Genomic DNA, 55,610 nt, shown 5'->3' with positions numbered 1-55,610 from the left:
GATTCTTGATGAGGTCTTCTCGGGAGATGAGACCACGGTATTTCGTGCCCTCGTCGGTTTCCTTCACTACCGGAACGGAGGAGAAGCCACGCTCTTGGAGGTACTCAAGAACGTCATCGCGGGTGCCTGGAAGGGACACCGTCACGACCTCCTCAGCCGGGGTCATCGCGTCGGCTACTTTCATACCCCCGCTTTCATTCCCACGCCTAATGTACTCTGCGAACACATCCAGCGTCAGTTGACATCTTTGGATGACTGTCAATCTTGGACGAATGCGTCGCTGGTCAGCACGTATCAGCCAGAAAACACTACGCTGTCTGCCGAATATCGTTATTCGTCGTCGCCGTCTGTGTCCGACTCGTCGAACTCGTCGGCGTTCGGTGCATACGACTTGATTGCCTCGACGTTCGGAAAGAACTTCTCGGGGTCGTCGTGTTCGACCACACCGACGACATCTCCGTTGAGTTTCTGGAGGAAGGTGTACATGCGGCCTTCGTCCATCGCGGTCATCGCACATTCGAGTGCGTGACGCATCTCCCACGCCCCAGCGACGAGAATCGCCGTCTGGAGTTCCGGAGCGAACAGCGCCGTAACCATGTACACGAGGCCGTCGTTCTCGGCGCGGTAGATTTCGTACTCTGAAAAGGACGCCTGTTCGAAGAGGTCCGTGACCTCTTGTGCCTTGTCGCCCGGGATGACGTAGGCGATACCGAAGGCTTCCCCGTTCCCTTTGGGACTCGACGGGCCGAACGGCCCGCTGTCACCTGCTGCAATTCGGACCGTCTCCCAGCCGTCGGCTTCGAGTTCGTCGGCCATCGCGGTCATGTCGTCGAGGGTCGCACCCCACGCTTCGCGTCGCCGGTCCGCATCGGTGGCGATGCGTTCGGCCTGGGACACGTCTTCTTCTCCGAGCTCGACCATATCACCCCTCGACGGTGGATATGGTAAAAGGCATCGAAGCACAGGGCCAAGAGAGACTGACTCCTCTCGTCGCTCTCACTCACAGGAGACGAAATATCGAAGAAACGCCGTGTGGCAGCGTCAGTAGTTGATTTGGAAGACGGCTTCCATGAGGAACGAGGTCAGCAACACGCCGAGCGCGGCGAGGAACAGTTTCGACCCGTTCGTCGGGCGCTCGTTCGGTGCGGGTCGGAGGTGCGGCGGCAGGAGTCGGTCGAGCAGACCGCTAACCACGCTTGCGACACCGACTTGTTCGTCGTCGCCTGCGAAGAGTCCGCCACCGTCTCCGTCTTTCCACGGGGCTCTCGGTCGAATCTTCAGCGACGCGTAGGCGAGCATCATGAAGCCAATAAAGAACATGAGCCACTTTGCGCCGGGAAGTCCACCGCCAGCGACGAAGCTCACGAGTGCAGTGAAAAGAAACACCACGCCGGTGAGAACCACGGCGTAGGCCACCGCGTCGATCGCTTTGACAGCGATTCGGCGTGGGTCGAACTGCATCTACTGAATCAGCGTTTCGAAGACCGTTGCTGGTTCTTCGTAGGCACCGTCGTGACGGTGACAGAGGCTCAGGCGCCCGTTTTGGCCAACTTCGAGTTGGTCGGGTCGCTCGCTGTCACAGATGCTTCCGAACTCTTCTTGGAGGTAGGCCTGTGCGGCCTCCTCGTCGTCGTTTTCGGCGTACTCTGCGGCCTCGTCGATGTGCTGCTGCACGTCTGCTGGGACGTTGAACTCACCGAAGAGTTCGGTGACGGTTTCGTCCACTCCTGCCTGCGCGGTCTCGCGTCCGAGGATTTTTCGGACGCGGTCCGACAGCGAAATCTCCGCACGGCCACGTTCGCGAAGCACTTCGCGGAAGATTTCGATACGCTGCCACAGGTCGTCGTCGAGCGTCTCGTACTCGTTGGGGCGAATCTTCACGGGACACCGCGTCGAGAACGGACATCCTGTTGGTGGATCGCGTGGACTCGGCGGCGTGCCACGAAGGGTAATCCGGTCACGGTTTCCACTCGGGTCGGGTTCCGGAATCGCCGAGAGGAGCGCGTGCGTGTACGGGTTCGCTGGATTCTCGAACATCTCGTCTGCGGGACCGATTTCCATGATGTTACCCAGGTACATCACGGCCACGCGGTCACAGATGTGTTTGACGACCGCAAGGTCGTGTGCGATGAAGAGATAGGTCAGGTCGAACTCGTTTTGTAGGTCTTCGAGCAGGTTCAGCACCTTCGCCTGCACGGACACGTCGAGTGCCGACACCGGTTCGTCGAGGATGATGAAGTCGGGTTCGAGTGCGAGTGCGCGGGCGATACCGATACGCTGGCGCTGACCACCAGAGAACTGGTGAGGGTAGCGGTAGTAGTGTTCTTCCTGCAGACCGACGGTTTCGAGGAGTTCGCGCACGCGTGCGCGGCGTTCCGTCGGCGTCTTCCACTCGTGGACGTCGAGCGGTTCGCGGATGATTTCACCGATGGTCATCCGCTGGTTGAGGCTCGAATCGGGGTCTTGGAAGACCATCTGCACGTCCTCTCGGAACTGTTTGAGGTCTGTTCCCGAGAGCGTCGTGATGTCCGTGCCGTTGAGTTTGACTTCGCCCGCGGTCGCCTCTTCGAGGCGCATCAGCGTGCGGCCGAGCGTGGACTTCCCACACCCGGACTCGCCGACCAGACCGAGGGTCTCGCCTTTCTCGATTTCGAACGAGACGCCGTCGACTGCTTTGACGGGTTGGCTGCCGAAGAGGCCGCCGTCCTCGTAGTAGGTCTTGAGGTCGTTTACTTCGAGGAGTGTCTCTTGACTACTTCGTACGGTTTGTTCTTCAGTGGACGTTGTGCTGCTCATCGGTCATCACCTCCAGTGGTTTCGAGTTCGCGGTGGCGGTCAACTGCTTCTTCCGTCGGAAGTTCCTCGGGATAGAGCAGGCACGACGCGCGGTGGTCAATGTCGCCCTCGTGGACGTCGATTGGAACCGGGTGAACGGTGTCACACGCGTCGAACGCTTTGGGACAGCGCGGTGCGAATCGACAGTAAGTCGGTTTTTCGTTCGGCGTGGGAACGTCGCCTTCGATAGTTGCGAGTCGGTCGCCCTCGCCGAGGCCCTGTCCGGGAATCGACTTGAGCAGCCCCTGAGTGTAGGGGTGCTTTGGCGACTCGAACAACTCGACAACGGGTGCGCTCTCGACGACTTCGCCCGCGTACATCACGTTGACGCGGTCTGCAATCTCCGCGATGACGCCCATGTCGTGCGTGATGAACATAATCGCGAGGTCGCGCTCTTCTTGGAGGTCTTCGAGGAGTTCCAGAATCTGCGCTTGAATCGTCACGTCGAGTGCCGTCGTCGGCTCGTCACAGATGAGCAAGTCGGGATCGCAGGCGAGTGCCATCGCGATGACGGCGCGCTGACGCATCCCACCAGAGAACTGGTGGGGGTACTCGCGGAGCCGACGTTGTGCGTCTGGGATACCGACTGCTTCGAGCAGTTCGATAGCCTCACGTGTCGCCTTCCGGCCAGTCATGTCGCGGTGGAGTCGAAGCGCCTCCTTGATCTGGTTCCCGACCGTGTAGACGGGGTTCAGACTGGTCAGCGGGTCCTGGAAGACCATCGCAATTTCGCCGCCGCGAATATTGCGCATCTGCTTTTTGCTCTTTTCGAGCAGGTTCTCGCCTTTGTACATGACGCGGCCGCTTTCGATGCGACCAGGCGAGTCGATAAGGCGCATAATCGAGCGGGCAGTCACCGACTTGCCCGACCCTGACTCGCCGACGATACCCACGGTTTCGCCGGGGTGGATGTCGAACGAGACGTTATCGACAGCGCGGATGACCTCTTTGTCCGTGTAGAACGCGGTCTGAAGGTTTTCGACCGACAGAATCGCTTCGTTCGTCTGTCGGATAGTCGTGGCTTGTTCGTTGCTCATGCACCACCACCTCCTGCGGCCGCGGTCTCAGTCTCGCCGCCGGTATCAGCCTGCGGGTCGATTGCGTCGCGGATGCCGTCACCGAAGGCGTTCAGCCCGGTCACGACGACGGTGATGAAGATACCGGGGACCAGCGAGATGTGCCACGATGGACTCGCGACGTACTGCTGGCCGTCGGCGATGAGTCGGCCCCATTCGGGAGTCGGTGGCGCGATACCGAGTCCAAGGTAGGAAAGCCCGGCAACGCTGATGATGATACCACCGAGACTGAGTGAGGCGTAGATGAGCATGTAACTGAACACGTAGGGTGCCATGTGTTTGCTCATGACCTTGCTCGGCTTCTGTCCGAAACTCTTTGCGGCGTTAATCCAGTCTTGTTCGGCGACCTGGAAGGCCGGACCACGTATCGACCGCCAGATGAACGGCCAGTAGACCAGACTGAAGATGATGACGATGAGTATCGCCCCGTCGTATAACTCACGTATCCAGGTATCTTGGAAGATGACCAGCATCAAGATGAGGACCATGATGACCGGTAGTGCCTGAATCGAGTCACTGGTGAGGACGATTGCGAGGTCGGCAAGTCCCTTGTAGTAGGCCGTAATCATGGCGAGCGCAAGCCCGATGATACCGGCGATACCCATCGACAGCACAGCAATCGTGAGCGAGACCCTCGCCCCGAACACTAACTGTGTAAAGAGGTCCTTCCCGTTGGTCGATGTCCCAGCGGGGTGGAACCGACCGAAGGCGTCGTACTCCATGATACCGACGTTCGTGTCACCGGCACCACGGGAACTCGAATCGAGGTTCGCCTCACCGACGAGGAGCGTATCGACGCTCTGGGTGTCCTCGTTCCAGTAGTTAATCTCGTAGGAGTACGGCTGCATGATGTTCTGTTCCATCGTCGTCGGGCCGATTGTCGGCGCGAACACTGCCATGACGACGAAGAAGACGGTTATTGCGAGACCGAACTTGCCCCACGAGTGGCGGCTAAATCGGTCGACGACGTCGTCACGAGGCGTCCAGTCGACACGGCGGTAGTGGCGACGGAAGCGGTTGTAGCCGTTCCAGAGCCATCCCATGACGATGACCGCGTAGGCGTAGACGATGACGAAACGAACGAACCACGCGACTGCGGGTGAGAGACCGAGGAAGGTCCCTTCGTAGCCCGACCCGTTCCAGTAGCCCTGGTTCGGGAAGACGTCGCGGGAGATGAGCGTCGGAATCGCGTCGAACGAGCCCTGAAGCGAGGTGACAAACGCGGCACCGGGGTCGCCCGGGAGCAGGTTGACGAAGACTCCAAGGACGGAGCCAAGCACTTGGAGTATTGCACCGAGTTCGACGCCGACGATGACGACGCCCAACGCAGCCCAAATCAGTGCGGGTTGCGGGTTCTCAGCGATTCGTTGCCGAAGCGGAATCTCAGATTCGGTAGTTGTACTCACGAATAATCACCCATCGTACCCGACACGCGGGTCAATAACGGTGTACAGGAAGTCCTGCAGAATGTTTGTTCCCACCAGAAGCAAGATGAACATGTACATCAGCGTCCCGATGAGTGGCAAATCGCCGTTGATTGCAGCGTTGAAGAACAGCCATCCGAGGCCGTTGATTGCGAACACCGTCTCGACGAAGACCGACCCACCGATGAGCAAGAATGCTTCACCGGTGATAATCGGGACGAGCGGAATCAGCGCGTTGCGGAAGATGTGCTTCCAGACGAGCGAGCGTCCGGGGACACCCTTCGCACGCGCGGTCTCGATGTAGTTCGCGTTGATTGTTTCGAGCACTGCAGTCCGTCCAATACGCATTTCGTTACCCATCGACGCCGACCCGAGCACGAGTGCAGCAGGTGCAATCTGCTTGGTGGCTTTGAGGAACGAGTTGAACCAACCACTTGGGTCTGCGAGGAACTTCTGGAACGGGTTGTTGAGGAACGCCAACGCTGGTGGCGTCACGACGTTCGTATCGACAATCCACGTCGTCCAGTTGAACACGCCGTTCGTCCACTGCCCCGTTTGAGACAGTGCCGTCACGAGCATGATTGCAAGCCAGAAGTTCGGCATCGCACGCCAGACAATTCCGCCGAAAGAGGCGAAGTAATCAGACGGCGTGTTGGGGTTCAGCCCAGCGTAGAAGCCGAGCGGGATACCAACGAACAGAGCGATGAGGACCGACCAGAACCCGAGCCAGATAGTACGCGGTGCGTACACGAGAATCAACTCGTAGGCGGGGGTACCGGATGCGATAACCCACGACTGACCCAGGTTGAAAGTAAACAGGTCCCACATGAAGCTAAAGTACTGTTGCCATAGGGGCTGATCGAGCCCAAGGTTCGAGCGAATTTGCGCTGCAGCACCAGGGGTGTACTGCGTGCCTAAAATCGCTGAAACAGGGTCGAGTGGACCCAGACGAATGAGTGCGAATGTGATCGTCGTTCCGAAGATGACGACTGGAATCGACAACAGCACCCGTCGGAGGAAATACTGCCATCGACTCATGGCATCACCTTACACACGGTTCGAGCGAGCATTACCGTGTGTTTAATTTAGAGGGATGGATATGTCTTGCGCTTCATCTCCCGAATGTCGTACTTCCGGGGTGCCTCGAAGACAAACGTCTAAGATAGCCAATGCTAATTGGAATCTCGAAAAAAATTTTAAATTGTTTTCCTGGAACGCTGGCAATAATTGCGCGTAGCGTCCAGTTGTCGAATTCGGCCGGGAGGCCGAGGGCTTACCGGTTCAGCGTAACGTTGTTAAGCTTCTGACGGCTTGGGCCCATGCCACCGAACGGCTCGATTTCGACGGTGTCGTACCAGAAGGTTTCGTCCTTGCGGTGGTAGATGTTGAGGAAACCAACGTCTTCCCAGTTTGCCTTCTCGATTTCGACGTACGCTTCGTCACGGACTTCCTGTGCCTCGTCGGTTGGCGCAGGGTTGTCCTTGACACGTGCGTAGGCGTCGGTTGCCTGCTGGTATGCGTCGCCGTTGTCAGGCTTCCAGTTGATGTACGACACAGGGTCGTTGGACGGAACTTCCGTTTGCGGCGGGTTCAGGAGCTGCAGGAAGTTGTCCGCTGCTGGCCAGTCTGCGATCCAGCCGAGCGTGTAGGCTTCGAGCTTACCGTCGCGACCGCTCTGAAGGAGCGTCGAGAAGTCGGCCTTCTGGATGTTCATGTCGATGTAAGCCGACGCGAGCTGGTCGCGCAGAATCTTCGCCATCTCTTCCCAGGTTGCGGAGTTGTACTGGGTCCACTGGACTTCGAAGCGGTTGTCCGGTCCGTAGCCAGCTTCTTCCATGACTGCCTTTGCGGACTCGATGTCCGTCTCGCCGACACCGTATGGGTAGTCGGACTCGATGGTGCTCTGGGCTTCGTTTGCTCCACCGGGGAAAATCGTCGGCGGCGTGAACGTGTAGCCTGGTGCACCACGGCTCTTGAAGATTTCAGAGACCATGCGGTCTTGGTTCAGGACGTACGCGAACGCCTGGCGGACCGGCTTGGGGACCTTCGCCATGTTGAAACCAACGTAGAAGGTCGAGAGGGTTGGAACACCCACGTAGTTGACGGTCTTACCGTTACGGACTGGGCCGTACTTACCGACCTGACGACCGAACTCGTCCGTGTTCTCGACTTGAACCTTCGAGGGGTCGTACTGAGCGGTTGGCAGACCGAAGTAGTCTGCGTTCTCGTTCATCGCGTAGTTGTACGCGGCCGTGTCGTCCTCGATGACCTGCCAGCGGACGTTGTCGACCTTTGCGACGTCACCGTAGTAGTCGTCGTACTTGGTGACTGCCACTGCGGTACCCTGCTCCCAGAAGTTGAACTCGAATGGGCCAGAGCCGACCGGGTTGTTGCTTGCGAATTCCGTGTACTCGACTTCGCCGTCGTAGCCTTCGACGTCGCCGACGATGTTCTCCGGAATCGCGGCGAACGAGGTGTAGGCGAACATCTCGAGCGTGTCGTGGAACGGCGTCTCGAGGCTGACGACGAGCTCGGTGTCGCTTGCGGCTTCGAGGCCGAGCGAACCTGGCACGTAGTTACCGTCACCATCGGTCTCGTGTGCAATCCCGACAGAGTCGAGGATGAAGTACGAGCGACGGCTGTTCTCGGAGGCCGCGAGGCGCTCCCACGCGTACACGAAGTCAGCTGCCGTGACCGGCGTACCGTCGTGGTACGTCGCGTCTTCGAGCTGGAACGTGTAGGTCGTGAAGTCGTCGGAGACCGTGTAGTCTGCGGCGAGTTCGTTCTCGACCGTCGGCAGGCCGTCCGGATAGGACATCAGGCAGTCGAAGACTTGCTGAATGACGATACCGGATGCCGTGTCGGTCGCGGCAACGGGGTCGAAGGTGGTGATGGTCGAGTTGATGCGCTGGAAGACGCTACCGGAGAGTTCGTTACCGGAGCCTTCTTGCGTCGTCTCTTCCATCTCGGTGGTCGTTTCCTGTGCGCCACCGTCTTCTGTCGTCGTGTCTTCACCGTCTCCGCCCGTACAACCGGCGAGGGCTGCAGCGGTCGCAACACCACCCGTCGCTTTCAGGAAGCGGCGGCGTGAGAGTTTGTTAGTGTCTGGCATTCGGACGCATCTTCCCGTGCCGATTGGATAAACTTACCGTATTGTATTTGTTTGATATAGTGTAACGTGGAGGGGTAGTAGTCACCTACCCAAACGGCGATATCTGCCACCTCACGGATTGTGGACACTGCTTTACATTTTAAACCAGTTTTGAAGGCAACAGAATCAACCACCGATAGACTGTCCTGCCGTTTCGGGCAACTTATATAGGGGTGACACAATGTATCATACATGACGCCGAATGCGACGGCTTCCGTCGATGACTCGAGCGCCGAGGTGATGTCCTCGGTGGACCGCACACAATCGGGTCAGCGGCTTATTATCGCAGACATCTCCCGCGACGACGCGTGGGTCGCAGTCGACGTGGCCGACGCGCTTGCCCTCGACAACTGGCAGTAACTTCGTCCCATTCAATCCGGCGATACCTTCACATTTTAGTTCGGTTCGCTCGTGGTACGTTGCATGAACGCTCGAGCGGTATCGGTGAGCGAGGAGTTCCTCGCACGCCTCGAACATGGTGCGGACTGGCGCGAGGAAATCGAAGAGTTCTGCGCGCGCAAGGGAATCGAGTCCGCGTGGTTCAACGCGATGGGCGCGGTGCAGGACGCCGAAATCTGGTTCTACGACCAATCTGAGCAGGAGTACCAAGCAGTCACGTTCGACGAACCGCTCGAAGTCGCCTCGTGTGTTGGCAACGTCTCACTTCTCGACGGTGAGCCCTTCGCGCACACGCACGCAGTTCTCTCTCGTCGGAGCGGCCAGTCGCTCGCGGGACATCTCAACGCCGCGACGGTCTTCGCAGGTGAGGTGTACCTCCGTGCGTTCGACGAGCCACTCGAACGTGAGCACGACGACGTAACCGACCTGGACCTCTGGTTATAGGCCGTGCGCGACCAAGACGAGCGGTACTTTGCGCGAATCGAATCCCGCCTCGACGAGGCGTTCGAACTCGCACGCGCCGCCAAATCTCAGGGACACGACCCGAAGACCGACGTCGAAATCCCGGTCGCCAAGGACATGGCCGACCGTGTCGAGAACATTCTCGGTATCGACGGCGTCGCCGAACGAGTGCGCGAACTCGAAGGCGAGATGTCACGCGAAGAGGCGGCGCTCGCGCTCGTGACCGACTTCGTCGAGGGCAACGTCGGTGACTACGACTCCCGCGAGGGCAAAGTCGAAGGTGCGGTTCGGACGGCAGTCGCCCTGCTCACCGAGGGTGTGGTCGCCGCACCAATCGAGGGTATCGACCGCGTCGAAATTTTGAGCAACGACGACGGCACCGAGTACGTCAACGTCTACTACGCCGGTCCGATTCGCTCTGCGGGTGGGACTGCACAGGCACTCTCCGTACTCGTCGCCGACTACGCCCGCTCGCTGCTCGGTATCGACGAGTACAAAGCCCGAACCGACGAGGTCGAGCGTTACGTCGAAGAGATCAACCTCTACGACAAGGAGACGGGGCTTCAGTACTCGCCGAAGGACAAAGAGACCCGGTTTATCGCCGAGAACATGCCTATCATGCTCGACGGCGAGGCCACGGGCGACGAGGAAGTCTCGGGATATCGTGACCTCGAACGTGTGGATACCAACTCCGCACGCGGGGGGATGTGTCTCGTCATGGCAGAGGGAATCGCCCTCAAAGCCCCGAAGATTCAGCGCTACACCCGCCAACTCGACGAGGTCGAGTGGCCGTGGTTGCAAGACCTCATCGACGGCACCATCGGCAAGGACGACTCGGAGGCCGACAAACTGGACGAGAAAGCGGATGCAGACGAAGATGAAGTCGCTGCCGACGAAGGCGATGACGAACTCCCTGAGAGCGACGCACCCGAGGGCCCCGCCCGCGTCGAACCCGCGACGAAGTACCTCCGTGACCTGATTGCCGGTCGCCCGGTCTTCGGTCACCCATCCGAAGCAGGTGGATTCCGACTTCGGTATGGCCGCGCCCGCAACCACGGGTTCGCAACCGCGGGCGTCCATCCCGCGACGATGCACATCGTGGACGACTTCATCGCCACGGGGACACAAATCAAGACCGAACGTCCCGGGAAGGCAGGCGGTGTCGTTCCGGTCGATTCCATCGATGGGCCGACGGTCAGACTCGCAAACGGAGACGTCCGCCGCATCGACGACCCCGAAGAGGCGAAGAAACTCCAGAACGGTGTCGATAAAATCATCGACCTCGGCGAGTACCTCGTCAACTTCGGCGAGTTCGTCGAGAACAATCACGCGCTCGCTCCGGCCTCGTACGTCTACGAGTGGTGGATTCAGGACTTCGAGGACACCGATGTGAACGTCCAAGCACTGCGCGACGACCCGAACATCGACCTCGAAACACCGACTGTCGAAGACGCCCTCACGTGGGCACGACAGTACGACGCACCGCTCCACCCATCCTACACCTACCTCTGGCACGACATCTCGGTCGAACAGTTCGACCACCTCGCCGAGGCGGTTGCCGACGCTGAAGTCGTCGCCACGAAAGCAGATGGCGGTCGCGCCAGTGGCGTCGTCCCGAACTCGACGGACAACTCGGGCGAGACGCTCATCTTACCGAATACGCCGGAACTCTGCGAAACGCTCGAACACCTCCTCGTCGAACACCACCAGACCGACGACGAACTCCACATCCCAGTGTGGAAACCACTCGCGTTGTCTCTCGGTCTGTCGGACGACCGAACCCGAACGTGGACGCTGAGTAGTTTGACCGCGCGCGCACGCGAGTGGGACGACGGCAACAACGCCGTGGAGGCGGTCAACGAAGTCGCCCCATTCACGGTCCGAGAACGTGCGCCGACTCGAATCGGTGCCCGGATGGGCCGTCCCGAAAAGTCTGAACGCCGCGACCTCTCGCCTGCGGTTCACACGCTCTTCCCAATCGGCGAGGCCGGTGGCAGTCAGCGCAACGTCAGCGACGCCGCTCGAAAGTTCAACGATGCAGGCCAACGCGGGCAGGTTTCGGTCCAACTCGGTCGCCGAAAGTGTGGTGACTGCGGGACTGGAACCTTCAAGCCGAAGTGTCCGGACTGCGGCACGCACACCGAACCGCACTTCGAGTGCGACGACTGTGGAACCGTCATCGACCCCGACGAATCGGGCCGCGTCTACTGTGACCGATGTGAGCGCGACGTTCGAAGCGCCGCGTGGCAAGAAGTGGACCTCCGTGGCGAGTACCGCGACGCACTCGATGGTGTCCGAGAGCGCGAAGCGTCGTTCGAGATTCTGAAAGGCGTCAAGGGACTCACCTCCTCGAACAAGACGCCCGAACCAATCGAGAAAGGCATCCTCAGAGCCAAACACGACGTTTCGACGTTCAAAGACGGAACGGTTCGCTACGACATGACCGACCTGCCCGTCACGGCAGTCCGCCCGGAAGAACTCGACGTGACGGCGGGTCACTTCCGCGAACTCGGTTATAAAACTGACATCGACGGCGAACCCCTCCGATTCGACGACCAACTCATCGAACTCAAAGTCCAAGACATCGTCCTCTCGGACGGCGCGGCACAGCACATGATGCAGACTGCGGACTTCGTGGACGACCTCCTCGAACAGTTCTACGGCCTCGACCCGTTCTACAAAATCGAAGAGCGCGACGAACTCATTGGCGAACTCGTCTTCGGGATGGCACCCCACACGTCCGCCGCAGTCGTCGGGCGAGTTGTCGGATTTACGAGTGCGGCGGTTGGGTACGCACATCCGTACTTCCACGCCGCGAAACGTCGCAACTGTGACGGCGACGAAGACTGTGTCATGCTCCTCATGGACGGTCTCTTGAACTTCTCCAAGGAGTTCCTCCCCGACAAGCGCGGTGGGCAGATGGACGCCCCACTCGTGATGTCCTCACGTATCGACCCCTCCGAAATCGACGACGAGGCGCACAACATGGACATCGTCCGGCAGTACCCAAAGGAGTTCTACGAGGCCACCCTCGACATGGAGGGCCCCGGCGACTGGGAAGACGCCGTCACCATCGCCGAAGAGTTCCTCGGTACCGAACGCGAGTACACCGGATTCGACCACACCCACGACACCACCGACATCGCCGCTGGTCCCGACTTATCCGCGTACAAGACCCTCGGGTCGATGATGGACAAGATGGACGCACAGCTATTCCTCGCACGCAAACTCCGTGCGGTGGACGAAACTGACGTGGCCGAGCGCGTCATCGAGGGCCACTTCCTGCCGGACCTCATCGGAAACCTCCGCGCTTTCTCCCGTCAAGAGACGCGCTGTCTCGACTGCGGGGAGAAGTACCGGCGAATGCCGCTCTCCGGCGACTGCCGTGAGTGCGATGGGCGGGTCAACCTCACGGTTCACCAAGGGTCGGTCAACAAGTACATGGACGTCGCCATCGAGGTGGCAGAGGAGTTCGACTGCCGCGACTACACGAAACAGCGCCTCGAAGTCCTCGAAAAGAGTCTGGAATCTGTCTTCGAGAACGACAAGAACAAGCAATCGGGAATTGCGGACTTCATGTGACCGGCGGCGTTTTCACTCCGAATTTTCAAGCTGACTGCCATCTGTAGGGTTTTTCTCTTCACGTGTGGGGTTTCGTCGCTACTCTTGTCGCTCTACCTAGATTTCATATCGCACGATTTGGTTTATGGCCGGTGTGGGGTACGAATGTGGAATGTCTCTCAAAAGACGGTCAGCCGTTCGATTTACCCCGTTTCGCGTTCATTCTCTTCGCATGGCTGACAAACAAAAAGCGACAATCGGCATGTCAGTATATGCAGCAGATGGAACCGAACTCGGCCACATCCGCGGGTTCGACGAAGACGGCTTTTTCGTCACCACGCGCGAGGGACTCGCCGGACTCTCTATCGAACACGAGCGGGCAGGCCACGAGTTCGGCGAAGCCGAGTTGATGTGGCGGTGTTCGAACTGCGGCGAGATGGGCGACATCGAAGCGATGCCCGACTCGTGTCCCAACTGTGGCGTGGAGAAAGAGCAACTCTACTACTGGACCGAAGACTAATCGGTCACCCCGATTTTTATCGCCTGCAATCGACCCCCACGTATGCGTATCCTCGTCTTCGGGGCCGGGAGTCTCGGCACCCTCATTGGCGGTCTTCTCTCGACGACACACGACGTGACACTCGTCGGTCGCGACCCCCACGCCTCACAGGTCGAAGCCCGTGGCCTCGATATCGTCGGTGTGGAATCAGCGTACGTCACCCCGAGTGCAACGACGACCGAAACCGGCCACACCGCCGACCTCGCTATCCTCACCGTCAAATCGTTCGACACCGACGCGGCGACAGCGGCCCTCTCACAGTGCGACCTCGGCTGTGTACTCTCACTCCAAAACGGCCTCACCGAGGAACTGCTCGCAGACCGACTCGACGTGCCCGTTCTCGCTGGAACCGCCACCTACGGCGCACGACTCACCCAACCCGGCCGCGTCGAGTGTACCGGTGTCGGCCGAATCGTCCTCGGGGCGCTCGACGGCGGGACCGACCCACTCGCAGAACGAGTCGGCAAGGCGTTCCGCGACGTGAACCTCAACACGCTCGTCGCCACCGACATGCCTCGTCGTCGGTGGGAGAAACTCGCCGTCAACGCGGGCATCAACGCCGTCACCGCACTCGCTCGTGTCGAAAACGGCGCGCTCGCATCGGGTGACGCCGGGACGATTGCCCACGGCGCCGCACGAGAAACGGCTCGAATCGCTCGGCTCGAAGGCGTTCACTTGCCGAACCGCGTCGCCCGCGGCGCAATCGACCGCGTCATCGACAAGACGGCCGCAAATCGCTCGTCGATGTTGCAAGATATCGAGGACGGAAAACGCACAGAAGTGGATTTCATCAACGGCGCGGTGGTGGAGTACGCGAGAAAATACGACTTCGAGGTGCCGACGAACGAGACGCTCGCGGCGCTGTTGCGGGCGTGGGAAGCGGGACAGGGGCTTCGATAAAGGGACTTCGGTGGTTACCGAACGGCGGTTATTCGAGATACCCCAAGTCGCGGAGGCGCTGTTGTGCTTCGTCGTCCATCTGTTCGACCGAGTCGTCTGAGACGTCGGTTCCGAGCGCGTCAGTCCACGCGCCGCCGACGGCCGATTCGAACTTGCTGAGTGCGGATTCGACTTCGGCGATACGCTCGTTGTCCGAATCGGCGAGGTTCTCTTGTTCTCCGGGGTCGTTGTCGAGCAGGTAGGCCTCGTCCGCGATGCGGTCGATACGGGTGTACTTCGCGTCGGGGCGGCGTGCCGAACGCATCCGTGAGTAGAACCGCGAATCCTCTGGAATGACGATGTTCGCCTTGGCCGCCTTCTCTTCTAACTGCTTGAGTTCGACCACGGGACGCGAGTATTCGACGAACGCGTACTCGCCATCGAGTCGCTGGCCGGGGTCGTCGTTCGTCGCCTGTGCGAACTCGCGGTAGGTATCGGAGAGGAGCGAGCGTGTTCTATCGAGTTTGACGGACGTTTCGCCGGGCGATGCCGGGGTTCCACCCTCGACACCGAGTGCGTCGAGGACGGTGTGGTAGAGGTCTACGAGTTCGACCTGGTCCTCGCGTCGCCCCCCATCGAGGTTCGGGTGCTTGACCATCAGCGGGACGTTGATGAGCGGGTCGTACAGGCAGAACTCGTGGCCGTAGAGGCCGTGTTCGCCGTGGAGTTCTCCGTGGTCGGCACAGACGACGACCATGGTGTCGTCCCACTGGCCGGTCTCTTTCAGGTGGTCGAATAACCGAGTGAGTTGGTCGTCGATGTGGGCGATTTCGGCGTCGTAGAGGCCGCGAATGTCTTCCCACTCTTCTTCCTCGATTTCGTACGCTCCAGAGTTGTACTCCTTGGAATTCTGGCACACAGCGGTCGAGTCCACTCCGGGTGCGAACTTCTCGGCATACTTCTTCGGCGGGTGATACGGCAGGTGAGCATCCATCAGGTTGATGAACGCAAACGACTTGCCCGAGTTGTCAATGAAGTCGATGGTGTGGTCGATGACTGCGGGTGTCTTCGAGTCAGCACCTTCGCCCCCGGCGAGATATTCGTGGGCGGTGTTGCCGAGGCTGACGAGTTTGTCGGCCAGTGCCCGGAGCGTCTGATTGTCGTTCATCGTCTTCCAGGCTTTCGCCAGCGGCCCCGAGAGGAAATCACCGGGCATGACTTCGAAGAAGTTGTCCTGGTCGCCAAATCCGTCGGTCAGGTGCGTGTAGGGCGTAATCCACGCGTTCGAGGAGTAGCAGGCAGTGTCGTACCCCGCCGCAGAGAGGGTTTGGGCGAGCGTCGTCGCACCCTCCAAGTAGGGCCGTTCTTGGTCGGCACCGTGCTGACTCGGGTACATACCGGTAAAGAGCGAGGCGTGAACGGGAAGCGTCCACGGCGCGGGGGCGACTGCCTGCTCGAAGACCGTCGCCTCCTCGGCGAATTCGGCCAGTCCCGGCGTCGTCGGGCGGTCGTAGCCGTACGGCGTGAGGTGGTCTTTCCGGACCGTGTCCATGACGACAAAGAGGACGTTCTCGGGCGACTCGGCGGTCATACCTCTCTGTGTACGGTAGGGGTCGATAAAAGCGGTGTTCTCTCGTTTGTGAATAACGAGAACACAGTGTCGGCGATTGACTCTCGCCGTTGGGTTCGCTTAGAACGGTGCCTGTGGGCCTTCGTCGCTCTCGTCCGAGGAGGTCTCACCGGGGAACGATGGGCTCATGTCGCCGCCGCGGCTTGCGCCACCCATGTCGCCGCCGCCCATGCCGGTTTCGGCGTGGACTTCGTTGATTTCGGGGATTTCCTTGACCATGCGGGTCTTGATTGCCTGAATGGTCATCGGCGAGATGCCACAGCCGGAACAGGCACCACCGAGAAGGATGGTGACCTCACCGTTCTCGCGGTCGAGGTCGCGGATGGCGGCACTGCCACCGTGCATCTGAATCTGCGGGAAGTTGCGGCGGAGGAAGTTCACGACACGCTCTTTGAGGTCGTCTTCGCCGTCCTGCGTCTCCGTGCTCATGGGCGCGATTTTGGGGCGAGTGGGCTTAGGCCTTTGGTTCGATGTCAGGCTTCCACGCCGAACGTCCGGCGCAGTTGGGATTTGATCTCTTCGACGTAGCGGTCGAGGACTTCGTCGAGTTCGTCGTCGTCGATAGCGACCGCAGTCAGGCGCTCGTGCGGGTTCTCGGGCAGTTCGATGCGGAAGTCGCCGTCCTCGTAGAACGGTTCGGACTCGTTCAGAATCTGCTGGTCGATGCCGTGGATGAGCGTCGAGTCGAACTCGTCGTTCATCGTGTTGAACGCGTTCTTGTACGAACGCTGGAGTTGCGGGAAGTAGTGGACGTACTTGTCCTCGAACTTCTCCGGGTCGAAATCGGCCATACAGAGTGATTCCCCGGTGCCAGCAAAAAATCGGACGATTGGCTGGTGATGCTGTGGTCGCCGAAATCGATTCCATATCGCAGTATTTGATTTATGCGCTCAACACGCCAAATATCTAATTCTGCCGCTACACGTCGTGAGATGGCTGAAAAGTGGGAATGTGTGCGCTCACTCGATGAGTGGGCTGTCTGTGCGGACGGAACTGAGTTCGCTCGCCAGGTGTATCGACACGAGTTCGTTGATGAGTTCGTCGTATGACTCGCCCGGTTCGAGTAGCGAATCGAGTCGCGTGACCGTTCGCCGGTCGAGTTCGAGTGTCTCCGTTTCTATCATCGGCTCGTAGCCGATTGGGTAGTCGTATTTGTTTGATCTCGCAGTTGCCATCGTCATCCCCCTGACCGCGTGGCCAGTACCGTGTGATACACCAGCATGCCTTATGAGGATTTCGCGGAATGCGAGGGTGCTGAGCGGCCCTAATTACGGCAATCACTACCTCTGACCCACATGCTCTGAAGAAATAAACCATATAATGATATACAAAAACCAATCGAAGTGAATCAATCTCGGACGACAGCCACTTTTGACACCGATTCGAAGGAGAGGAAGCGTTAAACCGATTTTAACCCGCCGCTGAACGTTCCATCCGCAGAGATGGTGAGTAATACTAGGTTGTCCTTTTTCGAAGTTCCGCCTCGACCATACGGGACACGCACCGCTTCAGCACCCGGTATAGAGGCGATGACTTCGTAACTCGCAGAGAGGTCAAAATACTCGGGGTACCGCTTCGTGTCACCGGATTCGATGGGTATCTCTCCAGTTTTGCTCCCGGTTTTGATTTCCCCATTTTCTGAGTAGGATACAATTTCGATGTCGATGATATGCGGGAGGTCGTGGCCGTTCTCAATCAGGAGTGAGCCTGCAGGCTCCGACTGGAGTCGCTGACAACCAGATAGTAACGATATCCCACTTCCGAACACAGTAACGAACTGTCGTCGATTGATGTGGTGCATTTTCTGCTCCTATGAGTCAACTGGTGAAAAATTAGCTGGCAGGTTACGTGTCGCTCGAGTAAGCCTGTCTCGGTGAGTCCCACTTTTTCGCTTCGAGGCTTACTCCAATCGACATCCCACCGCTGCCATCGAAGCTAACTCCCGTGACTGAACCGCCAACCCAAGTGTGTTGGTAGTTCACGATTATCGACCTATTGGATATGTCTTCTGTCGGGGTGAGTTCGACGTCAGCCCATCCCTGGAAATTGATACCATCACCATCACCAGCGTAGTAGTGATGGGCGTCTTCATCGTTGAATTCCCATGCAACGTTGTTCGTTGTTGCGACTCGTTTGGAGGAGAACGAGTCACTCTCCCAGGTATCCCACACGATGTCGTAGTCCGAGTGTTCCCAACCGATTCCAACGATATCTTTGGGAGGGTAGCCGGTATCGTCGTAGTCGTTCCACGCGTCACTGAGATCACGTTCGACGTACCAATCGCCGTGAGCGTACGAAACTCCGTCTTGCGTGTACACAGACGCGTGAAGTGTCAGGTCGTCTCTCTCCACGCGTTCGATGCCTATCGCGCCAGCATCTTCACCGAAGGCGAACGTTTCGGAGTTCTGCTGTGCAATGCTGAACCCACGATTGAGGATGTATTCCTCAAACGGTCCTCTCTTACCGGTTTGTTCGCGGATTTTCAGGCCCTGTTTGTAAATCTCGCGTGGAGATGGACTCGCGGTAGCCTGGCCTCCTATCGACAATCCTGCAGTTGCGGTACCGATGGACTTTAAGACGCTTCTTCTATCAAACAAGCTGTCTTTCTCCATATCCAACTATACCGATTCGCTACATGCGAATATTATTAACTGAAAAACAAATTTGTCTAAACTAATTATTTATCTCAATATTGGTTGTAAATTTACACACCAGGTTTCAACACACCTGAATCCGCTGATTTCCCGAATCGGAATGACCCTTTTCAAACACAGATTGGTTTTCCGCTACTTCGCGCGCATGGTATTTGTTCACATAACACGTGTATAGTACATGACGAGTTCCGATGGCCAGTACAACAAGAAGGGTGTCCTGAAGAAGAAACGCTACAAGAAGGAACTGGCTGAACTGCAAGAAGAGCTAGTCAAGCTCCAGTACTGGGTTAAAGAGGAGGGACTTCGCGTCTGTGTCGTGTTCGAAGGCCGCGATGCCGCTGGAAAAGGCGGCGTCATCAAGCGAATCACCCGTCGCCTCAACCCGCGGGTCGTTCGCGTCGTCGCACTCGGCACGCCCACCGAACGCGAACAAGGTCAGTGGTACTTCCAGCGCTACGTCGAACACCTCCCGACCGAGGGCGAGATGGTACTCTTCGACCGAAGTTGGTACAACCGCGCCGGTGTCGAGCGCGTCATGGGTTTCTGTTCGGACGACGAGTACGAGGAGTTCCTTCGAACCTGTCCGGAGTTCGAGCGCATGCTCGTTCGATCCGGTATCATCCTCATCAAGTACTGGTTCTCGATAAGCAACGAAGAACAGGAACGGCGCTTCCAGAAGCGAAACAAAGACCCGAAACGACGCTGGAAACTCAGTCCCATGGACCTCGAAGCGCGTGCGAAGTGGGACGAGTATTCCGAAGCGAAAGACGTGATGTTCGAACACACGGACATCGAAGAAGCACCGTGGAACGTCGTCCACGCCGACGTGAAACGACACGCGCGACTCAACTGTATCTCACACTTATTGAATCAAATCGACTACGGAGACCTGACGCCCGGCCCAATCGAGTTACCACCGCGCCAAAACGACTCGGACTACGAGCGCCCGCCAATCGACTCACAAGATTGGGTTCCCGCACGGTTCGGGTCGAATCCGGTCGATTCCTAGCCTAACTGCTCGCCGACGATGCGGTCGGCTTCGGCGATGAACTCTTCGACCGTCCCGTTGGGAATCGTCGCGCCCGCAGCAACGTCGTGGCCGCCGCCATCGCCCCCGACTGCTCGTGAGGCTTCGCGCATGACCGCCGAGAGGTCGAGGCCATTTCTGACCATCACGTACGACCCACGTGAGGAGACCTTGACGTCGCCGTCTTCGTTTTCGGCGAACGCGAGGACGGGCACGCCGTTTTTCGTCGCATTCGTGCCGACGGCCATCCCGGCGACGATTCCCACGATGGTCTCTCGAATCTCGTCGCCCGCGTCGAACCACTGGAGGTTCTCTTCCACACGCACGCCGTGTTCTTTCACCCACTGCAACCCGTTCGAGAGGTTCATTCGGTGATTTTTGAGAAGGCGACGCGCACGGTCCAGCGCACGGTCGCGGTCGCCCAAACACACGGCGAGACCCACGTCCGCACGGTCGTAGCGGGCAGTCGCATTGAGGAGCGTCGAAAACTCGCTCACGTCGCGGAGTTCGGTCCCTTCGGTCTCGCGGGTGAGGACGTAGGTCGTCCCCACGAGGTCGTCGATTCGAGAGGCAGGGACGCCGCTGGCGATTGCCCTTCGCATGAGCGCGCTGGCGAGCCCTTGTCGCTCGTCGCCGGTGAGGTCCACCCACCGTTTCCACTCTCCCTCGTCGTCGCGACAGTCGATGTCGAGTTCGGTCAGGAACTCGATGCTTCCTGCTTCGTTGTTCGAGATACCGGGAATTCGAACGTCCGTAGCGTACTGGAGGAGTTTCGGCAGTGCCCGTGTCTGTCGTCCGTAGATGAGGAGGTCGGTTCCCTCTTCGACGACACCGGCTTCAACGCCCTCGGCGACGATTCCGGCGTTTGCGCCGTGTAATCCACCATCCGTATCTTGCATGTCACCGACCGCACCGACGACCGCGAGCGCGGCGAGGTCGCGGTTGTCTTGGTCTTCTCGTTCGAGCGCCCGCGCGAGAACGTAACTCGCACCTGCGCCCGACAACTCGGTCGCTCCGTTGAGGCCGAATCGGAGTGGGTTGAGGTGGAACTCGGTTTCGACCTCCTCGGCGGGTTTGTGGTGGTCGGCGATAACTGGGGTAAAATCGCCCGCGTCCTCGTGGTCGGCGATGATATCGAGTTGGCCGCTCCCAAAGTCCGTAAAGAGAACCGTCTCGTAGTCGGTCGCCGCAATCTCCGCAACTGCGTCGGCGTCGAGTTGGCGGCAGAACACCGTCTCGAACTGGATTCCGGCACGTTCGAGCGCGGTCGAGGCGACACCGGCGCTCGTCAGGCCGTCGGCGTCGATGTGCGAGGCGAGTAACACCCGGTCGGCCTCGTGGAGACGAGACGCACACGCCTCGGCGTGGTCGGTAAGTTCGGGAACGGGTCCGTCCATCTGTTCGATACTCACGTCGTCACCGGCATAAACGCTGGTTGTTTTCGTGCGATTCGCGGACTCGTCATACTGCTCTGTGGATGCGTCTCGGTACAAAAACCTCCGTACTGGTCAGGGGAGTCACTCAAGACTGCTCAGGTTCGCCGCCGAACCGCGAACAACAACACCGCCGCGGCCGCCGACAGCCCCGCGACGAGCATCCATCCGGCGTCGTAGCCTAGCGATTCGACGAGAATTCCGAACGCTGGCGGGGCGACCAACCCACCAGTGTTGATTGCTGTTTGCCCGCCCGCCGTTGCCGCGCCGATATCGTCGTCGGCGACGACACTGCTCAGACAGGAGTAGAACACGCCCGTCGAGCCGTGGATAGTGAGGCCGAGCGCGACGAACACGAGGATAGTAAGCGCGAGTCCACCGCCGGAACTCACGAGGAGCCCAAAGAGGGCGACTGCGACGGCGAGTTGCCCGAGTGCGACGGTCGCCGCACCATTCGCCCCGCCGAGTCGGTCAGCGAGCGTTCCGGCACCAATCCGCCCGATGCTTCCGGTCACCTGGGTCAATGCGAGGACGACTCCCGCCACGGTCGGACTCGCCTGCACTACGTCTTGGACGTAGAGGACGGTGTAGCCGAGCATCGAGAAAATCGATGCGCCGATGAAGAACCCCGCGGCGACGAGTGCGACGTAGGCGTTGTTGTTCCCCAACCCCGACAACTCCGGCCGCTCGAACTGGCCGGTTCCGGGCGTTCCCTGATACTGTACGGCGAAGACGACCGCGTAGGCCACGGCGACGACCGCAATCACCCAGAAACCGACTTGCCACACCGCAACCGCGGCGATTCCTGTGACGACGAGCGACGACGCGCCGCTCCCGGCGGTGACACCGACTTGCTTCAGTCCCATGGCGAGGTTCTTCCGTCCAGCGGGTGCAACGCCGACGATGCCGCGATTCGAGGCAGGCATGGCGGTCGAATACGCCGCCCCAAGAAGAGCGACCGACCCCAGCAAAAGCGCGTAGGTCGGCGCGAACGACACGCCGATGAGCGCCACCGCGAGCGCGACGAGACCGAACACCATCACTCGTTTTTCGCCGAAGCCATCGACGGCCGCACCGCTCGGAAAGAGCGAGACTGTGTAGCCGAGTAGCCCGGCGGTCAGGACGACGCCGACGAGTGATTCAGAGAGCGAGAACGCATCTCTGAAGAAACCAGTCGCGGCGAAAATCGTGTAGTAACAGAGACTCGCGGCAGTCTGCCAGCCAGCGACCGCCCCGACGGCGCGCCACGACCCGGACTCCTGCGATTCGGGTTTCGCGGACGCTGTGTCGGAACGGGCCTGTTGTGTCACTCGTGGTAAGTTGGGGCCGCTGTCTCGACGACCGTGCAGGCCAGTTCGTCGAACGTCGCCGTCTCTGGGACGACATCGACGTCGATACCGTGCGATTCGGCGGTTTCGCGCGTCGGTTCGCCAATCGCACCGACGATTGCGTCGTTCAATCCGACGATTGCGTCGTCACGAATCCCGCGCGCGTCGGCCGCATCGAGGAAGTGTTCGACCGTCAGCGACGACGTGAAGAGCGCGGCTTCGAGGTCGCCAGCGGCGGCTAACTCGGTCGATTTGCCGGAGCCTTCGGGGCGGACGAGTCGGTAGAGGACTGTCTCGTGAACGTCCGCGCCCGCATCGCGCAGACCGTCCAAGAGGACCTGACTGCCGTGGTCGCTTCGGGCGACTTCGACCGTCGAATTTCCAACCTCGTCGGCGAGCAATTCGACGAGGCCAGACGAGGAGTACTCCTCGGGCACGCGGTCCACTTTCCATCCCGCGTCGCGGGCGGCGTCGGCGGTTGCAGAGCCGATACAACAGAGAATCGACTCGCCCGGTGTCCACCCGCTCTCGTCTAAGAGTTCGACGCCTGTCTTGCTCGTGAGGACGACGTACTCGGCGTCTTCGGGCGTTGCATCGGTCGGTTCGACCGCGAGCATCGGGTCGGGAACGGGGGTCGAACCGAGCGAGTCGAGCAGCTCGACTGCGTTTTCCAGTCGGTCGTCGTCGGGTCGGAAGACGGCGACACGAACCTCACGACTCATTCGTCTGTGTCCTCGGCTTCCGACGACTTTGATTCGTCGCCTTCGGCAGTCTGTGCGAGCGCGTCGATACCACCGTCGCGGAGGAACTCTTTCACGCGGTCACGGGTGGCCGCAACCTCGCCGATGATGGTGATGGCTGGCGGTTCGATGTCGGCCTCGTCGCGCACGTCAACGATGGTTTCGAGGGTTCCCGTGGCGACGCGCATGTCGGGCCACGTCGCACGTTCGATGAGTGCGACGGGCGTTTCGGGGCTCATCCCCGCTTCACGAAGTTCTGCCGTGTAGAGCGGGAGTTTGCCGACGCCCATGAGGACGACGAGCGTCCCACCGGTCGCGGCGAGCGCACCCCAGTTCACGGCGGATTCGTCTTTCGTCGGGTCTTCGTGTCCGGTGACGAACGACACCGAGGAGACGTAATCGCGGTGCGTGACGGGAATTCCTGCGGAACCGGGACCGCCGACTGCCGAGGTGATTCCCGGCACGATGTCGAACGGAATTTCGTTCTCGGCGAGGTGTTCCATCTCTTCGCCGCCGCGTCCAAACACGAACGGGTCGCCGCCTTTCAGCCGGACGACGGTCTTGCCTTCGCGGGCGAGCTCGACCATCCGCGCGTTGGTGTACTCTTGGGGCGTCCACTCGCCACCGGCGCGCTTGCCCACGTCTTCCCGACGTTCTTCGGGAATCATGCCGAGAATCTCCGGGCCCGGGAGTTTGTCGTGGAGGACGACGTCGGCCTCGTCGATGAGGCGGGCGGCTTTCAGCGTGAGGAGTTCCGGGTCGCCGGGACCGCTGCCGACGAGGTGGACGATTCCCACGGTGTCGCTCTCGTCTACCATCTCACTCCTCCGTCTCGTCGCGGGCGGCCTCGATGAGTTGGCCAGCACCGCGCTTTCTGAGGTCCTGTGCGAAGTCACGGGCTTGGACCGCGTGCCGCTGGACCGAGAGGTTGCGGGCCGTCTTGATGGCTTCCGACCCGTCTGTTGCGAGAACTTGGACTTCGACGTGGACGTGTTCGCCCTGCAAGAGCGCGTGGACGCCAATCGGGGCGATACAGCCAGCACCGAGTTCTTCGAGAATCGTCCGCTCGACGGTCGTTTCGACGCGCGTTCGCGGGTGGTCAAGTTTCTCGTGGATGAGGTCGATGACTTCGGAGTCCGAGGCCGTCACTGCAATTGCGCCTTGTCCCGGTGCGGGGACGAACTGCGAGCGGTCCAGTCGTTCGTATTCGATTTTCTTGGCCAGTCCGCTTCGCTTGAGTCCGGCTTCGGCGAGGACGACGGCATCGTATTCGGTTTCGACCTTCCGGCTCATCGCCTGTCGCTCGAGTTCGGTGAGGTTGTCGAACCACTCTTCGGCGGTCTGGTCGAACTCGTCTTCGTGGTCGACTTTGCCCTTCTTGCCCGCGCGGTCCTTGTCGTTCTCGACGCGCGCTTCGTGTTCGCGCTGGAGGTGCGTGGCGAGCAACTTCTCGACGCGCGTATCGACGTTGCCACGGATGGGTTCGACCACGAGGTCGTCGCGGTAGTTCAATAGTTGGGCTTGGCGACGGAGCGACGCCGTGCCGACGACTGCGCCCTCGGGTAGGTCGTCGATACTGCGGCCATCGCGCGTCACGAGGACGTCTCCGGCGTTTGCCCGCTCGGGGACGCCCGCGACGACGAGGTTCGCGGGCTTCTCGGTCGGCATGTCCTTCATCGAGTGGACGGCGGCATCGACTTCGCCATCCAGCACGCGCTCGTCGAGCGCGCGGACGAACGCGCCCGTCTTGCCCAGTCGGTGGATGAGTTCGTCTTGAATTCTGTCTCCCTCGGTTTCGACTTCGACGAGTTCCACGTCGAGTCGACGGCCTTCGAGCGCCTCCTTCACACTCGTGGCCTGTCGGCGTGCGAGTACCGACCCTCGCGTCGCCAATCGAAGCGTCCGTTCAGTCATACGAAGGTGTCTGGTGTCCGCGTTGAAAAGCCCACCAGTTCGTCCCCGGCACGGACCACGAACCCGCGAGAGAAAGACGCATACGGGATGCGGGCACGTATCGTACCATGGTCTCTCTCGAATCTGTGGTTCGACAGATTGGCGACTTCGTCGTCATCGCTCTGTTCTTCTTCGGCCTGCTCCCCGTCTTTGCGCCACTCGATTTGTTGCTTCCTGTACTCGGCTACCAACCGCCGGTCAGACTCCAGTACATCGTCACGGGCGCGGTCGGAGTGCTGTTGATGTGGCTTCGCCCGCTTCGCCTCCGACTCGTCGTCCGCGTGTGGATTGTCGGACTCACCGCAACGGTCCTCAACACGACGTTGTTCATCTTCTTGGGACTCCAAGACGACGCGCTCGGGATTTTCGCCGTGTGGGTCTTCGGCGTCGCTGTTGGGCTCGTTTTAGCCTATCCACCACTCTGGAAGACCGCAGAAGCCCGCTTGCGAGTCGAATAATCGCCGTACAGAACGACCTCGACTCGAAATCGCAGGACGAAAACTACTTTCTTCTGACACACATCTGCAGAGGAGATGCCCTCCACCCATCGCGTCCTCCTTTCGTTCATTCTCGCCCTCGTCGTGGCGTTTCCGCCCGCGTTCGTCCTCAGTCCGGACCCGACGGGCGCGACGCCCTTCATCGCGGGACTCGTCGGCGCGGGCCTATTCAGCCCGCTGTGGTACCTCTATCTGCAAAAAACAGTCCGCCTATAGGGCTTCTTTGTACGCTTCGAGCGTGCGTTCGATGTCCTCGTCGGTGTGCGCGTAGGAGACGAACTGTGACTCGAACTGGTTGGCCGTGAGGAAGACACCGTGGTCTTTCATCTCCTGCCAGAAGACGCGTTCCCAGCGGTCGGTCTCGGCGTTCGACACGTCAGCACCGTTCTTCGGAGCCGACCCGTGACGCGTGAAGATTGTCTTGAACATCGAGTCCGTCCCGACGACAGTGTACTCGGGTGCGTGGTCTTCGAGGATGTCCGAAATTCCCGTTCGAAGCTCGTTGCCGAGGTGATTAACGTGGTCATAAACGTCGTTCTCGGCGGCGAACTTCAGGTACTCGTGGCCCGCGGCCATCGTCACTGGGTGCCCCGAGAAGGTCCCTGACTGGAACACGTCGCCGCCGGGGGTGAACTGCTCGATGAGTTCGGCCTTGCCACCGATTGCACCGACGGGGAATCCACCGCCGATAATCTTCCCGAAGGTGGTGATGTCGGGTGTGACGCCGAACTTTCCTTGGGCACACTGGAGACCGCCGACCCGGAAGCCGGTGATGACTTCGTCGAAGATGAGGAGCGACCCGTGTTCTTCGGTGATATCGCGGAGCGTCTGGAGGTAGCCATCGACGGGCATGACGATACCCGTGTTTGCCAAGATGGGTTCGGTCATGACCGCGGCGATGTCGTCGCCGTGCTGTTCGAACACCTCGCGGATGGCCTCCTCGTCGTTGAACGGCACCGGAATCGTGTGTTCGGCGAAGGAGTCGGGGATGCCGCGCGTACTCGGGTGGACGTTGCCGGGTTCGCCCTTGACGAGCGTCGATTCCTGCGCGCCGTGGTAGCCGCCCTGCATGATGACGATTTTGTCGCGGCCTGTGGTTGCGCGAGCGAGGCGAACGGCCGAGACGGTGGCTTCGGTCCCCGAGTTGACGAAGCGAATCATCTCGACCGAGGGAACGTGCCGGGCGACGAACTCGGCGTGTTCGACTTCTATCTCTGTGGGTGCGCCGTACATCGGCCCTGCCGCGGAGTGTTTCTGGACGGCGGCCTGCACGGGTTCGGGTGCGTCGTGGCCGTAGAGGAGCGGTCCGTAGCCCATCACGTAGTCGATATAGCGGTTGCCGTCGGCGTCGATGACGTGCGCGCCGTCGCCGCGTTCGACGAAGAATGGATACGGCTGTGTGGCTCTGACAGAGGAGTTCACGCCGCCAGCCAGTACGGAGAGTGCCCGGTCGTACAACCGGCGGGACTCGTCGTGTCTCATGGGCGGCGATTCGCTCGCGCACGGGAAAGACCTTACTGGCTTGAATTCTGCGCCGTCTCCGACTCTTGGTGTTCGGCGTCGCGCTCTATCGAACCTGCGAGAAGGAGCCCAACCGCGTCGTTGAGTGCGTGAATCGCCATCAGCGCGACCACGTCGCGGATGAGGAGATAGAAGAGCGTCGTCACGAGCGCGGGCACGGCAATCCGCACGACTGAGTCGCGGTCCCACCCGACGACGTGGCCGAGGGTGAACGCGACAAAGGAGATGCTACCCGCAATCAGCGGACTTCCCGTCGCTTCCAGCAGTCGCTCGATAGCGTAGCCGTGAAAGAGTGCTTCTTCGGTGATTCCGGCCGTCGCGGCGACGCCGAGTCGGTGCGGAACCGAGAGCGACCCGAATCGCGTCATCTCGTCGTTCACGCCGCCGATGCCAAACCGTTCGAAAATGGGAGTGGCAACTGCACTCGCGGCGAAGAGCAGTATCACGCCGCCGCCAACTGCGGCGACGAACGCGAGTGGGTCGAGCGAGCGCCCCGAAATCGAGGAGAGCGGGCGACCTTCGACGAAGACGACGAACCCACAGAGGAGGAGAAAGACCGCCCACTTGCTCGCGTCGCTCACGAGGAGGTCAGCTCTGAAGTCGTCGCCTTCGATGCCGATGCGGTCGGTGACGAGGCTCACCGCTGGCATGCCGACGAGTGCGAGTGCGAGCCCAACGGCGAGCGTGAGGTCAATCAGGGCGAGTCACCGCTCATCATCTCATGGCTCAGTTCGAAGCAGAAAAACCGTTTCGCGTGATTGCCGTGCGCATCGAGACTCGAACGAGTCACGAAATAGTCCGATTTCGGGGTTCAGACCGCGTCGCGGCCGGTTTTCCCCGTTCGAACCTGGTACGCCTCTTCGACGGGGAGAACGAAGACTTTCCCGTCGCCTTTCTCGCCCGTGTGGGCGGCGTCGGCGATGGCGTTCGCCACGTCTTCGGCGGGTATCTCGGCGACGATACACTCGATTTTGACCTTCTGGTGGAGGTCGACGGTGTACTCTTCGCCGCGCCATTGGCTCTTGGTCGCCGGTTGCGACCCGCGACCGGAGACGTTCGTCACCGTCAGCGAGGGTGCGCCGACTTCCGCGAGCGCGGATTTCACGTCCGCAAGTTTGTCAGGTCGGACGATGGCCATGACGAGTTTGATTCCGCCGTCGTTTGCGAGGTCACTCATGTCTTAGTCCTCCTTGCGCGTCGTCATGAATCCATCTGCGGTGAGACCTCCGTCGGACGACGCATCCGACGTGCTTTCACCTGCGGTGAAACCTCCATCAGCGCGGATGCCAGCGTCGTCTGGCGCGCCGAATTCGGGGTAGGTATCGACGCCGTGTTCGGCCGTGTCGAGACCCTGACGCTCGTGGTCGGCCGAGACGCGGGCCAGACCAACCGAGCGGAAGGCACCAAAGACCAGCGCAGTTGCGGCGAACGTCCAGATTGCGATGACGACGACGCCGATAATTTGCGGGATGGCGAGCGAGACGACCGACGCCCCACTGTGCCAGACGGGCATCGCAAAAACCGGGTAGAGCAGGGCACCGAGCATGCCTGCCGAGCCGTGGACGGGGAAGACCGCACACACGTCGTCGATGCGGAGACGCTTCTCGACGAACTCGAAGACGAAGGGTAGTTGCGCGCCAGCGAGTGCGCCGACGATGATTGCGCCCGGCCAGATGATGTCGTCAGCGATGGCCGTGATGCCGACGAGACCTGCGAGCAGGCCGTTTGCGACGTACAGCGTATCGACTTTGCCGGTCTTGAGGTAGGCGACGCCACCGGCACCGAGCGCGCCAGCGGCCATGCCGAGCGTGGTGACGAGTGCGACGCGACCGACGTAGGCGAACGAACCGAGCGTCAGGCCGTCAGCCTCGGAGTATGCGAGGGGCGCTGCGGCGGTACCGACGTTGAAGCCGTACCAGCCGAAAGCGAGGATGAGGGTGCCGAGGACGGCGAACGTGATGGAGTGACCGGGGATGACGTTCGCAGAGCCGTCGGGTTTGAAGCGGTTCATGCGCGGGCCGATAACCCACGCGGCGGTGAGACCGGCGATGCCGCCCATGCCGTGGACGATCATGCCGCCTGCGAAGTCGTGGAAGCCGAGGCCTCCGAGGAAGCCACCGGCCCACGTGAAGCCGACCACGACGGGGTAGATGATACCCGCGATGAGGATCGTGTAGGTCAGGTACGCACCGAGGCGTGCGCGGCCTGCGACCGCACCGGAGACGATAGTCGCGGCGGTCATCGCGAACACCGCGCCGAAGAGCCAATCGACCCACGCCGTCGTTGCGGCGGCGTCGGGTGCATAGAGGCTCATGAAGGCGTCAGTGATGGTCACAGAGGGTCCACCGGTGACGCCCGCGATGATTGTCGAGACGGCGGCACCGAGTAGGAAGAACACGATGACCCCGAGACTCCACGTCAGGAGGTTCTTCGTGAGTTGGTTCGAGACGTTCTTCGCGCGGACTTGCCCGGCTTCGAGCATGGCGAAACCGGCGTGCATGAAGAAGATGAGGAACGTGACGGTGAGGACCCAGACGAGGTTCACACCTTCGACGATGGTCGCCAGGTCTGTCTGCAAGGGAACTACCATACGATTCCTCCGAGAGTCGATTCAGCGAGGGACGGGAATTGACGTTTGTACATAGTGGTGCTCAATTCGTGGATGTTTGTTCCACGAATCATGGGAGATTCTATCCACATCTGAGTACATAACCATTTGCGTTGACATGTGTCTAAAAACAAGCCGTTATCTCGACAAACGTCCGGTTTACAATCAAGTATGAGTAATATAAGGTCATATATTCGGCGACAAGTAGACAAATGTTGCCGAACTATTTGACGTGTGTAGTGTTGGTTCTCTGACCAATCTCAGAGAACCGAATGGGGCAAACGGGAGTCACCCGCTCACGCGCAGGAAAAGACTGACCGGTTCCAGGGTTATGTGAGATTCAGACTGCTGGTTTCCCCTCCTTTCCGGTCCGAACTTGGACAGCCGATTCGACAGGCATGACGAACACCTTGCCGTCGCCTTTTTCACCCGTGTGGGCAGCCTCGACGATGGCGTCTACGACGTCTTCGGCCGGTGTGTCTGCGACGACACACTCGATTTTAACCTTCTGGTGGAGGTCGACGGTGTACTCCTCGCCGCGCCACTGGCCTTTCTTTGCAGGCTGTGAACCGCGACCGGAGACGTTCGTCACTGTCAGCGAGGGGGCACCCGCTTCCGCGAGTGCGCGTTTGACGTCTGCGAGCTTATCTGGGCGGATGACCGCCATGATGAGTTTGATACCGTCGTTTTCTTCACTCATTTCGAGTCACCTCCGTCGAACGAGTCCGACGTGTGTTCGGCTTCGACACCACCGTCCGTGCGAACCTCACTGCCACCGTCGGTCGCCGTGGGCGTTCCCAGCGCACGGTCGGGTGAGGACTCGCCGACGAATTCGGGGTAGACCGAGACACCGTGTTCGCCGATGTCGAGACCTTCGAGTTCTTCTGCTTCCGAGACGCGGAGGTTGAAGACCGCACTCGTCGCAAACAGGACGACAGCGGAGGCGACGATGGTCCAGAGGGCGATGACGCCGACACCGGCGACCTGCATCACCAGTTGCGTGGCGGAGAATCCGCCGACTGCGAAGACTGGGATGAGTGCCGTGCCGACTGCGCCTGCGACACCGTGAACAGCGAAGACGCCACACACGTCGTCGATTTTGAGCGTGTCAACCGTAAAGCGGAACGCGGGCAGGACGATTGCGCCGCCGAGTGCGCCGAGGATGAGACCGCCCCACCACGTGACGTGGGGGACTGCGCCCGTAACTGCGACGAGACCGGCGAGCAGGCCGTTTGCCATCCAGAGGGGGTCGGGCTTGCCCTGGTATTGCGCGGAGACGATGACTGCGGCGACTGCGCCTGCGCCCATGCCAAGAGTGGTCACGAGTGCGACGCGGCCGAGTGCGGCGCCCATGAATTCGAGTCCACCGCTCTCGGTGACGGCGAGGACGGTCGCTTGCGTACCGACGTTGAAGCCGTACCAGCCGAAGGCGAGGATGAGCGTGCCGAGAACAGCGAGCAGCATCGAGTGGCCCGGAATGGGCTGGCTGTCACCGTTCGCATCGAAGCGACCCTTACGTGGGCCGACCATCTTCGCGGCGACGAGACCGGCGACACCACCGCACATGTGGACGACGGTTGCACCGGCGAAGTCGAGGTAGCCGACACCGAGAATGGCTCCGAGGTAGCCGCTTCCGGCGAGCAGGCCGCCGGACCACGTGAGGCCCTGCACGACAGGGTAGATGATACCCGTCATGATACCCGCGAAGACGACGTACGCACGGAAGTCCATGCGTTCGGCGACCGCGCCGGAGACGATGGTTGCGGCGGTCATCGCGAAGACAGCGCCGAAGAGCCAGTCGATCCACGAACCGGAGTCACCGATGTAGGAGAACGCCGCGGCCGCGCTGAACCCTCCAGGTGAGGTGAGTCCGCCGATGATGGTTGCGACGCCCGCACCGACGATGAAGTAGACGAGGACACCCAGTGCCCAGTCGGTCATGTTCTTCATCAGGACGTTCCCGACGTTCTTCGCACGAACCTGTCCCGCTTCGAGCAGGGCGAAGCCCGGCTGCATGAAGAAGATGAGGAACGACACGACGAGAATCCAGACGTAGTTGACCCCGCTAGCGATGACACTCGGGTCAACTTGGAGCGAAATCACTTGTGTACACCTCTGCTCACTGCGAGTGGACAATCAGGCACTTTTCTTCCGTATCTGTGTGGAATGTGGTGCTTCATCACGGTTCGGCTTCATGGGGAGGGCATACATAAAGTTGCACGTTGAAAAAGACAATTTTTGGGGAATGTAACCTGACGTTTAAACAAAATGCCGTAGAATATTACGCATATAAGGTCGTATTCTGTCCACTATCTCGAACTCCTTTCGAGATTCTCTGGACAAACGTTCAGGAAAATATTGCCCGACTACCTGATATTCCGGGGTGCGCGGGGTGGTGTCACGAACCAATTTTTGCCACGTTGACACCGATAGCGAGGATGGTGACTCTCTGCTCGTACGGCTTACAGTCGCTCTGCGATGTCCTCGGCGAAGTACGTGATAATCAGGTCTGCGCCGGCACGCTTCAGTGAGACGAGCGATTCGTACGCCGTCGCTTCGAGGTCCAACCAGCCCTTTTCTGCCGCGGCGTGGAGCATCGCGTACTCGCCGGAGACGTTGTAGGCGGCGACCGGGTGGTCGTACGTCTCGCGGATGGCGTGGATGATATCGAGATACGGCAGGCCGGGTTTGACCATCAGCACGTCTGCGCCCTGTTCGACGTCGAGGGCGACTTCTCGCATCGCCTCACGGGCGTTCGCGGGGTCCATCTGATAGTGCCGCCGGTTGCCGAAGGCAGGTGCGCCGTCGGCGGCGTCGCGGAAGGGTCCGTAGAAGTTGCTCTCGTACTTCGCGGCGTAGGACATGATGGGGATATCCGAGTAGCCTGCTTCGTCCAGCGCCTCGCGAATCGCGCCGACCATGCCGTCGGTCATCGACGAGGGGGCAATCATGTCGGCTCCGGCCTCGGCGTGCGAGACTGCGGTCTTGGCGAGCAGTTCGAGCGTCGGGTCGTTTTGGACGGTGAGCGTCGGATTCTCTTCGGCCCCCTCTTCGACGATTCCACAGTGACCGTGGTCGGTGTACTCGCACAAGCAGACGTCGGTGATGACGTAGGCGTCGGTCTCGTCGGTGATGCGGCGAACTGCTTCCTGTACGATGCCGTCATTCGCGTACGCGCGCGACCCTTCGGCGTCTTTCGACTCGGGAATCCCGAAGACGATGACGGCTTCGACGCCCGTCTCACGAACTTCGCGCACGCGGGCGACAGCCTCGTCGAGCGGGACGCGTTCGTGGCCCGGCATCGACTCGATAGGGACGCGTTCGTCGGTCGTCGCGTCCACGAAAATTGGCACCACGAGGTCCGTCGAATCGAGCGATGTCTCCGACACGAGCGGTCGAATCCCGTCGGTTCGAAGCCGCCGCGGACGGTCGGTGAGGTCCATGCGCGCCGCTTCGAGTGCGAGGAGCAAAATCTCGTCGCTCTCTTTGTCATGCACATCATAACCAAATTCGTCGTGTGGCTAGAGTGGGTGATGAGCAGTGTTGTCCCCGAACTGCCGGAGGTCTTGCGCCAACTCTTAGCCTCGGAGTTTGCATTCGTGATTCTCTTCTTGGTGTTTATCCTCGAAGGAGCGATGTTGCTGTACGTCGTTCCGAGTGAACTCCTCGTCCCCGGCGCACTCGTCCTTATCGGCCCAGAGTACCTGATTCCAATCCTCGCTGTCGCCGTCCTCGGTGCGACTATCGGCCAGTTGGTTCTGTTCACCGTCGCCAAACGCGGCGGGCGCGACTACCTCCTCACTCGGCGCTGGTTCCGCGTCAGCGAGTCGTCGCTCGACCGATTCGATGGCTGGTTCGACCGATGGGGACCGATTGTCATCCCCGCGAGCAACGCGATGTTGTTCACGCGCGGGATGCTCACCGTTCCAGCGGGCTTCTCGGAGATGTCGCCACGAGAGTTCATCGTCCTCTCGGCAGTCGGGACGCTCATCTTCGAGAGTGCGCTCGCGGCGCTCTACATCTTCGGTGGGAGAGTTCTGAGCTAAAACAAGCAGTCGGTATTGCTACCGATAGGATTCCACTATGTTCGGTTAATATCTAGTTTCTCTTTGAGCGCGGCGAGTTGGTCAGACTCGGCAAGTTCTTCGACGCGTTTGCGGAAATGGCGTTCACAGAGACCGACTTTAATGTGGTCCTTCTCGGCAGCGTAAGCCGCCTGACGTTCGCAGTAGTGACACTGCATACCGCTCTATCAGGGCTGATAGGATTTAAGCCTACGTACTCGGTAGTTTTCGGAGTTATAACGCGTATAACCACACTAGAAGGCAGATATTCTGTCACTAATTCTACTAAATTCGTCTCGTGGTGGACCCGCCCGTCCTAGTCTGGTGTCGTGACAATCGCTCCCGCCGGTGGCCAAGAGGTCGTACTTCTCGATTGCCGAATCGAGCAAGTCCGTCTCGACGGGGAATCCGTACGGGTAGTAGCGTTCGATTGCATCGAGGTCGGCACAGAGTTCTATCGCGCCCGCCGGGTCGCGGTAGCGGAACGGGTGGGCGAGGCTGACCACGTCGCAGGCCGATTTGAGCGCGGCGACGCCATCGTCGAACGAGGGCAGTTCACGCGGGACGTAGCACGGGCTGCCGCCGCCGATGAGTTCGTCGAACGCACCTTGGTAGTCGTAGGGTGCGTCGCTCACGTCGATTGCGCGGGCGATGTGCGGGCGCCCCACGCCGTCTTGGATGTCGATGTCGATGATGACCTCCGTCTCGTCTTCGACGCGCTCGACGATTTCGCGCGCGCGTTCGACACGATCCTCTTGGAGTCGGGTGATTTCGCGTGTCAGTGCGGGCGTCTGTTCGACGCCGTACCCGAGCAAATCTACCTGTCTGTCTCCTGCATCCACGCGGAGTTCGATGCCGTGGATGATGGTCAGGCCATCGCGTTCGACCACTGGGGCGTCGAGTTCCGGATGGTATCGGTCGTGGTCGGTGACGGCGACCACTTCGACGCCACCCGCGTGGGCCGCGGCGGGCAGTTGCTCGATAGTGAGCTGGCCGTCCGACGCCGTGGTATGCAGATGGAGGTCTGCAGCGGGGTTCTCGTGGCTCATACTCGAATTTGCGCACCTGAGAAGTACAAGCTTTGCGCACCATTAAGGACCATTAAGGACTACTAAGCCACTAATCATCCTCATGGACAATCATTAAGAATAGGTACCGGACATGTGTGGTTGTAATGCGTTTGAATGAACTCGGCGACGTCATCGCGCGCCACGAGTACCCGACCAGCTCTACCGACTTCGTTACCCAATATGGGGAAGAAGTAATCGAACTCCAGAACGGGCACGAGACGGTCGCAGCAATCATCTCTCGGCTCGGTGACGAAATCTACACCTGCCCGCAGGACGTGCTCGATGCCCTCTACACCGGCGTTGGCCACGAGGCAATCGGGCGGCGCTACTACAGCGACCGCGACCCAACGTCTTTCGGAGAGAACGGACCACAACAGGTTTCGTTCTAATCAAGCCTCGGGCCGTCACGCCCGAACTATGCTCACGGTCTGTTTCCTATTTTACCCACGACAACTCGACTGGAACTGAGCCTTTGCTGTAGCCTTCGACGTGCCCGTCCGGGCGGAGTCGAAACACCACGGCGGGCCGATGTCGAACGTCTGGCTTTTCGGCCATGATCGACGCCCAGTCGTCGTCGGGGAACGACGAACAATCCACGAAGAGCGTCACGCCGCCGCCGTGTTCAGCAAGTTGGCCTGAGCCACCCGTCTTCGTCTCTGCGGTATCTCGAATCGCGGCGATTGGATTGCTGACAGAGCGTTGATTCGGTGGGAGCGGGCGCGTCACTTCGATGAGTGGACCACCGCTCTGCATGCCTTTGGCCCGAAAGTCGATGGAGTGACCGGTCGTCACTTCGATTTCCGGTACCACGTCGTAGCCCGCTTCGGTGAGGAGATACGCCACGTCGAACTCGCCCATCGCCGCCGCCATGCGAACCTGGTCGAAGTACTCCGAAGTGCCGAGTTTTCCGGCCATCACTTCTCGGTATTCGTCGAGGACGCCGGTCGAGAAGAACGAGTCGTAGAATCGGAGTGCTTCGTCACGTGTCGTATCCGGGAAGCCTGCGTTGTAGTCGTAGAAGAACTCGCGGGTCGTCTTCCGGCCGTCTTTCGAGAGAAACACCGGGAGGAAGAACCACGAGAGGTATGGGTAGGGCTCGAGCCACGGTGACTCCTCGAACAGTTCGGCAATCAACTCGCGTTGTGCCCACCGAGAGAGTTCGAAAGGGGCTTGGTCGAATCCTTCTTTGTCGGTTCGCCACAGTGAACTCGGCGTCTCGGTGTTCCCGAGCCAATAGGCGTGGTCGTCGGTCCAGGCGAAGAGCGCGATGTCGCCGTTGTCCATATCGAAACGGACGGCGTCGTACCCGGTTGGCGGACTGTTCAGCGGTGCGCTCATCTCGGCACCGAGATTAGAATCGAGGGGTTGGAGAATCTCGCGACGAATCCGCGAGTCGTCCCACATCCCGGGCGCATATCGAAATCGAAGCGGGCGTGCCACACTCCTTCTAGCCCGGGGGATGGTTTTATCCTTTCTTGCCTTCCGGCTCTAATTATCACTATTTTGAATTTCTCCGATAACTATATGTGTGATACATACACACGGTATGGTGTATCATGTCAATGGGGGCCTACGACGAAGCCGAACATGAACGCCGCGAACGGATGACCAGTCAGGTCGAACCGGGAACAGACGACACCCGGAAAACCTACCGTGGCACTGTTCAGTTCGACTCTGGCGACTCAGCGGACGCGCTACTCGAACAATTCAAGCAGATGAAGTCCGATAGCTGAAGCCTGATTATTTTCGCGTTGTCGCCACCGTCGCCACTGAGACGACAGTCACCGCAACGACGTGCCCGCCGACAGCGACCAACAACACGGGCTCGTCGAGGAGGAACGGCACGAGTGCTAACTGAGCGATAGCGAATCCGACGTTCAGGAGACTCACCTTTCGAATCGTCCGTGCGGTCGGTTCGCTGAATCGAAAGCTGAGCGTCCCCCACAGGCCGACGACGGCGACCCACCACGACGTTCCAATCCGATAGCAGAGGTCCCACAAGATGAGGAGCGTCAAGTAGACGACGACGATTGGTGGGTTCTCACCGAACAGCGTCGTCAACAGCGGCGTCGCACTCTCTCGTGGGTCGAAGACGAACAGGTGCGTCACGAGCGCGATGAACGCCAATACTGCGAGTACGACTTCGATGCTCGACCCGAACAGGAGCCTCCGATACGACCCGGGTACCGCTGTCGAACGAATCCACTCGCCCATTCGGAGCATGACGACACTCCCTGAGGCCGCGACGAGAATCGCAATCGTCCCGGCGATAGCCGCCGCCCAGAGGTCGTACACCCAGGTCAACGCGAGTACGGCAACCTCGAAAATCGCAATCTGAAGGGCGATTGCACCGCGTTCACCGATGTCGATACCGGGTAACGCGCCGACGATACTCTCGTAGACCCACGTCTCACCGTAGTCCGGCGACTCGTTCACCGCTCGTTCCTCACTGCGTGTGTTTTCGACTCTCCGACGTCCGTTCTCAGCGTTCCCACGTTAGACCCCAGTTTGGGTTTCGATACTGATTGGTTCGATGGGTTCGCCCCCGAGTGCCGCGGCCACGGCGTCGTCGAACGGCGTCAGTTCGAGCGGGACGATGTCGCGGATGCGCTCGTCGTGGACGACGACCGGATTCTTCAGCCCCTCGATGAGTGGCCGGGCCACGCTCGTCTCTACGTCGGTGACGAGGCCAATCCAGTACGACGAGAGTCGCGGTGTCAACACGGGGACGGGAACAATCGTCGGTGACTGTTTGATGTGCGCGCCGACACGTTGGAGAATCTCGCGGTACGTCAGTACCTCAGGACCACCAATTTCGTACGTCTCTCCCGCCGTCTCCGGGTGGTCGAGGACGCCGACGAGGTAGCCCACCACGTCGTCGATGGCGATTGGTTGGCATTCCGTTTCGACCCACTGTGGGGTCACCATCACGGGCAGTCGAGTCGCGAGTTGGCGAATCATCTCGAAACTCGCACTGCCGTCGCCGATGATGATGGCTGCCCGCAGTGTCGTCACCGAAAACGAGCCACTGTGGAGCAGGTGTTCGACTTCGCGGCGTGACCGAAGGTGCGGTGACAACCGGTCGCGTTCTTCGCCGAGTCCGCCGAGGTAGATGACGCGCTGGACGCCTTCGGCAGTCGCCGCCGCGACGAAATTCCGCGCGGCGAGTCGGTCACGTGATTCGAAATCACCGCCCGCACGCATCGAGTGAACGAGGTAGTACGCGGCTTCGACGCCATCCATCGCGCCTTCGAGCGTCTCGGCGTCGAAGAGGTCGCCTTCGACGACTTCGACACCTTCCGGTGTGACGTACTGCGTTCGGTCGCGAACGAGTGCGACTACCTCGTGTCCTGCCTCGGAGAGCGCCGGAACGAGGTGCCTGCCGACGAACCCTGTGGCACCGGTCACGAGTACCTTCATGCAGTATGGTAACGCACTGTGTGGTGTTAAACTCGTCTCGTCGTTCGCTTTCTATCCACTCAGTTCCATCCCGACGTTTCTGGCGCACCGCGTTCGACTTCGACTAATTTGGGGTCTGGTGCCCCGTTCGCTGGTTCGCCGAGCGACGTGACGGCCGCTTCCCACGCCTCGATAGCCGCGCCAGCCCACGAATCGGCCGCCAGTGCGCGCTCACGACCATCGTTCGCGCGCTGTTCGTCGACTTCGGTCGAACCTGCGTGCGAACCGATGGCGACGCCGACGAACTCTGCCCGCTCTTCAGATGTGAGTTCTCGCGTCTGGAGGTGGTCGATAACGCTCGAAAGTCGGTTCGGGTCGGGGTGGACGAAGAGTTTCGCGCCAAGTGCATGTGGGCCTAAGAGCAACCCTTGGAAGTCCGACGGCGGTGTCGAATCCAGTAAGCGCTCGCCGCCGTGAACGCGCTCGACGCGCGCACACTCTGTGTCCTGTTCGAGCGCGAGGTTGTGACCGGGATACTCCGCGCACTCGTCGGGGTAGAGGTCACTGTCGTGGATGCGACACTGGAGCGTCTCGGGGTCTAAGAACGCACACGCGCGAAGCCACGTCTCGTCCAGACCGAAGGGTGCGACCGGTTTGGGTGGCTTTCGAAAGCCGACGAAGAAGGCGGGCTTGCCGTCGATAGCGGCGACTTCTACACCGTCGATTTCGACACCGCCTTTTTCCGCGCGCCACAGTCGCGGGGTGAGAACGTCACCATAGCCAGCGTTGACGAAGTTCCGAATCTCGTCGCGGGTGAGTGGGACGAGGTTGTAGGTGTCGTCGAGCGGCGCTCGCGGGCCGCGTCGCTCGTGGTCTAATTCGACCGAAGAGACGGGACGCCAGTCGATACAGCATCCGGCGCAGCCTTCGCAATCGACGTGCATACCATACAAATTATCGTCCAATCAACATAATTGTGCTGCGCGGTGCTTTTGAGCGAGAAGCGCGTTTCTCCTGTCATGACTTCAGAACCGTGTGACGCCTGCGGGCAGGACGTGCGAATCGCAGGCGGTATTGGCGACCTCTGGAACTTTCCGACCTCTTCGTCGGGTGGCATGACGCTCGAACTCGTCGATGGCTCTGAGCATTTTCTGTGTTTCGAGTGTATGGAGCGTCTGCCGGGTGACCACGAACCGACAGCCGAAGACGTGGCGGCGCTCTGAGTTCGAGACGCGAACTTCGAGTTTGACGCGGGAGCGGTGGATTTAGGCCTGCCCACCAACACGACATACCGTGGACCCGTCGCGTATCATCGAGTCGTTTCCAGCCCCCAGTTTTCGCGGTAATCAGGAGCAAGCCCTCCGAGACATCCGTGACGCCTTCGACTCCGGAAAGGACGTGGTGCTGGTTCGTGCGCCGACCGGGAGCGGCAAGTCCCTCCTCGCGCGCTCGATAGCGGGGGCCGCTCGGACTGTCGAAGAAGCCAGCCCCGCAGACGCGACAGACGCCTACTACACCACCCCGCAGGTGTCACAACTGGACGACGTTGCCGAAGACGACCTGCTCTCTGACCTGAAAATTATCCGCGGTAAGTCGAACTACAACTGTATTCTCCGTGGTGAGGAGACGACGCCAGTCGATAGGGCACCCTGTGTCCGCGAACGCGGATTCGACTGCACGGTTCGGCACCGCTGTCCGTACTTTTCGGACCGCGCTATCGCCTCGAATCGACAGATTGCGGCGATGACACTCGCGTATTTCATGCAAACAGCGGGGTCGGACGTGTTCAGAAAGCGCGACGTGGTCGTCATCGACGAAGCCCACGGCCTCGCCGAGTGGGCTGAGATGTACGCAACCATCGACCTCCAGCCGCGAACGGTGCCGGTCTGGGACGATATCGGTGTCCCCGACCTCTCGGAAGCGGACGACCCGCTCGAACGCGTCGTTCGATTCGCCGAGACGCTCGCTGGGGTGTGTTCGCGCGTGAAGGACGACTTACTCGCAAAGCCCGAGTTGACGCCCGAAGAGGCCGCCCGGCGCGACCGCCTACAAGAACTCAAGGGCGAACTCCAGTGGTTTATCGAGGACTACCGCGACCCACAGAGTCCCACGACGTGGGTCGTGGACCAACACGACGGCGCGGGGTCGCCCATCTCCATCAAGCCGCTCGACCCAGCGCGGTATCTCCGCCACACGGTGTGGGACCGCGGAAACAAGTTCGCACTCCTCTCGGCGACGATTTTGAACAAGGACGCCTTCTGTCGCTCTGTCGGGTTGGACCCGAAGAAGGTTGCACTCGTGGACGTGGGTCACACGTTCCCCGTCGAAAACCGACCGCTGTACGACGTGACACAGGGGAAGATGACCTACGAACACCGAGACGAGACGCTTCCAAAAATCGCCAAACTCGTCGTTCGGTTGATGGCAAAACACCGTGAGGAGAAGGGCTTGATTCACTGTCACTCCTATGCGATTCAGGCGGAAATTCGTCGCCGACTCGCCGAGCTAGGGCTTGGAAATCGGATTCGTGGCCACGACCGAGAGAACCGAGACGCCGAGTTAGAGACGTGGAAAGCCACGGACGACCCCGAGGTGTTCCTCTCGGTCAAGATGGAAGAGGCGCTGGATTTGAAAGGCGACCTGTGTCGCTGGCAAGTGCTGTGTAAAGCACCGTATCTCAACACAAACGACTCGCGCGTCGCTCGCCGTCTCGAAGACGGCCAGTGGTCGTGGTATCGACGCGCCGCACTCAGTACGGTGATGCAAGCCTGCGGGCGGGTAGTCCGCGCGCCGGACGACTACGGCGACACCTACATCGCCGATTCGAGTCTGCTCCAACTCTTCGACAAGACACGCCACGAGATGCCCGACTGGTTCGCTGAGCAGGTCAATAGGATGTCGAAGCCCACGCTGCCCGAATTCGACCCGGTTGCGGCGGGCGGTCGAGGAAGCAATGCGTCGCGCGCCCAGTCTAATTGGTCGGGGGATTCGACCACGACCAGTCAGTCACGAACATCGACCCAGCAGTCGAGCGGTTCCTCAGCAGGGAGTTCAACTTCGGGGAGTTCGGAGAGCAGTCGCTCGCGCAAGGACGACGATGGCAAGAAGAGCCACCCGCTCTCTGACGTCTGGGGAGAGTAATTACAGCGCGAAGCTAACCGCGTAGAACAAACTCGACCCGAGCATCAACGCTACGAGCGTCAGTGCCAGGATTTGTTGGGTGTTCATACTGCGATATTCGCGCAGCGATGAAATTAACGGTTTGGGACCAGTTCTCTGCTGTGATACTTTTGGGACACTACTGGTGTGTCTGTCACACCTAATCGTGCGACGGCATGGCACTATTGTGGCAAAAATCACCACTCCGTCCACTCTGTCCGGGAAGTTCGTGCCAAATTTCACATGATTGTTAATGCTAGTGGCTGTTTGGCAAAGGTATGCACAAAATGGGTTGTTGTTTGTAAAGCTATGGAGAGACTAACTCTGTGTTTGACACGCTTTCTCACGTAATAGTTAACACCTTGGCCCCTGAATGAGGGTGTATCGGCCATGCACTCTACCGCACTCGCCACGGCGATGACACTGTACCGCAGCGGGACTCTCACACTCTCGCAGGCGGCAACGCGTTCTGGCTACTCGGAAAAAGAACTCACTGTTGCGCTCCAGCGCCACGGCATCACCGTGCGAGAATCTGAAACGACTGTGCGCGTCGCCCCCGCCGACACCCCGGCGAGCGCTGACTAATTTCTACTCGTCGTCTTCGACGACCGCATCCGGCAAGATGTGTAATCCGGCTTGACTCTTGAGTACCGACACCATCTGCGCGTCGGGGTCGAAGTAGTCCGGCCGCGGAATCGTCTTCGCTTCGAACGTCACCGGGTCGAGTACCTGCACTGCGTGTTCGTCTTCGACCGTGACGACGGTCGTTTCTTCGGCATCTTCGACAGACCCGAGCGGTTCTGCGTCTGGGTTTTCACCCTCTTCGAACGCCGCGACGTACTCTTCTCCGGAGGCGAGGCGCGTTCCGTGGAGTCGCCCGCGATTACTGCGAACCAACACCGGCCCGTCGCCGTCTTCGGGGTCGATGATGTCTCCTTCGACAAAGCGCGGGAGGCGCGTGACGAACGTGACGCGGTAGACTTCGTTGCCGTCGCCGTCTTCGGTGACGAGCGTCGGGTGTTCGTCGATGATTCCACCGAGTTCCTCGCGGATACGTTTCGAAATCCCGCTGGCCATCTTGTTGCTCGAAATCTTCATGTTCGGCCCGTCGGGTGCGCGGTCCACTTCCGTGATGAACGCGTTTCGGTCGCCTTTCTGCTCACGTTCGGCGATGTAGGATTCGGCGATTTCGATGGCTCTCTCGGCCTCTTCTTTCGTCGGGACGCGCGTGTCTGCGCGGACTTGGATGATGCTGGCGAAGTAGCCACCGGCGATGCGCCCACACCGCTGGCACGTCTCGCGGGCGATGCTCACGGGGACGATGACGGTCTCTTCGACCGGCGTTCCGCGAACGACACCCGAGAAGTGGCAGTGCATCCGGATGTTGTTCTGGTCGATTTGCTCGGGCTCGACGCCCCACTGAATCTCTTCGGCGTTGATGTGGACACCGAGCGACTGCGAGACCTCGTCGATGGCGACGTCCGTGTAGTCCTGTGCGCCGACGTCTACCCAGCGGTTGCCGCGATGGAGGGCACCGCACTGGGCGCAGACGCGGACTTGGATTTTGTCGGGCGCATCTACGAGGTCGAAATCCTCGAAATAGCAGGAATCACAGAGAACGTCGTCGCGCTCGCGTGGCATCCCGGGGAGCGGTTCCGGTCGCTCCGGAATCGGGTCACCGCATCGCGGACAAAAATCGCGGGATTCACTCATTGCCCGCTCTAGCGTGTTCGGGCGCTTAAATTCCGCGTCACGCACCCGCGCCGCCGAGGTACCCCACCGCATCGTCGTCGGAGACCTGTGCGAAGTTTCGGTAGAACGCACCCACCGCGCCGAAGACGACAGGTGTCTCGACGGCGACGACTTCGTCGCACTCAGCTTCGAGTTCGGCAATCGAGTGTTCGGGGGCGACTGGAACCGCGAGAACGACGTGTTCGGCCCCGGCGGCGTTCACCTGCCGGAGACACGCGCGAACGGTCGCTCCCGTGGCGATGCCGTCGTCCACGATGATGACGCGCTTTCCTTCGAGGTCTGGAATCGGGTCTCCCCCACGGTATCGGGCGACTTTCTCTCTGGCTACTTCGGCTTCGTGCTGGCGCTCCCGTTCGAGATACGCATCTTCGACGGGGAAGTACGATAGCAAGTCGTCGTTCCACCAGACGCTTCCATCGCCCGCGACCGCGCCGATGGCTAACTCTGGATTGCTCGGCGCACCTACTTTCGACGCGACCACCACGTCTAACGGAGTATCGAGCGCATCTGCGACTTCTCGACCGACAGGAAGTCCACCGCGCGGAATCGCGAGGATGACGTCCGCCGTCTCACCGCGTTCCACCAGTAACTCCCCCAGTCGGCGACCCGCATCGGTTCTGTCGGCGAACATAGGACTAGATTGGTGGTGCAACCCGAAAACTGAACCGCTAATTTGATTCGTTACTCCCAGAGAACGGGCTCTGCAACGTTTTCGTCAGCCGCTTCGCGCCACGAGTGCGACGGTTGCCAGCCAACGAGGGCCTGTGCTTTCGCGGTCGAAAGCGCCGACTTGTCGCCATCGAGCGCGCACTGCTCGGGAAGGTCACCGAAGAACTCCTCGACGGCCTCAGCGGTCGGTCGGTCGAGGTAGTTGTCGGCGGCGGCGGCGTGGAGTGCTTCGTGGCCCGTGACCGGGTGTGCGAGTGCCGCGACCACGAGGTCGGCCACGTCGCGCACGTCTACGTAGGACCAGCAGTTACCGGCGCCGCCCGCGAGGTCATCGGATTCGGCGATATTGCGGCAGGGGTAGTCGCCGGGGTACTGAATCCACGAGGGCCGAATCGCACAGGTGGAGATGTCGTACTTGCGGGCGACCATCTTCGAGACTTCCTCACCCGCAACTTTGGCGGTCCCGTAGGGGTCTTCGGGCCGGAACGGGTGTTCTTCGGTGATTGGGAGAAAGTCGGGAAGCGGCGTCTCCTCGGCGAACGCAAAGCCGTAGGCGCTCTCGGAGGATGCCCAGACGATTCGTGCATCCGCGCGGGCCGCCGCGACGAGGACGTTGTAGGTCGATTGGACGTTCGTCTCGAAGACGCGACTGCCCGCGTGGCGCGTCGGCGACGGAATCGCCGCCCAGTGGACGACGGCGTCTGGGTCGAGGTCGGCAAAGAGGTCGGCGACTTCGCCCATCTCGGTCAGGTCGGCCGCACGGAAATCGACGTTCTCTCTCGCGTCAACCTCGAATCCGGGCTGTGTGAGGTCCACGGCGATAACGTCGTACTCTTCTGCGAGTCGGTCGGTAATCCAGCGACCCGAGCGACCCAGCGCGCCGGTGACGATGACGGTTTCCATAGTGGAGTGGTCGTAGTCGAGGCTACTAACCTTCGGGGAACCGTGCCATCATACCACACTCCAACAGCGTTTATTAGTCGGATTACTAATCACATCGTATGGATTGGAAACCGGACTGGGGACTTCGCGGGCGCATGGCGTTCACGATGTTCCTCCTGTTCGCTCTGTACATCGTCTTTGCAGGCGTACTACTGGTCTACTTCAACAACCTGTTCATCATGGTCGCGTTCATGGGCATCTTCCTCTTCGCCCAGTTCTTCTTCAGCGACAAGCTCGCCCTCTACAGCATGGGCGCGAAAGTCGTGGACGAAGACGACGGCCCGCAGGCCCGCAAGTTACACGCGATGGTCGGTCGCCTCGCTCAGCAGGCAGACCTGCCGAAGCCCAAAGTCGCCATCGCCGACACCTCCGTGCCCAACGCGTTCGCAACCGGGCGCTCGCAGAAGAATTCAGCAGTGTGTGTCACCACCGGCCTGATGCGCACATTGGATGACGACGAGTTAGAAGGCGTCATCGCGCACGAACTCGCGCACGTGAAGAACCGCGACGTGATGGTCATGACCATCGCCTCGTTCCTCTCCAGTATCGCCTTCCTCATCGTCCGCTGGGGGTGGCTCTTCGGCGGCGACGACAACCGCCAGAACATGCCGGTCATCGTCGCTATCATCGCCTCGCTCTTGGTGTGGATTATCTCCTACCTGCTGATTCGCGCCCTCTCGCGCTACCGCGAGTACTCCGCAGACCGCGGTGCGGCGGTCATCACCGGCCAACCCTCGGCGCTCGCCTCCGCCCTGCTCAAGATTTCGGGCCGGATGGAGAGCGTCCCCAAGCGCGACATGCGCGAGACCTCGGAGATGAACGCGTTCTTCATCATCCCAATCAAGTCGGACTTCATCGGTCGGCTTTTCAGCACCCACCCATCGACCGAAAAGCGCGTCGAGCGCCTCCGCGACATGGAGCGCGAGATGGAAACGTTCTGAACGGGCTCTGACTTTTTCACGACTCAAACGTTTTAGCTGTCGGACATGACGTAGCCTCATGAGCGACGAGTGGCGGTGGTGGCGGTACGACCACGCAAACACTGGGTGTACACCACACGCCGGGCCGACTGGCGACGTGTCCTGTCGGTGGACGTACGACGCCGGGTACTTCGTCACGGGAACGCCCGTCATCGCGGACGCAGTGGTCCACGCTGCGACGCAGTTTCCACACGATGCCAAATCGAACCTCCACGGCATCGATGTCGAAAGCGGGACGAAGCGCTATTCGGTTCCAAAAGACGACCCACAGGTCGAACTTCGAGGGTCGCCGACGGTCCTCGATGGCACCGCCTACGTGACGATGTTGGACTTTCCACCGCTCGTCAGAGGATACGATGTTGACACGGGAGAACGAGTCCGCGAGTACGACGGGTCGGCACCACTCAGCACAGAAGGAGTCCCACCACTTGCCGAAGGTGGCATGCTCTACTGTCTCACCGATTGGACACTGAGCGCCGTCGAGATAGAAACTGGTGTGGTTCACTGGTCATTCGCCCCACGTGAGTCGTTCTACGGAGCGGCGGCACTCGTTGGAGACACGCTCTACGTCGGGAGTTCTGGTTTGGGGGACGACGAACTTCGAACCGGTGACGACGACGCCAAGTATGCGAGAAAACAGTCTCCACGGTTGCGAGCACTGGACGCTCGAACCGGAGACATAGAGTGGGAGCGGGCGCTTGACATCGTTCCACGAACCGTTGCTGTCGCTGACCGACGCGTGTTCTGTTGTGGGCCAGAACCGTACTCCCGCTATTCCGTCATCGAATCACCCGTTGGACTTTCTGATGGTGGACTGCCGAAGTACGGCGGCGTCCACGCCTTCTCATCTACTGGAGAACTCCTGTGGACCGTCGAACTCGACGCCCAAATCCGAAGCGCGCCCTCCGTTGCGGATGGAACCGTCCTCGTCGGAACGAGAGACGGCGAAGGGACCGACGCAGCAACCCTGTTCGCACTCGATGCCGAGACGGGCGCTCGGATTTGGTCGCGCGAGGGTGACAGGCACTGGACCGCCGCGTCAGTTGCCAATGGCGTCGTCTATGCAGGCAACACGGGAGGCTACGTCGAAGCCCAGTCCCTCGAAGATGGGTCCGTGTTGTGGCGATTCGAGACAGAAGGAGGCGTCTACGGTCCGCCGTCTATCGCTGGCGGACGACTGTTCGTCGGCGATGCGGATGGGACGGTGTATGCGCTGGAAGAAGCCTGACCCCCGAGCGTTTATCAAACGTCGATAAGTTGTCATCCTATGGCCAGTCTCCCCGGTAATATCGATGTGAGTCGCTTGAAATCGTATCTTGCGGGAGAACTCGGTGTCGAGGTGACTGGCGTCCGACTCCTCGACGACAAACTCAACGTGATGCTCGCCATCTCGACTGCGGACGAGGAGGACGCGTTCGTCCTTCGGCGGCCGAATCGATTGCGGTACACCAACCTCTTTGGTGACTTGAGGCAGGAGTACGAGACACTGCAACGTCTCGAAACGACCACCATTCCGACACAGACGCCGGTACTGTTCTGCGAGGACGAGTCGGTACTCGGAGAACCATTCTTCGTGGCGACGTATCTCGACGGCGAGACGATTCCCGTGGGTGCAGACCTGCCCGAACGATTCCAGAACCCGACCGCACGCGAGCAGGTGGCGACCGGATTTATCGACCTCCTCGCGGAACTGCACTCGCTCGATACTGGCCCGTTCGAAGACGTGTGCAACCATCGCTCACCACGCGACCAGCTCGCTCGTGCCTCCGACCGACTCGACGAGGCCGCGAGTGTGACGGCCCACGACTTTTCGTCGCTCCGGCGTATCGCTTTGTGGCTTCGATCGAACGCTCCCTCGAAGCCGAAGACGACGCTCGTTCACGGCGATTTCGGGCCGAGTAACATCGTCTTCACGGGTGAGAGCAGACCTGAATTTGCGGCGGTCATCGACTGGGAAACCGCATACCTCGGCGACCCGCTGACCGAACTCGGTTACTTCTGTCTCTACTGGCGCGACGACGATGACCCGGCGCTCCCGCTCGATGACCTCGAAGCGAAGTACGCAGAGAAAGGAGGTCTCGATAACGTCCGCGACCTTGACGAGTACGGATTCACACCGTTCTCGACGAAATCGGGAAGTCCGACTCGACACGAACTCATCGACCGCTACGAACAACGCTCGGGCATCGACTTCGACCACAAACGCTTCTATCACGCCTATTCAGCGTTCATGCTCGCAACCGTCTGGGCAGACCTCGACCGACACGACGTGGAAGCTGGGTCGGACGCAACCAGAGGTGCGCTCATCGACTACATGTCGTTCGTCGCCGACGCTGTGATTCGGGGAGACTTTGACCGATAATCGAATCTGTCCCACCACGCTAAGGTATCCCCCCACCTAGCGACGTGCATGGGACTCTTCGATTCACTTCGCGCCGCGCTTGGTATCAGCGCGGAATCTGATGCGACCCGCCGCGCCGACCCCGACGACCTCTTCGGGATGAGTACGGCCTATCTCACGATGGAGGCCGACCTCCGATTCGACTCAGTTGGTGAGGCGGCACTCTGCTTCTCGTCTGTCGATAGCACCGACTTCGAAGAGACGGTCGATGCCGTCGAGACCATCCTCCACGCCGGGAGTGAGGAGACGGGCACCGAGTTCCGTCGCCACAGCGACGAGTACGGCTACAACTGGGTGGTACTCAGCGACGACGACCCCGAGGACCTCGTGACGAGTATCCACTTCGCGGCCGACGAGTTCATCGAACGCGGTTACGGGTCGCGCCTGCTCGCGGCCCTCTTCGGATTCGAGAAGGGTAGCGACAGAGTGTACTGGGTCTACTCGTTCCGCCGCGGTGCGTACTATCCCTTCTCTCCACGCGGGACGAGCGAGCGGAATCAACGACTGGAGTTTAAACTCGAATCGGTGTTAGATGGCGAGTTGGGTATCGAAGACGACGAAGAGTACTGGTATCCGCTGTGGCCCTCGACGGCGAGTGGCCACCCGTGGGAGTAGCGACGACGCCAGTTCAGTCGGTGCCGTAGAGGAGAACCGAGAACAGCACGAACGCGAGTAACCCGCTGCCGAAGAACCCCAGGACAAACCCGACCCAGCCGACTCTCGGGTCGAGAACCACCGACGCAATCCTCACGAGCGCCATCGCACCGACGACGCCAGTGAGAACACACCCGATAACGAGAAACGCCCCAGTCTGCCACTCTTCGATAAATTCGACAGTGGTCTTTTCGGACATGTGTTATTCAAGAATCACGTAAGGGATAGTCTTGTTGTCACTGGAGTCGCTCGCAGTCTTCTGATTTGAACGTTCGTCAGACACCTCGAACCGCCCTCCCACAGTCTTGCGATTTCACTTTCACTCTGCTGTTAACGAGGGTTTATGTGGGTATGGGAATGACAAATGGGTATGGCAGAAGACGAACTCGAAAATCTCCCCGGCGTCGGCCCGGCCACCGCCGACAAACTCATCGAGAACGGCTACGACACCTATCAGTCGATTGCAGTCGCCAGCCCCGGCGAACTATCGAACAAGGCCGACATCGGTACGAGTACGGCCTCGGACATCATCAACGCCGCACGGAAGGCCGCCGACGTGGGTGGCTTCGAGACCGGTTCGATGGTCCTCGAACGACGCAAAGAAATCGGCAAACTCAGTTGGCAAATCGACGAGGTAGACGAACTCCTCGGTGGCGGACTCGAAACGCAGTCTATTACCGAAGTGTACGGTGAATTCGGTGCCGGTAAGTCCCAGATTACCCATCAACTCGCGGTTAACGTTCAACTCCCCCGCGAAATCGGTGGCCTCGGTGGCTCCTGTATCTTCGTCGACTCCGAAGACACCTTCCGCCCCGAGCGTATCGACGACATGGTTCACGGTCTCGAAGACGACGTGCTCCAAGTGACGATGGACGAGCGCGAAATCGAGGGCTCGCCGGGCGACGAAGACGCGATGGAAGCACTCGTCGCGGACTTCCTCGACAAGATTCACGTCGCAAAGGCGTTCAACTCCAACCACCAGATTCTCCTCGCCGAGAAGGCCAAGGAACTCGCTGGTGAACACGAAGACACCGACTGGCCGGTTCGCCTCCTCTGTGTCGACTCGCTCACCGCCCACTTCCGCGCCGAGTACGTCGGCCGTGGTCAACTCGCCGAACGCCAGCAGAAGCTCAACAAGCACCTGCACGACCTGATGCGCATCGGCGACCTGTACAACACGGGTATTCTCGTGACCAACCAGGTCGCGTCCAACCCCGACTCCTACTTCGGTGACCCGACCCAGCCAATCGGTGGCAACATCCTCGGCCACACTTCGACGTTCCGTATCTACCTCCGCAAGTCGAAGGGTGACAAGCGTATCGTCCGTCTCGTGGACGCGCCGAACCTCGCCGACGGCGAGGCAGTCATGCGCGTGCAGGACGGCGGTCTGAAGCCCGAGTAACTCCGCACACACTCCGTTTCCCCCAATTTTCTCTTTCCCCATTTCCTTTCTTCACCACTAGTCACTACAGTCGATAGTGCAACCTTCTTGAAATACTCGGTTCAGAAAATCTTTCTTGGCGGGCAATTACCTCGATTCGTTCTCGAATTCTTGGAAATAGCTTACAAGACTATCTCACATGCACTCGTCACTCTATACAGGTGAACTAGATGACACAACGAATCGTCGTAGTTGGTGGTGGAACTGGCGGAACGGTCGTTTCGAACCATCTCGCTGCTGGACTCGTTAGAGAAATCGACGAGGGTGAAGTTGAGATTGTCCTCATCTCGGACGACACGAAACACGTCTACAAGCCGGTGTTTCTCTACGTTCCGTTCGGACTCGCAGAAGTCGAAGACGGCGTTCGAGACTTGCGCGACCTCCTAGATAACCGCGTGACGGTCGTGACGAACCGCGTACGCCACGTCGATACCGAACAGAAGCGTCTCATCTGCCAAGACGGCGACGAAGAGGTTCCGTACGACAAACTCGTACTCGCAACTGGGTCGAAACTCGACCCCGACGCGATTCCGGGGTTGAAAGACGGCGCACATCACTTCTACAGCGCACAGGGTGCCGAAAAGCTCCGCGACGCGCTCGCAACGTTCGACGGCGGCCGTCTCGTGTTGAGCGTCATCGGCATGCCGCACATGTGCCCGGCCGCACCGCTCGAATTCACCTTCATCGTGGACGATTGGCTTCGAAATCACGGCCTCCGAGAGCAGACGGAAATCGTCTACACCTACCCACTCCCCCGGAGCCACAAGAAACCCGAAATCGCCGAGTGGGCTGACCCGATTTTCGACGCCCGCGACATCCGCGTCGAGACGGAGTTCGTCGTCGAAGCAATCGACCCCGACGCACAGGTCATCACGACGCGCTCGGGCGACGAACTCGACTACGATCTCTTCGTCGGAATTCCGCCACACAGTGGCGACGAGATGATAATCGAGTCGGGACTCGGGGACAAGGGATGGGTCGATGTCAACCCTCGAACGCTGGCGGCAACCGCCGTTCCCGACGTGTACGCCATCGGCGACACGGCGGCACTCTCGATTCCGAAAGCGGGCAGTGCGGCACACTTCCAAGCGTTCACCGTTGCCGACCGTATCGCCGCGGAAATCCGCGGGCAAACGCCGACGAAACTCTACGACGGCAAGACGGTGTGCTTTGTAGAGACAGGACTTGACCACGCGACGTTCGTCTCGTTCGACTACGACCACGCGCCGACGATGCGCAGGCCGTCGAAGCCCATCCACTGGGCGAAACACGCGTACAACGAATCGTACTGGCTGACCGCCCGCGGCATGATCTGAGGTGACGACGATGCAAAATCAAGACACACAAACTGAATCGCAGGCCTCCGACGAACTCGTCGCGGCCATCGAGAACAACCCCGAAGAAGTCGCGCTCTTCGTCGAACGCCTCGGCCTCCTCAACGAACTCATCGACGTGGTCGAACTCGGCATGGGTGCGGTAGACGACGAGATGATTCACTCGTTGGCGAAGACCGGCACGGCGTTCGGCGAGATTGCCGACGACGCCGCCGACCCCGAAACGGTCGCCGGAATCAAGCGACTGCTTGCCGCCGTCGGCGATGCCGAAGCCGCCGACTCGAAACCCCTCGGTGCAGTCGGACTCCTTCGAGCGGCGCGGGACCCGGAAGTCAAAGCCGGGTTAGGCTATCTCGTCGCACTCGCTGCGGCCCTCGGCGCACAGGAAGAAAAAGACCAGTCGAATTAAGCGTCGTCTTCGGTTTTCGTCTTCTCGATGTCGATGTCGCCTTCGAAAATCTTCGCCCCGTCTTGGGCGACTTGGCGCGCGAGGACGGCGCACTTGATGCGCATCGGCGAGATATCGACGCCGAGCATCTCGGTGATGTCGTCGGTGTCCATCGCTTCCAACTCCGAGAGCGTCGTCCCCGGAAGTCGTTGGGTGAGCATACTCGCGGAGGCTTGGCTAATCGCACACCCGTCGCCAGAGAAAGCGACGCGCTCGATTGTTTCGCCGTCGTCGGCGAGTTGCACGTCCATCGTAATCGTATCGCCGCAGGAAGGGTTCTCCCCGGTGTGGCTGAACGTCGCTTCGGGCAGCCGACCGTGGTTTCGGGGACTCTTGTAGTGGTCCAAAATCTGCTGACGATACATGTCTGAACCGATGCCCATTGGTCTTCGCCATCGCTACGCCCGAACGCCGTAAAAGAATTCCGGGGGGCACGAGGCGGTCGGTTTGGCCGGTTACGACTGTTGTACCGATGCTGTGGTCGTCACGGCCTCGTCGTACTTCGTCCACTTCTTCTCTACGTCGCGATTCGCCACGACGACCGTATCACCATCGTCGCTCTCGAAGCGCGTCTTTCGGAGTTCGATAGCGGTCACTGTGCCCGTCACCGGGTCGGACTTCACTCGGTCACCGGGATTGAAATCCGGGTCGCGCAGGAGGTAGACGCCAGCGACCGTGTCGGCAATCATGTTCGACAGCGCGTAGGAGACACCGAGTGCGATGAACCCGGCGGCGGTCCCGAGACTCGCGGCAATCTCGCCCATCCCGACGATATTGAGGAGCGTCAACGCCACGCCGAACCACAGGAAGACACCCGCGATAGCGACCCCCAAATCGACCACGAGGTCTTGTTCGTCCGGGTAGAGTCCATCGAGGACGCCCCGAAGGATGTACAGAATCACGCGGATTGTGACGTACGCGAGCGTGACGAAGACGAGTGCAGCGAGAATTTTCGGGGCGGCCTCGGCGATGTTGAGAACGAACTCACTAATCGTCATCTCGACGAGTTCGCCGATGCCTCCAGTTTGTAAGGAGAACATACCATGTGGCGAAGAAGCACACTGACAAAGTGATTCCGAACGTGACAGTCGGGCACGATGTCGTGTCGTGAGACCACCTTTTACGCTGCGCTCGCTTTGCTCGCTCGATAAAAGCTGGACCAAAAGGATTCGTCGTCCCCGTCGGGGACTCCTCACCCCGCTCACTTCGTTCGCGGACGGAGACCTGAATTACGCAAACAGGTCGCGTGCGACTTCGAGCCCTTCGACGAGCGCGTCAATCTCGTCTTTGGTGTTGTAGATGTAGAAGGACGCGCGCGTCGAGGCCGCCGCGCCAAGTTTGTCGTGGAGTGGTTGCGTACAGTGGTCGCCCGCGCGGATGGCGATGCCCTGCTCGTTGAGGATACTGGAGAGGTCGTGGGCGTGGACGCCATCGAGGTTGAACGCGACGAGGCCGCCGCGGTCGTCGCCCGGCGGGCCGTAGATTTCGATATCGTCGAACTCGCTGAGGCGGTCGTAGGCGTACTCGGCGAGGAGTTCCTCGTGGGCTTGGACGTTCTCCATACCGATTTCGTCCAGATAATCGACGGCGGCGGCGAAGGCGATACCCTGCGCAATCGGCGGGGTTCCGGCCTCGAACTTCCACGGGAGGTCCTCCCACGTTGCATCTTCGTAGGTGACGCGACGAATCATCTCGCCACCGTAGAGGTAGGGTTCCATCTCTTCGAGAATCTCGCGCTTCCCGTAGAGCGCGCCGATACCGGTTGGACCGCACATCTTGTGGCCCGAGAAGGCGAAGAAGTCGGCGTCGATTTCCTCGACATCCACGGGTCGCGTCGGGACCGACTGTGCGCCATCGACGAAGATGTACGCGCCAACGTCGTGGGCGAGGTCGGCGAGGTCGGCGACGGGGTTGATAGTGCCGAGGGTGTTGGAGACGTGTACGACAGAGACCATCTTCGTGGAGTCGTCGATGAGTTCTTTCGCGTGGTCCATGTCGAGGCGGCCCTCGTCGTCGATGCGGATGAAGCGTGCCTCAGCACCCGTTTTCTTACAAATCTGTTGCCAGGTGACCAGCGAGGCGTGGTGTTCCATCTCGGTGAGGACGACAGAGTCGCCGGGACCGAGTTCGTTCAGGCCCCACGCGTAGGCGACGAGGTTCATCGATTCGGTCGTGTTCTTCGTGAAGACGACTTCTTCGCGGCCGCCGGACGCGCCGATGAACTCTGCCACTCGGTCGTGAGCGTCCTCGTAGGCGACAGAGGCCTCTTGGCTCAGGTGGTGAATTCCGCGGTGGACGTTCGAGTTGTAGCCGTAGTAGTAGTCCACGATTGAGTCAACGACCTGCTTCGGCGTGTGACTCGTGGCGGCGTTGTCGAGATAGACGAGCGGAACGGTGTCGTCCTCGCTCTCACCGGGGGTCGAAATGTCACCACCGACGCGGCGCTGGAGAATCGGAAAGTCCGCGCGGATAGTGTCAACGTCGATAGGATACGGTTCCTGCACTCCCATTGGTCATGGCTTGTTCCTGTAGGCACAACACGTCTTCGGTCCCGGCGTCTTCTCGAAACCGATTCTGGTTTCGCTAACACTCACACGATAGAAAAAGTGCCGACAATCGGACGACGAACCGTGTGTCTCGAAGTCGAAATGGAGCGTTATCGAAGCCAGAGCAGTTGCGCGTGGAGCGTGCCATCGACTTCGAGGACGGTCTCCTCATCGACGAGGCCTGCGTCGATAGCGACGCTCACTGCTTCTTCGCCGACGATGTTGGCAACGGTGGCACGGTTGAGGCTATCGACCACCGCGTCGGTGTCGGCGTCTTCGGCGTCGTCGCCGCCGTAGAAGTCCTCGGTCACGTCCAGCGAGACACCGCCGTCGGTGTAAGTCTCGCCGAGACAGTCGGAATCACAGACCGAGACCAGCAGGCCTTCGGGCGTCTCGCGCTCGCGGAGCAGCATCTAGAACTCCTCGACCATCTGCTGTTCGGCCTGCTCTCGAACCTCGTCAGCCTGTTTCTGGGCCTGTTCTGCTTCTTCGTCGCGGCCGAGTTCTTCGAGCGCACGTGCCTTCTCTTCGAGGACGTACGGCGCGTTCTGTCCGAGGCGGATGGCGTTGTCGAAGGCGTTGACGGCTTCCTCGTTGAGGCCGCGCTCGTGGAGGAAGAAGCCGCGATTGTACCAGGCCTGTCCGAATCGTGGGTCGAGTTCGACGGCGCGCTCTGCGTGGTCGAGCGCGTCCGTGGTTCGGCCAGACTCCCACAGCGCGTACGCGAGGTTGGTGTGAGCGGTCGCGGCGTGTTCGGAGTCGTCGTCCAGCGAGAGTGCCTCGTAGTACGCACCGATTGCTTCGTCCCACTCTTCGAGTTCGGCGTGGGCCGCACCCTTGTTGACCCACGCTTCTTGGGCGATAGGAGCGTCGTCTTGGGCGTAGCGAGCGACACGCTCGAAGGCCTCCGTTGCCTCTTCGAAGCGGTTGATTTGCATGTACGAGAGGCCGACGTCGAGCAGTTGCTCGAAGTCAACTTCGTCGGGGTCGATGTTCTTTCGGTCGAGGATGTCA

At 60.3% G+C, this 55,610-nt stretch carries 62 protein-coding genes (2 of these 62 only partly in view); 21 read left to right on the top strand and 41 right to left on the bottom strand.

What is annotated here, in order from left to right; genetic code table 11:
- The 8 genes from ACK509_RS08665 to ACK509_RS08630 all read right to left on the bottom strand — a co-directional run.
- Positions 1–184, bottom strand: the 5' end (the start) of a protein-coding gene (locus tag ACK509_RS08665; protein WP_410766077.1) for a CBS domain-containing protein. It extends 671 nt beyond the left edge of the window; 184 of the gene's 855 nt are visible here — the first part of the coding sequence; the start codon lies at positions 182–184; the stop codon falls past the left edge of the window.
- Between the two features lie 146 nt (positions 185–330).
- Positions 331–921, bottom strand: a complete 591-nt coding sequence (locus ACK509_RS08660; RefSeq protein ID WP_410766076.1) for a hypothetical protein — start codon at positions 919–921, stop codon at positions 331–333.
- A 120-nt stretch (positions 922–1,041) separates the two neighbouring features.
- Positions 1,042–1,461: a hypothetical protein gene (locus ACK509_RS08655; RefSeq protein ID WP_410766075.1), complete on the bottom strand. Its 420-nt coding sequence runs from the start codon at positions 1,459–1,461 to the stop codon at positions 1,042–1,044.
- On the bottom strand, positions 1,462–2,796 hold the full coding sequence (locus tag ACK509_RS08650) for an ABC transporter ATP-binding protein (protein ID WP_410766074.1): 1,335 nt from the start codon (positions 2,794–2,796) through the stop codon (positions 1,462–1,464).
- Positions 2,793–3,872: an ABC transporter ATP-binding protein gene (locus tag ACK509_RS08645; RefSeq protein ID WP_410766073.1), complete on the bottom strand. Its 1,080-nt coding sequence runs from the start codon at positions 3,870–3,872 to the stop codon at positions 2,793–2,795. The genes ACK509_RS08650 and ACK509_RS08645 overlap by 4 nt, the downstream gene beginning before the upstream one ends.
- On the bottom strand, positions 3,869–5,317 hold the full coding sequence (locus tag ACK509_RS08640; protein WP_410766072.1) for an ABC transporter permease: 1,449 nt from the start codon (positions 5,315–5,317) through the stop codon (positions 3,869–3,871). Before ACK509_RS08640 ends, ACK509_RS08645 begins: the two co-directional genes overlap by 4 nt.
- Positions 5,318–5,323: 6 nt before the next feature.
- On the bottom strand, positions 5,324–6,373 hold the full coding sequence (locus ACK509_RS08635) for an ABC transporter permease (protein WP_410766070.1): 1,050 nt from the start codon (positions 6,371–6,373) through the stop codon (positions 5,324–5,326).
- A 235-nt stretch (positions 6,374–6,608) separates the two neighbouring features.
- Entirely contained in the window at positions 6,609–8,447 is a 1,839-nt protein-coding gene (locus ACK509_RS08630; RefSeq protein WP_410766069.1) for an ABC transporter substrate-binding protein, read from the bottom strand.
- 231 nt (positions 8,448–8,678) lie between these two features.
- Here ACK509_RS08630 and ACK509_RS08625 point away from each other — a divergent pair, with 231 nt between their 5' ends.
- From ACK509_RS08625 to ACK509_RS08605, 5 genes are all read left to right on the top strand, one after another.
- Positions 8,679–8,846: a hypothetical protein gene (locus ACK509_RS08625; protein WP_410766068.1), complete on the top strand. Its 168-nt coding sequence runs from the start codon at positions 8,679–8,681 to the stop codon at positions 8,844–8,846.
- 63 nt (positions 8,847–8,909) lie between these two features.
- Positions 8,910–9,329: a PPC domain-containing DNA-binding protein gene (locus ACK509_RS08620; RefSeq protein WP_410766067.1), complete on the top strand. Its 420-nt coding sequence runs from the start codon at positions 8,910–8,912 to the stop codon at positions 9,327–9,329.
- 3 nt (positions 9,330–9,332) lie between these two features.
- Positions 9,333–12,929 (top strand): DNA polymerase II large subunit, encoded by a 3,597-nt coding sequence (locus tag ACK509_RS08615; protein ID WP_410766066.1) that lies wholly within the window; start codon positions 9,333–9,335, stop codon positions 12,927–12,929.
- A 211-nt stretch (positions 12,930–13,140) separates the two neighbouring features.
- Positions 13,141–13,428, top strand: coding sequence for a rubredoxin-like domain-containing protein (locus tag ACK509_RS08610; protein WP_410766065.1), 288 nt, complete (start codon positions 13,141–13,143; stop codon positions 13,426–13,428).
- Between the two features lie 42 nt (positions 13,429–13,470).
- Complete coding sequence (locus tag ACK509_RS08605; RefSeq protein ID WP_410766064.1) at positions 13,471–14,367, top strand: ketopantoate reductase family protein; 897 nt, start codon at positions 13,471–13,473, stop codon at positions 14,365–14,367.
- 28 nt (positions 14,368–14,395) lie between these two features.
- On the opposite strand, the gene ACK509_RS08600 is transcribed toward ACK509_RS08605, so the two are convergent.
- From ACK509_RS08600 to ACK509_RS08575, 6 genes are all read right to left on the bottom strand, one after another.
- Positions 14,396–15,937 (bottom strand): sulfatase, encoded by a 1,542-nt coding sequence (locus ACK509_RS08600; RefSeq protein WP_410766063.1) that lies wholly within the window; start codon positions 15,935–15,937, stop codon positions 14,396–14,398.
- Positions 15,938–16,036: 99 nt separating this feature from the next.
- Positions 16,037–16,405 carry a NifU family protein gene (locus ACK509_RS08595; protein ID WP_410766062.1) on the bottom strand — a complete coding sequence of 123 codons (369 nt, stop codon included), beginning with the start codon at positions 16,403–16,405 and terminating at the stop codon, positions 16,037–16,039.
- A gap of 44 nt (positions 16,406–16,449) precedes the next feature.
- A complete protein-coding gene (locus ACK509_RS08590; protein ID WP_410766061.1) occupies positions 16,450–16,767 on the bottom strand; it encodes a DUF5783 family protein in 318 nt (105 codons plus the stop codon).
- Between the two features lie 168 nt (positions 16,768–16,935).
- Positions 16,936–17,151, bottom strand: coding sequence for a hypothetical protein (locus ACK509_RS08585; RefSeq protein ID WP_410766060.1), 216 nt, complete (start codon positions 17,149–17,151; stop codon positions 16,936–16,938).
- Positions 17,152–17,375: 224 nt separating this feature from the next.
- Positions 17,376–17,744, bottom strand: coding sequence for a hypothetical protein (locus ACK509_RS08580; RefSeq protein WP_410766059.1), 369 nt, complete (start codon positions 17,742–17,744; stop codon positions 17,376–17,378).
- Positions 17,745–17,820: 76 nt separating this feature from the next.
- Entirely contained in the window at positions 17,821–18,588 is a 768-nt protein-coding gene (locus tag ACK509_RS08575) for a hypothetical protein (RefSeq protein ID WP_410766058.1), read from the bottom strand.
- Positions 18,589–18,808: 220 nt separating this feature from the next.
- Between ACK509_RS08575 and ppk2 the strand changes: the two genes are divergently transcribed.
- On the top strand, positions 18,809–19,639 hold the full coding sequence (gene ppk2, locus ACK509_RS08570; RefSeq protein ID WP_410766057.1) for a polyphosphate kinase 2: 831 nt from the start codon (positions 18,809–18,811) through the stop codon (positions 19,637–19,639).
- On the opposite strand, the gene ACK509_RS08565 is transcribed toward ppk2, so the two are convergent.
- The 5 genes from ACK509_RS08565 to hemC form a co-directional block, all read right to left on the bottom strand.
- Entirely contained in the window at positions 19,636–21,054 is a 1,419-nt protein-coding gene (locus ACK509_RS08565) for a DHHA1 domain-containing protein (RefSeq protein WP_410766056.1), read from the bottom strand. The two genes, ppk2 and ACK509_RS08565, sit on opposite strands and share 4 nt — an antisense overlap.
- Before the next feature lie 134 nt (positions 21,055–21,188).
- Complete coding sequence (locus tag ACK509_RS08560) at positions 21,189–22,400, bottom strand: MFS transporter (RefSeq protein ID WP_410766055.1); 1,212 nt, start codon at positions 22,398–22,400, stop codon at positions 21,189–21,191.
- The gene (locus tag ACK509_RS08555) at positions 22,397–23,140 is read right to left on the bottom strand and encodes a uroporphyrinogen-III synthase (protein ID WP_410766054.1); all 744 of its coding nucleotides are present in this window, start codon (positions 23,138–23,140) and stop codon (positions 22,397–22,399) included. The genes ACK509_RS08560 and ACK509_RS08555 overlap by 4 nt, the downstream gene beginning before the upstream one ends.
- Complete coding sequence (gene cobA, locus ACK509_RS08550; RefSeq protein ID WP_410766053.1) at positions 23,137–23,976, bottom strand: uroporphyrinogen-III C-methyltransferase; 840 nt, start codon at positions 23,974–23,976, stop codon at positions 23,137–23,139. The genes ACK509_RS08555 and cobA overlap by 4 nt, the downstream gene beginning before the upstream one ends.
- Before the next feature lies 1 nt (position 23,977).
- Positions 23,978–25,072, bottom strand: a complete 1,095-nt coding sequence (hemC, locus tag ACK509_RS08545; RefSeq protein ID WP_410766052.1) for a hydroxymethylbilane synthase — start codon at positions 25,070–25,072, stop codon at positions 23,978–23,980.
- Positions 25,073–25,179: 107 nt separating this feature from the next.
- On the opposite strand from hemC, the gene ACK509_RS08540 reads away from it, so the two are divergent.
- Both ACK509_RS08540 and ACK509_RS08535 read left to right on the top strand, forming a co-directional pair.
- Positions 25,180–25,569 carry a hypothetical protein gene (locus tag ACK509_RS08540; protein WP_410766051.1) on the top strand — a complete coding sequence of 130 codons (390 nt, stop codon included), beginning with the start codon at positions 25,180–25,182 and terminating at the stop codon, positions 25,567–25,569.
- 75 nt (positions 25,570–25,644) lie between these two features.
- Positions 25,645–25,824: a hypothetical protein gene (locus tag ACK509_RS08535; RefSeq protein ID WP_410766050.1), complete on the top strand. Its 180-nt coding sequence runs from the start codon at positions 25,645–25,647 to the stop codon at positions 25,822–25,824.
- On the opposite strand, the gene hemL is transcribed toward ACK509_RS08535, so the two are convergent.
- The 7 genes from hemL to hemB all read right to left on the bottom strand — a co-directional run bounded on the left by hemL (position 25,819) and on the right by hemB (position 33,180).
- On the bottom strand, positions 25,819–27,090 hold the full coding sequence (gene hemL, locus ACK509_RS08530; RefSeq protein WP_410766049.1) for a glutamate-1-semialdehyde 2,1-aminomutase: 1,272 nt from the start codon (positions 27,088–27,090) through the stop codon (positions 25,819–25,821). The genes ACK509_RS08535 and hemL overlap by 6 nt on opposite strands.
- A 32-nt stretch (positions 27,091–27,122) precedes the next feature.
- Positions 27,123–27,827, bottom strand: a complete 705-nt coding sequence (locus ACK509_RS08525) for a type II CAAX prenyl endopeptidase Rce1 family protein (protein ID WP_410766275.1) — start codon at positions 27,825–27,827, stop codon at positions 27,123–27,125.
- A gap of 113 nt (positions 27,828–27,940) precedes the next feature.
- On the bottom strand, positions 27,941–28,306 hold the full coding sequence (locus ACK509_RS08520; protein WP_410766048.1) for a P-II family nitrogen regulator: 366 nt from the start codon (positions 28,304–28,306) through the stop codon (positions 27,941–27,943).
- A gap of 3 nt (positions 28,307–28,309) precedes the next feature.
- Positions 28,310–29,719 carry an ammonium transporter gene (locus ACK509_RS08515; protein ID WP_410766047.1) on the bottom strand — a complete coding sequence of 470 codons (1,410 nt, stop codon included), beginning with the start codon at positions 29,717–29,719 and terminating at the stop codon, positions 28,310–28,312.
- A 358-nt stretch (positions 29,720–30,077) separates the two neighbouring features.
- Positions 30,078–30,437, bottom strand: a complete 360-nt coding sequence (locus tag ACK509_RS08510) for a P-II family nitrogen regulator (protein WP_410766046.1) — start codon at positions 30,435–30,437, stop codon at positions 30,078–30,080.
- Complete coding sequence (locus ACK509_RS08505) at positions 30,434–31,840, bottom strand: ammonium transporter (protein ID WP_410766045.1); 1,407 nt, start codon at positions 31,838–31,840, stop codon at positions 30,434–30,436. The genes ACK509_RS08510 and ACK509_RS08505 overlap by 4 nt, the downstream gene beginning before the upstream one ends.
- A gap of 359 nt (positions 31,841–32,199) precedes the next feature.
- Positions 32,200–33,180 carry a porphobilinogen synthase gene (gene hemB, locus ACK509_RS08500; RefSeq protein ID WP_410766274.1) on the bottom strand — a complete coding sequence of 327 codons (981 nt, stop codon included), beginning with the start codon at positions 33,178–33,180 and terminating at the stop codon, positions 32,200–32,202.
- A gap of 90 nt (positions 33,181–33,270) precedes the next feature.
- On the opposite strand from hemB, the gene ACK509_RS08495 reads away from it, so the two are divergent.
- Entirely contained in the window at positions 33,271–33,783 is a 513-nt protein-coding gene (locus tag ACK509_RS08495; protein WP_410766044.1) for a DedA family protein, read from the top strand.
- A gap of 35 nt (positions 33,784–33,818) precedes the next feature.
- Here ACK509_RS08495 and ACK509_RS08490 read toward each other — a convergent pair whose 3' ends face one another.
- Together ACK509_RS08490 and ACK509_RS08485 are read right to left on the bottom strand one after the other, a co-directional pair.
- A complete protein-coding gene (locus ACK509_RS08490) occupies positions 33,819–33,980 on the bottom strand; it encodes a DUF6757 family protein (protein ID WP_390225193.1) in 162 nt (53 codons plus the stop codon).
- 75 nt (positions 33,981–34,055) lie between these two features.
- Positions 34,056–34,850: a PHP domain-containing protein gene (locus ACK509_RS08485; RefSeq protein ID WP_410766043.1), complete on the bottom strand. Its 795-nt coding sequence runs from the start codon at positions 34,848–34,850 to the stop codon at positions 34,056–34,058.
- A gap of 125 nt (positions 34,851–34,975) precedes the next feature.
- On the opposite strand from ACK509_RS08485, the gene ACK509_RS08480 reads away from it, so the two are divergent.
- On the top strand, positions 34,976–35,260 hold the full coding sequence (locus tag ACK509_RS08480; protein ID WP_410766042.1) for a DUF2795 domain-containing protein: 285 nt from the start codon (positions 34,976–34,978) through the stop codon (positions 35,258–35,260).
- 46 nt (positions 35,261–35,306) lie between these two features.
- Here ACK509_RS08480 and ACK509_RS08475 read toward each other — a convergent pair whose 3' ends face one another.
- Complete coding sequence (locus ACK509_RS08475) at positions 35,307–36,311, bottom strand: DUF5784 family protein (protein ID WP_410766041.1); 1,005 nt, start codon at positions 36,309–36,311, stop codon at positions 35,307–35,309.
- 116 nt (positions 36,312–36,427) lie between these two features.
- Here ACK509_RS08475 and ACK509_RS08470 point away from each other — a divergent pair, with 116 nt between their 5' ends.
- Positions 36,428–36,604, top strand: coding sequence for a DUF5786 family protein (locus ACK509_RS08470; protein WP_410766040.1), 177 nt, complete (start codon positions 36,428–36,430; stop codon positions 36,602–36,604).
- A gap of 7 nt (positions 36,605–36,611) precedes the next feature.
- On the opposite strand, the gene ACK509_RS08465 is transcribed toward ACK509_RS08470, so the two are convergent.
- From ACK509_RS08465 to ACK509_RS08455, 3 genes are read right to left on the bottom strand one after another with little or no spacing between them, the layout of a single operon-like run.
- Entirely contained in the window at positions 36,612–37,307 is a 696-nt protein-coding gene (locus ACK509_RS08465) for a hypothetical protein (RefSeq protein WP_410766039.1), read from the bottom strand.
- Between the two features lie 60 nt (positions 37,308–37,367).
- Positions 37,368–38,291, bottom strand: a complete 924-nt coding sequence (locus ACK509_RS08460; RefSeq protein ID WP_410766038.1) for an NAD(P)H-binding protein — start codon at positions 38,289–38,291, stop codon at positions 37,368–37,370.
- 59 nt (positions 38,292–38,350) lie between these two features.
- Positions 38,351–39,214: a YkgJ family cysteine cluster protein gene (locus tag ACK509_RS08455; protein WP_410766037.1), complete on the bottom strand. Its 864-nt coding sequence runs from the start codon at positions 39,212–39,214 to the stop codon at positions 38,351–38,353.
- 75 nt (positions 39,215–39,289) lie between these two features.
- On the opposite strand from ACK509_RS08455, the gene ACK509_RS08450 reads away from it, so the two are divergent.
- From ACK509_RS08450 to ACK509_RS08440, 3 genes are all read left to right on the top strand, one after another.
- On the top strand, positions 39,290–39,493 hold the full coding sequence (locus ACK509_RS08450) for a hypothetical protein (RefSeq protein ID WP_410766036.1): 204 nt from the start codon (positions 39,290–39,292) through the stop codon (positions 39,491–39,493).
- A gap of 70 nt (positions 39,494–39,563) precedes the next feature.
- On the top strand, positions 39,564–41,411 hold the full coding sequence (locus ACK509_RS08445) for a helicase C-terminal domain-containing protein (RefSeq protein ID WP_410766035.1): 1,848 nt from the start codon (positions 39,564–39,566) through the stop codon (positions 41,409–41,411).
- 408 nt (positions 41,412–41,819) lie between these two features.
- Complete coding sequence (locus ACK509_RS08440; protein ID WP_410766034.1) at positions 41,820–42,014, top strand: hypothetical protein; 195 nt, start codon at positions 41,820–41,822, stop codon at positions 42,012–42,014.
- A 3-nt stretch (positions 42,015–42,017) separates the two neighbouring features.
- On the opposite strand, the gene ACK509_RS08435 is transcribed toward ACK509_RS08440, so the two are convergent.
- From ACK509_RS08435 to ACK509_RS08425, 3 genes are read right to left on the bottom strand one after another with little or no spacing between them, the layout of a single operon-like run.
- Entirely contained in the window at positions 42,018–43,142 is a 1,125-nt protein-coding gene (locus ACK509_RS08435) for a 60S ribosomal export protein NMD3 (protein WP_410766033.1), read from the bottom strand.
- A gap of 37 nt (positions 43,143–43,179) precedes the next feature.
- Complete coding sequence (locus ACK509_RS08430) at positions 43,180–43,812, bottom strand: phosphoribosyltransferase (protein ID WP_410766032.1); 633 nt, start codon at positions 43,810–43,812, stop codon at positions 43,180–43,182.
- A gap of 50 nt (positions 43,813–43,862) precedes the next feature.
- Positions 43,863–44,753: an NAD-dependent epimerase/dehydratase family protein gene (locus ACK509_RS08425; protein WP_410766031.1), complete on the bottom strand. Its 891-nt coding sequence runs from the start codon at positions 44,751–44,753 to the stop codon at positions 43,863–43,865.
- Positions 44,754–44,851: 98 nt separating this feature from the next.
- Here ACK509_RS08425 and htpX point away from each other — a divergent pair, with 98 nt between their 5' ends.
- Genes htpX through pspAB form a run of 4 tightly spaced genes read left to right on the top strand, consistent with a single transcriptional unit; the run spans position 44,852 to position 48,788 of the window.
- Complete coding sequence (htpX, locus tag ACK509_RS08420; RefSeq protein ID WP_410766030.1) at positions 44,852–45,733, top strand: zinc metalloprotease HtpX; 882 nt, start codon at positions 44,852–44,854, stop codon at positions 45,731–45,733.
- Positions 45,734–45,791: 58 nt separating this feature from the next.
- A complete protein-coding gene (locus ACK509_RS08415; RefSeq protein WP_410766029.1) occupies positions 45,792–47,000 on the top strand; it encodes a PQQ-binding-like beta-propeller repeat protein in 1,209 nt (402 codons plus the stop codon).
- 39 nt (positions 47,001–47,039) lie between these two features.
- The gene (locus tag ACK509_RS08410; protein WP_410766028.1) at positions 47,040–48,134 is read left to right on the top strand and encodes a phosphotransferase family protein; all 1,095 of its coding nucleotides are present in this window, start codon (positions 47,040–47,042) and stop codon (positions 48,132–48,134) included.
- A 48-nt stretch (positions 48,135–48,182) separates the two neighbouring features.
- The gene (gene pspAB, locus ACK509_RS08405) at positions 48,183–48,788 is read left to right on the top strand and encodes a PspA-associated protein PspAB (RefSeq protein WP_410766027.1); all 606 of its coding nucleotides are present in this window, start codon (positions 48,183–48,185) and stop codon (positions 48,786–48,788) included.
- 13 nt (positions 48,789–48,801) lie between these two features.
- On the opposite strand, the gene ACK509_RS08400 is transcribed toward pspAB, so the two are convergent.
- On the bottom strand, positions 48,802–49,026 hold the full coding sequence (locus ACK509_RS08400) for a hypothetical protein (protein WP_410766026.1): 225 nt from the start codon (positions 49,024–49,026) through the stop codon (positions 48,802–48,804).
- Between the two features lie 171 nt (positions 49,027–49,197).
- Here ACK509_RS08400 and radA point away from each other — a divergent pair, with 171 nt between their 5' ends.
- The 3 genes from radA (at position 49,198) to ACK509_RS08385 (ending at position 52,011) form a co-directional block, all read left to right on the top strand.
- Positions 49,198–50,229, top strand: a complete 1,032-nt coding sequence (gene radA, locus ACK509_RS08395) for a DNA repair and recombination protein RadA (RefSeq protein WP_410766025.1) — start codon at positions 49,198–49,200, stop codon at positions 50,227–50,229.
- 209 nt (positions 50,230–50,438) lie between these two features.
- Entirely contained in the window at positions 50,439–51,584 is a 1,146-nt protein-coding gene (locus ACK509_RS08390) for an NAD(P)/FAD-dependent oxidoreductase (protein WP_410766024.1), read from the top strand.
- 10 nt (positions 51,585–51,594) lie between these two features.
- Positions 51,595–52,011 carry a DUF1641 domain-containing protein gene (locus ACK509_RS08385; protein WP_410766023.1) on the top strand — a complete coding sequence of 139 codons (417 nt, stop codon included), beginning with the start codon at positions 51,595–51,597 and terminating at the stop codon, positions 52,009–52,011.
- Here the strand turns inward: ACK509_RS08385 and sufU are convergent.
- The 5 genes from sufU to ACK509_RS08360 form a co-directional block, all read right to left on the bottom strand.
- Complete coding sequence (gene sufU / locus ACK509_RS08380) at positions 52,008–52,433, bottom strand: Fe-S cluster assembly sulfur transfer protein SufU (RefSeq protein ID WP_410766022.1); 426 nt, start codon at positions 52,431–52,433, stop codon at positions 52,008–52,010. The two genes, ACK509_RS08385 and sufU, sit on opposite strands and share 4 nt — an antisense overlap.
- 72 nt (positions 52,434–52,505) lie before the next feature.
- Positions 52,506–53,048, bottom strand: coding sequence for a mechanosensitive ion channel domain-containing protein (locus tag ACK509_RS08375; protein WP_410766273.1), 543 nt, complete (start codon positions 53,046–53,048; stop codon positions 52,506–52,508).
- 231 nt (positions 53,049–53,279) lie between these two features.
- Complete coding sequence (gene sufS, locus ACK509_RS08370; RefSeq protein WP_410766272.1) at positions 53,280–54,554, bottom strand: bifunctional cysteine desulfurase/selenocysteine lyase SufS; 1,275 nt, start codon at positions 54,552–54,554, stop codon at positions 53,280–53,282.
- 152 nt (positions 54,555–54,706) lie between these two features.
- Positions 54,707–55,009, bottom strand: a complete 303-nt coding sequence (locus ACK509_RS08365; RefSeq protein WP_410766021.1) for a DUF424 domain-containing protein — start codon at positions 55,007–55,009, stop codon at positions 54,707–54,709.
- On the bottom strand, positions 55,010–55,610 hold the 3' portion of the coding sequence (locus ACK509_RS08360; RefSeq protein WP_410766020.1) for a tetratricopeptide repeat protein. Its footprint extends 143 nt past the window's final position; 601 of the gene's 744 nt are visible here — the last part of the coding sequence; its start codon lies beyond the right edge, outside the window; it ends in the stop codon at positions 55,010–55,012. It abuts the gene before it with no gap.

Source organism: Haloferax sp. DFSO60 (genome assembly GCF_046557615.1).
Classification (GTDB): domain Archaea; phylum Halobacteriota; class Halobacteria; order Halobacteriales; family Haloferacaceae; genus Haloferax.
This window is presented reverse-complemented; position numbering and strand designations above follow the sequence as displayed.

Excerpts from the sequence above, each read along its gene's own strand:
- ACK509_RS08390 (WP_410766024.1), top strand. The coding sequence starts at position 50,439 with ATGACACAACGAATCGTCGTAGTTGGTGGTGGAACTGGCGGAACGGTC.
- ACK509_RS08460 (WP_410766038.1), bottom strand. The coding sequence starts at position 38,291 with ATGAAGGTACTCGTGACCGGTGCCACAGGGTTCGTCGGCAGGCACCTC.
- ACK509_RS08490 (WP_390225193.1), bottom strand. The coding sequence starts at position 33,980 with ATGCAGTGTCACTACTGCGAACGTCAGGCGGCTTACGCTGCCGAGAAG.
- ACK509_RS08510 (WP_410766046.1), bottom strand. The coding sequence starts at position 30,437 with ATGAGTGAAGAAAACGACGGTATCAAACTCATCATGGCGGTCATCCGC.
- ACK509_RS08515 (WP_410766047.1), bottom strand. The coding sequence starts at position 29,719 with ATGGTAGTTCCCTTGCAGACAGACCTGGCGACCATCGTCGAAGGTGTG.
- pspAB (WP_410766027.1), top strand. The coding sequence starts at position 48,183 with ATGGGACTCTTCGATTCACTTCGCGCCGCGCTTGGTATCAGCGCGGAA.
- ACK509_RS08400 (WP_410766026.1), bottom strand. The coding sequence starts at position 49,026 with ATGTCCGAAAAGACCACTGTCGAATTTATCGAAGAGTGGCAGACTGGG.
- ACK509_RS08425 (WP_410766031.1), bottom strand. The coding sequence starts at position 44,753 with ATGGAAACCGTCATCGTCACCGGCGCGCTGGGTCGCTCGGGTCGCTGG.
- ACK509_RS08635 (WP_410766070.1), bottom strand. The coding sequence starts at position 6,373 with ATGAGTCGATGGCAGTATTTCCTCCGACGGGTGCTGTTGTCGATTCCA.
- ACK509_RS08565 (WP_410766056.1), bottom strand. The coding sequence starts at position 21,054 with ATGGACGGACCCGTTCCCGAACTTACCGACCACGCCGAGGCGTGTGCG.
- ACK509_RS08375 (WP_410766273.1), bottom strand. The coding sequence starts at position 53,048 with ATGACGATTAGTGAGTTCGTTCTCAACATCGCCGAGGCCGCCCCGAAA.
- hemL (WP_410766049.1), bottom strand. The coding sequence starts at position 27,090 with ATGAGACACGACGAGTCCCGCCGGTTGTACGACCGGGCACTCTCCGTA.
- ACK509_RS08410 (WP_410766028.1), top strand. The coding sequence starts at position 47,040 with ATGGCCAGTCTCCCCGGTAATATCGATGTGAGTCGCTTGAAATCGTAT.
- ACK509_RS08535 (WP_410766050.1), top strand. The coding sequence starts at position 25,645 with ATGCCCTCCACCCATCGCGTCCTCCTTTCGTTCATTCTCGCCCTCGTC.
- ACK509_RS08430 (WP_410766032.1), bottom strand. The coding sequence starts at position 43,812 with ATGTTCGCCGACAGAACCGATGCGGGTCGCCGACTGGGGGAGTTACTG.
- ACK509_RS08600 (WP_410766063.1), bottom strand. The coding sequence starts at position 15,937 with ATGACCGCCGAGTCGCCCGAGAACGTCCTCTTTGTCGTCATGGACACG.
- ACK509_RS08630 (WP_410766069.1), bottom strand. The coding sequence starts at position 8,447 with ATGCCAGACACTAACAAACTCTCACGCCGCCGCTTCCTGAAAGCGACG.
- ACK509_RS08645 (WP_410766073.1), bottom strand. The coding sequence starts at position 3,872 with ATGAGCAACGAACAAGCCACGACTATCCGACAGACGAACGAAGCGATT.
- ACK509_RS08540 (WP_410766051.1), top strand. The coding sequence starts at position 25,180 with ATGGTCTCTCTCGAATCTGTGGTTCGACAGATTGGCGACTTCGTCGTC.
- ACK509_RS08470 (WP_410766040.1), top strand. The coding sequence starts at position 36,428 with ATGTCAATGGGGGCCTACGACGAAGCCGAACATGAACGCCGCGAACGG.
- radA (WP_410766025.1), top strand. The coding sequence starts at position 49,198 with ATGGCAGAAGACGAACTCGAAAATCTCCCCGGCGTCGGCCCGGCCACC.
- ACK509_RS08590 (WP_410766061.1), bottom strand. The coding sequence starts at position 16,767 with ATGGCCGATTTCGACCCGGAGAAGTTCGAGGACAAGTACGTCCACTAC.
- ACK509_RS08455 (WP_410766037.1), bottom strand. The coding sequence starts at position 39,214 with ATGCACGTCGATTGCGAAGGCTGCGCCGGATGCTGTATCGACTGGCGT.
- ACK509_RS08450 (WP_410766036.1), top strand. The coding sequence starts at position 39,290 with ATGACTTCAGAACCGTGTGACGCCTGCGGGCAGGACGTGCGAATCGCA.
- ACK509_RS08440 (WP_410766034.1), top strand. The coding sequence starts at position 41,820 with ATGCACTCTACCGCACTCGCCACGGCGATGACACTGTACCGCAGCGGG.
- cobA (WP_410766053.1), bottom strand. The coding sequence starts at position 23,976 with ATGGTAGACGAGAGCGACACCGTGGGAATCGTCCACCTCGTCGGCAGC.
- ACK509_RS08660 (WP_410766076.1), bottom strand. The coding sequence starts at position 921 with ATGGTCGAGCTCGGAGAAGAAGACGTGTCCCAGGCCGAACGCATCGCC.
- sufU (WP_410766022.1), bottom strand. The coding sequence starts at position 52,433 with ATGGGCATCGGTTCAGACATGTATCGTCAGCAGATTTTGGACCACTAC.
- ACK509_RS08435 (WP_410766033.1), bottom strand. The coding sequence starts at position 43,142 with ATGAGTGAATCCCGCGATTTTTGTCCGCGATGCGGTGACCCGATTCCG.
- ACK509_RS08365 (WP_410766021.1), bottom strand. The coding sequence starts at position 55,009 with ATGCTGCTCCGCGAGCGCGAGACGCCCGAAGGCCTGCTGGTCTCGGTC.
- ACK509_RS08605 (WP_410766064.1), top strand. The coding sequence starts at position 13,471 with ATGCGTATCCTCGTCTTCGGGGCCGGGAGTCTCGGCACCCTCATTGGC.
- ACK509_RS08385 (WP_410766023.1), top strand. The coding sequence starts at position 51,595 with ATGCAAAATCAAGACACACAAACTGAATCGCAGGCCTCCGACGAACTC.
- ACK509_RS08650 (WP_410766074.1), bottom strand. The coding sequence starts at position 2,796 with ATGAGCAGCACAACGTCCACTGAAGAACAAACCGTACGAAGTAGTCAA.
- hemC (WP_410766052.1), bottom strand. The coding sequence starts at position 25,072 with ATGACTGAACGGACGCTTCGATTGGCGACGCGAGGGTCGGTACTCGCA.
- ACK509_RS08485 (WP_410766043.1), bottom strand. The coding sequence starts at position 34,850 with ATGAGCCACGAGAACCCCGCTGCAGACCTCCATCTGCATACCACGGCG.
- ACK509_RS08520 (WP_410766048.1), bottom strand. The coding sequence starts at position 28,306 with ATGAGTGACCTCGCAAACGACGGCGGAATCAAACTCGTCATGGCCATC.
- ACK509_RS08620 (WP_410766067.1), top strand. The coding sequence starts at position 8,910 with ATGAACGCTCGAGCGGTATCGGTGAGCGAGGAGTTCCTCGCACGCCTC.
- ACK509_RS08495 (WP_410766044.1), top strand. The coding sequence starts at position 33,271 with ATGAGCAGTGTTGTCCCCGAACTGCCGGAGGTCTTGCGCCAACTCTTA.
- ppk2 (WP_410766057.1), top strand. The coding sequence starts at position 18,809 with ATGACGAGTTCCGATGGCCAGTACAACAAGAAGGGTGTCCTGAAGAAG.
- ACK509_RS08610 (WP_410766065.1), top strand. The coding sequence starts at position 13,141 with ATGGCTGACAAACAAAAAGCGACAATCGGCATGTCAGTATATGCAGCA.
- ACK509_RS08480 (WP_410766042.1), top strand. The coding sequence starts at position 34,976 with ATGCGTTTGAATGAACTCGGCGACGTCATCGCGCGCCACGAGTACCCG.
- ACK509_RS08655 (WP_410766075.1), bottom strand. The coding sequence starts at position 1,461 with ATGCAGTTCGACCCACGCCGAATCGCTGTCAAAGCGATCGACGCGGTG.
- ACK509_RS08555 (WP_410766054.1), bottom strand. The coding sequence starts at position 23,140 with ATGAGTCGTGAGGTTCGTGTCGCCGTCTTCCGACCCGACGACGACCGA.
- ACK509_RS08575 (WP_410766058.1), bottom strand. The coding sequence starts at position 18,588 with ATGGAGAAAGACAGCTTGTTTGATAGAAGAAGCGTCTTAAAGTCCATC.
- hemB (WP_410766274.1), bottom strand. The coding sequence starts at position 33,180 with ATGGACCTCACCGACCGTCCGCGGCGGCTTCGAACCGACGGGATTCGA.
- ACK509_RS08625 (WP_410766068.1), top strand. The coding sequence starts at position 8,679 with ATGACGCCGAATGCGACGGCTTCCGTCGATGACTCGAGCGCCGAGGTG.
- ACK509_RS08585 (WP_410766060.1), bottom strand. The coding sequence starts at position 17,151 with ATGGCAACTGCGAGATCAAACAAATACGACTACCCAATCGGCTACGAG.
- ACK509_RS08415 (WP_410766029.1), top strand. The coding sequence starts at position 45,792 with ATGAGCGACGAGTGGCGGTGGTGGCGGTACGACCACGCAAACACTGGG.
- htpX (WP_410766030.1), top strand. The coding sequence starts at position 44,852 with ATGGATTGGAAACCGGACTGGGGACTTCGCGGGCGCATGGCGTTCACG.
- ACK509_RS08595 (WP_410766062.1), bottom strand. The coding sequence starts at position 16,405 with ATGAGCACGGAGACGCAGGACGGCGAAGACGACCTCAAAGAGCGTGTC.